We start from the raw sequence: 57,671 nt of genomic DNA on the forward strand, positions 1-57,671 counted from the left end.
ATCAGCTTTATAAGCTGCTCTTTGGCGTTCTTTTGCATTTAAATCATCAAGTTCTGGTTGAATTACTAATAATACTTGTTCTTGGCTTTGGATAAAATTTTGAATAATTTGCTGTTCTAAACTCATTCCTTCCGGTGGTAAAATACTAGTTACATTAGTAGATGAAAAATCAGACCTTGTACTTGGTTGCTTTTGTTCTTTTGCTAGTTTGAGCTTTTCATCGATGAGAAGTTTTTGGCGCTGAATTTCAATATCTAAGTTTTCCACAAATGGGCTACGCCAAGTAGTTATAAAAACTTCTAAAGACCGCTCTAATAACAAAGATATAAATAATGGTATTGTCAATATTTGGATAATATCGTTCAACCCAAATGATTTAAAAGCAAATGGTTGAGATGATAACCAAGTTGACAAAGTGATTACTAGAAAACTAATAATGATTAAGAGAATAAATAGAGGAGATTCTGAAGAAAGCCTGAGCAACATTTCTATACTCCTGTTGCATGTCACAATATCAGGTGATAACTGCACCTGCTGAGTAACTTAACAAGGTTAATTTCATAGAACAGTAAATAATTTATTACCGAACCCTTTTCTTTACGAATGCTATGAGCTAGCGCCAGCCAAAAAGTGATGTCAAAGGGAGGGCTAAGCCTACACTCTTCTATTTGGGTATGCGGTTGTAGACTATCCAATACATCTATTAATGTCAACTTAATCCGAGTGTATGGGTTTTGCTCTCACCGCTAGCTGTAGCAACTTTGACAAGAGTTCCTTGATTTCGGTTTCCCGAACTGAAAATTAAAGTAAACCGTAATGTTTTTTCCTACCTAATTTGGTGCGGTAATCCTGATTGATTAGGTGAGAATAACCGAATTTACAGCATTTTAAACTAGACATAATATTAAAAGTAAGCACAAAGCAAAGTGCAAAAACAATTAAACAGATAGCTAATTAATCTGAGGAAGAGTTATGACACTAGTACGTTGGAATCCCTGGAGAGAAATTGACACTCTCCAACGTCAAATTAATAACTTGTTTGAAGAGAATATAGCACCATCTGGTTCCTTTGCAAGGAACTTAGTTAGAGTTCCGGCCGCCGAACTGCAAGAAACTGAAGATGCTATTCATCTAAAGCTAGAACTACCGGGAATGTCAGCTAAAGACTTGGATATTCAAGTCACTGAAGATGCTGTTCACATTAGCGGTGAACGTAAATCTGAAACTAAAACCCAACAAAAAGGTGCTGTTAAGAGCGAATTTTACTACGGTCAATTTCAACGTATAATTCCTCTATCTGCTAGGGTTGAAAATACCAAAGTGACTGCTGAATACAAAGACGGTATTTTGAATCTGACGTTGCCTAAAGCCGATAAAGAAAGGAACAAAGTTGTCAAAGTTAATCTAGAACAACCTACTGCTTAATTGGTCGTTAGCCAATTAGTCTACCTTCTTTGATTAATTAAAATAGCTAAAAGCCTGGTTATTAGAGTAACCGGGCTTTTTTGCAACATCTTCGTTTCGGACTAATAGACCTCTTGCAAAAATCCTCTGTAACACGCCGCCCACTCAAGACAGAAGAATATTTTTTTACCCTAATTCTCCCCTTTTTATTTTTAGACTACTAAAACTTACTAAAACTAATAACGTTTTACTTGAATTTAGGATTCCCTGATGAAATTCTCAATCTTGATAGATTCTTTGGTAGCTCTTGCTGCAATTACTCTTACGCCTGCAATTAGTAACGCACAAATAGTTACAACTAATAATCAACCAATAGTCATGAACTCGAACAAATTATCCAGTAATTCTAGTAGCATTAATTACTTGGAACCATTCGACCTTGTTTCTTATGCTTACCAAGGGGGTCTTATGCAAGATGGAATTCCGAGTGGTGGAACCTTAGTACTTAAAACTCTTAGTAGCAAAATTCTGGCAAAAGATTTGGTCACAGCTGCCGTAAATGCAAAGAAATTGCAACCACAAGTTTTGGACGACCAAAATTATCTCAATGCTGTAAGTTCTGAACTGATAGCATTGCCTGATTATGCTGCTGCTGATTGATAATCTTAGATGTTAAGGTAACTCTAAGAAATAAAGTTGATGGATATAAATAAATATAATATCTTCTGTCATTGCGAGCAAAGCCAAGCAATCGCAAAGTCTCTGGGATTGCTTCGCTTCGCTCGCAATGACATCTTAGATTTAATCATGTCTATCTACTTATTTTGTTTGAAGTTGATGATTGATAACTGATGAGTGTTGAATGTTAACAGTGAGATATTTTTTATTTGTCAGTTTCTAAACTAAATGTGCTTTGTAAATTATTAAAATCAATTATCATAGTACTTTTATACTAAAATGAACTATACAATTGTTTAATGCGATCGCTCGTCCAAATATAAAGCACTATTCAGCACAGGTGCTATGCCCAAACGCCTCCTTGTCGTCGAATCTCCCGGAAAAGTCAAAAAACTTAGTCAAATCCTGGGTTCAGAATGGAAAGTTCTAGCTAGTTGTGGTCATATCCGCGAACTGAGCGATGAAGGTGAAGATTCATTGGGCTTCAGTATGGATGGCAGTAGAGTTAAGTGCAATTATATTCCTCGTGACCAACGAGCCAAAGAAACCATTCAGAAACTAAAAGCCGCACTCAAACAGGTTGATGAAGTTGTCATCGCTAYCGACCCAGACCGCGAGGGAGAAACAATCGCTTGGCATATCAAGGAAGTGCTGGGATTAAAAGAACCAAAACGAGTAATTTATACTGAAATTACAGCATCAGCTGTTCGAGAAGCGATCGCCAAACCCAGAAAACTAGATTTAAACTTAATAGGTGCGGGACTGTGCCGCGATTGTCTTGATAAGTTAGTGGGCTACAAGGGAAGTCCTTTGGTTTGGGCGTTAAACAATGGAGCAAAAAGCGTTGGCCGAGTTCAAAGCGCCACATTACACTTGATTTGTCAACGCGAAAAAGAGATTCAAATATTTGTACCCCAGGACTACTGGAGTGTCTGGGTAGATTATACCGAAGGCTTTCGCGCTTTCTATAAAGGAACAGCGAATTCTGACTCAGATACACCAGAAAAAACCGAAACTGATGATGATGCGGCAGTAAATACTACACAAGTACCAGAAAGCAAACGTGTTCTATCTGAAGCAGAAGCAACCAGGTTAGTTGAAGAAGCACGCCGCCATCCCCATCAGGTGATTAAAGTTGAAGGAAAAATAGTTCAGCGTCAACCACCTCCTCCATTCACTACCTCTACCCTGCAACAAGCAGCCGGTTCTAAGCTGAGGTTTTCTCCAGATAAAACCATGCAAGTTGCCCAAAAGCTTTATGAAGCTGGGTTAATTACCTATATGCGAACAGATTCGGTGATGTTAAGTCCGGAATTTTGTGCTGCTGCACGTCAGTGGTTGGAGCAAAATGACCCCCAGAATGTACCACAATTTTTAGCCAAACATCGCAGTGCTAAATCTGCTCAAGAAGCACATGAAGCTATCCGCCCAACAGATGTTTTTCGTCCTTCAACGCAGTTACGAGAAGAACTGCCAGCTGATGAGTTCAATCTTTATGTAATGATTTGGAAACGGGCAATTGCTTCTCAATGTCGTGCAGCCCAACTCCGTAAAACTCAAGTAATCACTCAATCTGGAAATCTGCTGTGGCTTTGTAACGGACAAGTAGTTGAATTTTACGGCTATGCCCGCTACTGGAATAATCTCAGTAAAGATACAGTAATACCGCAGTTACAACAAGGACAAATACTCACCTTAAAAGATGCACAGCATGAGAAGAAACAAACACAACCTCCACCTCGATATAGCGAACCAAAACTAGTGCAACTAATGGAACGCAAAGGTATTGGTCGTCCCAGTACCTACGCTCCCACCGTCGCCACCTTGAAGAAACGGGATTATGTGCAGTTGACAAAGGAGCATCTCCAACCAACAACTTTGGGGTTAGAAGTTGATGCATTCTTACAAAAAGCATTACCGGATCTATTAGAGGCGGAATTCACAGCTAAGATGGAAGATGCTCTAGATGCGATCGCAGTTGGCAAACAGGGTTGGCAACAATACCTAAGTACTTGGAATCAAGAATATTTTGCGCCAGCTTTAGCAAAAGCCAAAACTGTGGTCGTGAGTACCGCATCTCCAAACAAAGTACCAGCACGAGAGCGCAAATATGAAACTGCCAAAACTCGCTGCCCTGAATGCAAAAATTTTCTAGCCAAAATTAAGAGCAGCAAGCTTAAAAAAAAGTACTTCCTCAAATGTATTAGCGGTTGTGAAAACGTCGTCCTTTTTTGGAGTGACCTTAACAAAACTTGGGAACTACCGCAAAACAAAGTATCTAAGGGGACTATTGCAAAACCTCCAGCTAAGCTAACTTCATATTCTTGTCCAGCATGTAAAAAACCATTAGAGGAATACAGTTACATCAAGGAGGGAGAGAACAAAACAATGCTACGCTGTTCTGACTCCCAATCCCGTCAGGACAACAAACATCGGGATGTAGCTTATTTTTCTACACAAAAAGGATGGTGGAGTCCTAAATTTGGTGAGTTGAATTCCTAAATGCTAAACAGCAACTTGAGTTAAACTAAATTCGTTATTAAGAATATTTATTTCCTCTTGCAAAAGTTCTTTAGGTTTCATTTGTTGCAGGTCATGCATGACAATTTTTATATCCTTGGTATTGAATTTATAATATTCAGTTAAACTTCCAATAGGATAGTTAAAGCCCCGATAGCGGTGTTTGAAATACAGTTCAATATTCCCCCGATGTTTCCAACTTCCCAATACCTGAATAACAACAGTTTGGTAATGTGCCAGTAAATCCATTTTTACTTCTGCTACTCGTTGTCCAACGGCTCTTTGAGTTACCCCTATTTTGTAGATAATTTCTTTATCTGCTTGAATCTCTAAAAAATACAGATTAGAGGATAAAATACGTTGAAGTTGAGCGCAGTACAGTTTTAAATCAGTGAGACGATATGGTAAATCTGGGGCGTTTTTGTGCAGAGCATGTTTTGCAGCTAGCTCAAGCTTCAGCAGCTTTTTGATTAATAGCGGTGACTGTACTTCATTGAACTGTGTTAACTCTAACGCTCCAACAGGAATTTTACCCAAATTAGTAAATTCATATTCGATTGGTCTTAAGTATACATTTTTCCTCAATATTCCTGCTTTGATTAACCCAGAATAAACTAAGTAGGAACTGATAGGATAATTTTTGATTCCGTACTCCTGCCAAAGTAGTTTTAATTGCTGCAAATCCTTTCCAGATAGACAAATATTGAAATTATCATAGAGTGGCAAAGTTGGAAATTCTCGGTTAGCTACCGGGCGGCAGGTTTCTTGATTATGAGCAAAATGATGCTCTTTCACCTGACCTTTCTTAGCAGTTAACTCTCCATGACAGTAAGGACATTTAAGTAAAGTCTTACCTTTAGGGATATCTTGAATACATATCAAGATTCCATCTTTATCTACACCATATTTCAACCACATTGCCACACCATTATCAAATAGTTAAAGTTGCTGTTACAAGTTTGCTTCAACTTTTCAAAAATGTATCTATCTTTAGGACTATCAAAATCGATACTCAAGTGTAATATTGGTTGAAAGAATCTAAATACTTATGCAGCAAAGCTGAGGCTAACGCATCTTAATTATGAACATAAATGAACAAAGAATTCTCCATTCATGGGCAACGAACGCTAAACCGTGGACGCGTGTAGTTCGCGACCAACTTATTGAAAGCCGTGCTTTGGTCACAGACAAAGCAATTGTAGAAGCCGTAGTTGAACTTGAACCGCGAACCTTCTTAGACATTGGCTGTGGGGAAGGGTGGTTGTGCCGCGAACTCTTCTGTCGTGGATTTGATGGTTGGGGAGTTGATGGCATTACCGAGCTTATCGAATCAGCAAGATGTCTTGGCGATATCCGCTTTGTTGTATCTTCTTACTCCGATCTGCCGTTACAGAAATTTGGCAGCATTAATCAGTTTGATTGCTTCATCTGCAACTTTTCACTTCTTGGGGAATGCGCTCTTGGTGAGATAGCCCAAGCAGGTAAGAGTTTGTTAGCAGATAAAGGAAAAATAATCATTCAAACACTTCATCCTCTGATAGCTTGCGATGACTCTGCATACTCCGATGGGTGGCGAGAAACTTCTTGGCAAGGAATAGGATTAGAGTCATTCGATCCTACTCCCTGGTACTTCAGAACAATTGAATCATGGATTCGTGAGTTTCATCTCAAAAATTACCGTTTGCTGAAGTTAATAGAACCCTGCCACCCAAAGAGTAAAAAACCAGTCTCAATTTTATTCATCTTTGAACGACTTAGTTAATCTTTTTACTTTATACAAAACTGGTCAATTCCATAATTTTCTCAAACTGAAAATTTTGAGCTAAATCTGTAATAAATTTTTGGAGTGCAGCATTTTCAACTGGTATTTGCTCAATCAATTCTAAAATTAGGTCATCGCTGCATTGAGCTGCGGCATTGTATATTTGTTTCACCCATTCAGATGACATTGCAGATAACAAAGGAACTACATCTGTAAGCGTCAACAATGTTTCTGCTTTTTCTTGGTTTGGATTGCCTATTTGATAGGTATCTTCTTGATAAATATATTGAACTCCTAAATATTTGCTCAATTTTTCTAATAGTTCTTCCTCACGGAAGGGCTTGTTAATAAAATCATCGCAACCGGCTTGGCTCATTGCCTCTCGTTGTTCCTCGAAGGCATGAGCAGTTAAGGCAATAATTATAGTCTTCTGAATTTGGATTTTGGATTTGAGATTTGAAATTATAGTATTTTCTGTGGCTTTAATAATTTTTGTGGCTTCGTAGCCGTCGATAATTGGCATCCGCATATCCATTAATATCAGGTGTGGTTGCCATTGTTGCCAAAGGGCGATCGCTTCTTCACCATTTGCAGCTTCTTCTACTATAAAACCGATAGCTGTAAGAATTTTTATTAGTACTAAACGGCTATCTGTAGCGTCATCAACTACTAAGATGCGGTATTTATTTTGAGCAGGCGCTAAATTCAAAATTCGTCGTTTAGTTTGCTTGGTATGTACTTCACTAACTGCGGCCAAACTAGTTTGAATATCAAAGGTAAATTTACTTCCCTCGCCAACAGTGCTGGTAACATCAATATCTCCTCCCATTAGTTGCACATATTTACGGCTAATTGCTAAACCTAGTCCTGTTCCCTGTTGCGATTTCCTTCCGGTTTGAGTTTGCCCAAAAGCTTGAAACAGCAGGTTAATTTCTTCTGGGGCAATACCGCAACCAGTATCTTGAATCTCGAAGATTAAGGATTGGAAAGAGGACACAAATAGGTTTATTGTCTTTGCATCAGAGCGTTCCCGTGTCTTTATGTCTTCTGTGACAGTCCCCATCCTCACTCGTAACGTCACCCTGCCAGTATCGGTAAATTTGATTGCATTTCCCAAGAGGTTTAGCAAGACTTGACGCAGTTTACTTTCGTCAGCTTGGATGAATAGGGGAAGCTCAGATGTATATTCAAATACCAATTCTAATCCTTTGGAGGTGGCGCGGAAACGCAACATCTGTTCGAGGTTTTGCAAGAGGTGAACTAAGTCAAAACTGCTAAGATTCAATGTGATTCTGCCAGCTTCGATTTTAGACATTTCCAGAATGTCGTTAATTAAGTTGAGAAGGTGTTCGCCAGCACGATTGATGATTGTTAGGTTTTGTTGATGTTCGGTAGATAAAGTACCATCGTGGCTCATGAGTTGAGTAAAACCAAGGATGGCGTTGAGTGGAGTACGCAGTTCATGGCTCATGTTGGCGAGGAATTCGCTTTTAGCGCGGTTGGCAGCATCAGCAGCAATCGCAGCTTCTTGCAGTGCTTGTGACTGCTTTTGCATTTGTGCGAGCAGTTGTGCCTGCTGTAAAGCAACTGCTAACTGATTGCTAATTTGAACTACGATGTTGACTTCTTCTGATTTCCATTGGCGCACAGCTGAATTTTGATAACTTGCCAGTAACCCCCAAAGCTGATTACCAAAAAAAATAGGAACGATGATATAAGCTTTTGCCTGAAAGCGTTCTAAGAGTTTGATATAACAAGGATGAAATCCAGCGTTGTAAATATCAGGAATGCAGCAAAAACTTGCATCTTCTGTGTATACACCTTCAAAGAAAGCATCTTGCTGTTGGTTATCTGCGCGATGCAAGATTTTTACTAAACAACGGCCATCCTCTAAGATATCTTCTGTCAAATGAGGATCGTTTTTTTGTTCTTCGAGCAGAGAAATCCAACCCTCTGCTACTGACTCAGAAATAAATTTGCCACTCCAGTTGAGATCGAAACGATAGACAGCTACCCGATCGCAATTGAGTACTTGGCGTAATTCTTGGGTTGTCGCTGCGAATATAGTCTCTAAATCGAGTGTTTGGCGCATCCTTTGAATCACTTGGGCGATCGCTCTTTCCCGTTCTGCACTCTCGCGCAGGGCTTCTTCTGCCAATTTTCTTTCGGTAATATCTGTAATCATACCGATGTAGCCTTTAATTTCTCCATCGTCTGCAAATTCCGGCAAAGCCTGACAAATTACCCAGACGATTGTGCCATCATCCCGCAAGTAACGATGTTCGTAATTATGTTTTATCCCAGCCGTGATCACGTGATTCCATGCTAGTAACAGCTGCTCGCGGTCATCTGGATACACAGCATTTACCCAACCTCTGCCCAGAGATTCTTCAATCCTGCATCCAGTAATTTCACTCCAGCGTTGATTAAAATATAATACACTACCATCAGCATCAGTGTAAAAAATACAAGCTGGCGAAGCTTCTGCTAAAAGCTGATATCGCTGTCTACCTTCTTGTAAAGCTAATTCTGTCAACTTGTGTAAGCGAAGCTCGTCGTAGACATCGCTGATATTTGCCCAGTAACCAACGCATTCTATTGGGTTACCAGCTTCGTCACGAATTAACCTCATCTTTTCGTGGAACCAGTCATAAGTTCCATCAGCGTGTAACCACCGATATTCGTAAGAATTGTACTCCTGCTCAACAAGCTGACAAAATTTTTTATAAATCAGTTCTACATTTTCTGGCTGGACGTGGTGCAGCCAGAAATTGGAATTCTCAATAAATTCCTCTGCTTCGTAGCCAATCATGGCTTTAAAATTCTTACTAATAAAAGTAGTGCTAAAATCCTCTGATGTTTTGCTGCTATAAATAACCACAGGATTAGAAGCGAGCAGATATTGTAAGCGTTCGTTTGCTAAACGTAGTTTTTGTTCGACGCGTTTGCGCTCAATTAATCCACCCAACTGAGCAGCAATAGCACTTATTACTAAGAGCAAATGCCGATCTACCAATACCGAGCTGCGTTTAAAAAACACTAAAACGGCTAATACTTGGTTACCAACCAGTATGGGAACGCCAAAACCAGCTTTTAATCCGACCTTTGCAGCTTGTGGCGATCGCAAAAAAATCGGCTCCCTCAGTTGCAAAACATCTTCTATCCATTCTGCTTCCTGGTTCTGCCAAACTCGCCCTGGTAATCCCACTCCGAAAGCAAATTTAACAGTTTTGCTTTGGTGATAAAATTCTTCAAAACAGTTTTCTTCTCCGTACCAACCCAGACTGTGTTCTAATACAGTGTCATCTTCATTAAATATCCAAACCTCGCCAAAATCCCAGCCAATGTTCTKACAAATTAAGCGCAAGACCAGTTCTAAGGCATTCTTGACATCACTGGCCTCGGCGATCGCTTGGGTTGTCAACAGCAGCAAACGGCTTTCATTTTCTGCTTGCTTGCGTTCAGTAATATCTTTATTTTTAGCATCCACTAAAAGGCGATCGCTGGCCAAGGCTTTGTTGAGGGGAATTTCTGGAAAAATCTCTTTTATTTGTCTTTGATAAATATTTAATTCAACTGTAAGCCTTTGACGTTCTTGAATTTCTTTTTTTAACTCTTTTTTTAATCTTTGGATGGTCAATTGATTTTGTACACGTAACAAAACTTCTTTAGTTTTGAATGGTTGAGTAATATAATCAATCTCACTGAACTCAAAGATATTAGTTTGGGATAATTTATCTGAAGTGCCAAAAAAAATTATTGGAATATTTTGAATTTTCTGGTTAGCTTTCAAATAATCATAAACTTGATAACTATCCATATCTGGCATGATCGCATTTAGCAAAATTAAATCAGCAGAAAAAACAAGCGCTTTGTTGATTGCTAGTTGTCCATAAATTAGACTTTTCACCTGATAACCTTGTTCTTTAAGGATATCTGATAAAAAATCTAAATTCTCTGAGTTATCATCAACTAATAAAATTTTGATTTTTTGAGTATCCATATTAATGGTTGAGTGAATTTTTAATTATTAATAATTTTTTAAATAAAACTAAATAGAAAACTAGAAATTAAAAGTCAAACGAAATGAACTAAGTCAGCGCTAAGCCCAGCTAGGAAAGTATAGCTAAAGAAAATATCTCTTCCTTCCTCGCTACTGTCTATTGCAAATATAGAAAAACATCTATAGTACTCATATTTGATTGCCTAAAAAATCTAAGTATATGTATGGCGTATTAAAATAGAGTCATAACGCACCAAAGACTTTGGACTACGTGTATTTCACGCAATCAAATATGAGTGCTATAAGAAATTAATCAAAAAATTTTTCTCTTTTAGACGCTGTAAAGGTTTATCAATAGGCTATACCCCTACCTCAATCTCCACTCCCTATTTTCAAAAGAGTCAATGATCAGAAAATCTTGCAACCAAACATAAAAAATGTTTCCTCCCTTACTCATGATTTTTAAGACAGGTCTGATATACCAATCATACTGGATTTATTCTCAATTCTGACTTCTTAATTCTTGAATTTTGAATTATGCTATTTTTCGAAAAAAATAAATTTAATTTTCCTCGAATTTCAACAATTCACTCAGATTTAATAATTTCGGAGTTTCTTTACTTACAATTAATGGCAGCTTACCATTCCATTTTTCAATTGCTTGCCTTTGCAGTATTTCTGGAGTCAACCCATTGCGTAATAATCTGTGCGCTTCGGCCTCTCCTCTTGCTAAATTGACTTTAGCCTCAGCTTGTTTTGTTGCTTTTAAAGCAATATAAGAGGCTTGTTTTGCTTCTTGTTCAGCAATTTGCTTTGCCTCGACTGCTTCACTAAATTCTTCAGAAAAATGAACATGAACAAGAGAAATATCATTAATTGCAACGTGATAGCTATTCAGCCTGCTACTTAGTGCATCATCTACTTCAGCTTTGACCTCTTTGCGCTTAGTAATAATTTCTTCAGCAGTATATTTTGCTATTACTGCTTTTAATACTTCTTCAATTGCTGGATTAATAATTCGGTCAATAACATTTTGCTCATCTCCAATTTCTTGAAAAATTGCATTTGCTTCTTGGGGAATAATATGCCAATTTAGAGCTACGTCTGTAAAAACATTTTGTAAATCTTTGGAAGAAGCTTCAGTATAAATTTGTTGTTTTTGTACTCTGATACTCAATTTTTTCACAGTATTGTAGACAGGAATAATCAAGTGAATTCCTTCTCCTAATATTTGGCTTTGGACTTCACCAAATTTCATCAATACGCCACGTTCACCTGGATTTATAATTACACAAGGCGTGAGTAACAGAGTTATCAAAAACAAAAGAGCAGTCAGTTTACCAGCACGGTTGAAGTTTGGATTTTTTTTCATTTGACTGAAACATTTATGCCTCTTGCATACAGACTTTATAAGTTGTATGCTTGTTGTCGTCATACTCTTATAACTTTGGCTCTAGGTCAATTGCTATTTCGCTTTAGCCAAGACCAGAGAGCAGTATTGTCAATAAATAATAAATTTTAAGTGAGTGGTTAATCTATTCAAAAAGATAAAGTTTAAATTTTATATAACAAAATACTAATATATGAATTGATAAATATAAAAAGTGAAAAAATTTGCTTCGGTTACCAGATATTCATGTCTTACCGCACTTGCTACAGGCAACTAAGTCAGCTATTAGTGTATACTTGACTACCCTAGCTTGAAGAGAGTCAAGGTTAGGGTAGCTTGAATATTCATTTAAAGTACTATAATAACATCGAAAAGCCGTAGTATCTTAAAAGCTAAATTTGCCCTGAAATGACCAAATTCATCAGTTGCAGATCTAGCTGAATCAGGTAATCTCGGCCGTAAGCTCCATTTTCTAAGTTTGTTACGAGATGCTGGGGGATATCTTGGGTAATTTCCTCGCTACAAGAACCTGCGGCCAGTGCGATCGCCGCTACTGTATCTACATCCCCAGTAAAAGCGATACAATCTTGTAAAAGTTTACTGGTGCTGTCGTTCCGCATTACCGCAGTAATTGCTGCTCTGACACTCATCCAGCCTTTAGATTTCACTTCACCGCGCCACGGTTTGGACCACTGTCCAGATACATAAGTTTCTAAAAACTCTGCTAATTTACTTTTTGCTCCCAGTCGATAAATAAAATAATGTGACATCAGGGCAGCGGCAACAGCAGCATCGATCCCATCTGGTGTATTATGAGTGATTGCGGCTTGAATAGTTGCCGCCTCAATGACTTTTTCTGGTGTTGGATAAATGCCAATCGGTCCTGCACGCATCGCAGCCCCGCTTTTGTCACTGTCAGGGCGAATTTTTTGGAGAAATTCTGCTCCATTTTGGATTTGTACTAAAAAATGGTAAAAGTTTCTGGCATATCCTTCTCTAGGGTCCCGTTTGAAGCCTCTAACGAAGCTTTCGGCTAAAACTTCTGGTGTCCAGGCTGCTTGAGTGACAATTACTTCGGCAATAGCAATACTCATCTGAGTATCGTCTGTGTATCTGCCAGGAATGAGTCTAAAACGCGGGTGTTGCACGTATCGACTCAAATCATTGCTAACAATCATTTCGTCAGCATATTCAAAGCCTGCACCGTAGGCATCTGCGATCGCTAACTCTAGCAGCATACTCGTATTACATTAAAAATGGACGTGCCAGAAAAAAGCTAGAAATTGATTTAGCATCTATTAACTCTCCTTGAAGAATAGCTTTTTCTAATTCCTCAGGCGTCAAAAATACAGTTTCGATATCCTCGTCTTCATCTTGAACTTGAGGTGTTTCCAGCTTTTGTAAATCTTGAGCCAGAAAAGCATAAATAATTTCATCAGAATAACCAGGCGCTAGGAAAAATTCTCCTAGTTTGTGCCATTTTTGGGCGCTGTAGCCAGTTTCTTCCTCAATTTCCCGCTGTACTGTCTCTAAAGGATCTTCGTTGTATTCCACAGTTCCGGCTGGAAATTCTAATATCCGTCCCTGAACTGCAAAACGATACTGGCGCACGAGTACTAGTTTACCTTCTGGCGTCATCGGCACAGCTAAAGCACCACCTGGATGACGAATACACTCCCATTCTCCTTCCGCTTTATTGGGTAAACGCAGGCGATTGACTTCAAAATCAAACTTGCGTCCTTTATAAAATAAGCGTTGTTTCAACAGTTGTGGTAATTCTCTACCTAATGGCATAGTTAAAAATCTGACTATCTGTAAATACAGAGGTAAAATCAGCCTTCCTGTACGTTGATGGATGGTGATTATAATTGCCCATCGATTAAATGTACATCAGAATAGTCTACCTCTTTGAGCAGTTCTTTAATAACATACCCAGAAACAGGTTCTACCCAATCTGAGGCAATTTCTGCAAGTGGAACTAATACAAAAGCTCGATCCCGCATTCTCGGATGGGGAATTTGCAGATTTGGTGTGTCCACAATTAAGTCATCATATAATAACAAATCCAAATCTAGTGATCGTGGCCCCCAGCGTTCTTGGCGTACCCGCCCAAATTGTTGTTCAACGGCTAATAAATTTTCTAATAACTCCTGGGGTAGTATTTCTACTTGTAATGTAATGCACCCATTTAAATAATCTGGTTGTGGTGGTCCTACGGCTTTAGTTTTATACCAATTGGATTTAGCTGCTAAAAAAATACCTGGGGTTTGGGTTAAAGTTGCGATCGCTGCTTCTAATATTGCCTGTGAATCTCCTAGATTACTACCAAGGGCAACGGCGCTTTTGGCACGTCTTAGCCAAGGCAAGCCTTCTTCTGGTTCTTGAGGATATTTTGCCGCACCTGTTGTAGAAAATGTCAATAGTTTTAATATTCCAAAGAAATCAAAAGATTTAATATCCCAACCATTATGCTTACTCAGGTTTAATTTTATATATAGTATATTATTATACTTATTTATTTATGATTCGGAATTCTTCTTGATAGTGAATTGAGTTAATTATTTATGGGATATTATACTAACACAACGTGGTGCTATAACCCCAAAGCTTATTGATGGTGGTTAAGTAGTTACTACTTCGATCAAGGAACTGATGTGGGGAAGCTGACCTCCTGGTTCAAGCCAAGACCAACTAATTTGAGTGACTCTAACGAGGAACCGCGATTGCGGCCTGGTAATCATCATTAACATGAGGAATCCACAACAAATGAAAGCTTACCACCAGCACATGTGGCACAGGCGAGGTAGTTACTGAGCAAAATGAAAATCTTACCATCAAGAATTAGGGTTGATCGGGCAACTGGCAATAAACCAATCTATCGTCGCATCTGGTTTTGGGCAGGTTTGGGCGTGGGTGGTGGGATAGTTGCCTCGATTTACGGCATCAGTGTAATAGATCGGACTTTGCCAGATAAAGCCGAGCTGAATGCTGTGGTTAGAGAGCAAACACTGACTATTAAAGCTGCGGATGGTAGCATACTACAACAACAAGGTGAAGCGACCAGAGAACAGCTAAAGCTCGAGCAAATACCAGATAATTTAAAAAAAGCTTTCATAGCCTCAGAAGATAGAAGATTTCAGCAACATAACGGAGTCGATCCTCAAGGGATTCTCAGAGCAAGTTTGAGTAATTTGCGATCGCAAGGTGTGGTAGAAGGTGGTAGCACTATCACGCAACAATTAGCCCGGATTCTGTTCTTGAAACAAGAGCAGACAATCTGGCGCAAACTTAAAGAAATTCGTTTAGCACAAAAAATAGAGTCAGAATTAACCAAAGATCAGATTCTAGAGCGTTATCTGAATCTGGTTTACTTGGGAGGTGGTGCTTACGGTGTCACAGATGCCGCTTGGGTATACTTTAGTAAATCCCCAGATCAACTTTCTCTAGCCGAAATGGCAACGATTGCTGGATTGGCTCCTGCACCAAGTTTATACGCCCCAGACAAGAATCCTGAAGCTGCCAAACAGCGGCGAAACTTGGTATTGCAGCGGATGCAAGAAGAAAAATTTATTACACCCCAGCAAAGGCAAGCAGCCGTCCAAGAACCGCTGACGCTCAAAACCAGTTTACCCAAGCGACTGGAAGTAGAGTCACCCTACTTTACTACCTACATCCAGAAAGAATTACCGAAGTACGTTTCTGCTGATGTGTTGTCTGGTGGAGGTTTAGTAGTGGAAACGACCTTGAACCCAACCTGGCAGAAAGCAGCAGAACAAGCAGTTGCCAAAACCTTGCGAAATCAAGGAAGTTGGGAGAACTTTAAAGAAGCGTCAATGGTTGCTATCGATCCCCGCAATGGTGATATTAAGGCAATGGTGGGGGGAAAAGACTTTGGCAAAAACCAGTTTAATCGCGTCACCCAAGCACAGCGGCAGCCAGGATCGACATTTAAAGGATTTGTTTATGCAACTGCGATCGCTAGTGGCAAAAGCCCCTACGATAGCTACGAGGATACACCCTTTGTTGTAGATGGCTACGAACCAAAAAACTATGGGAAAAACTTCCACGGCTCAATGAGCATGAGAGATGCTCTCACCCGCTCGATTAATATAATTGCGGTAAAGGTGTTGATTGACGTAGGCTTTACCCCAACAATTAAACTTGCCCATGATATGGGAATTAAATCTGAACTTAAGCCGACTTATTCCCTAGCTCTCGGCTCGAATGAAGTGAATCTCCTAGAATTGACCAGCGCCTACGGTAGTTTTGCCACCCAAGGATTGCACACAGAGCCTCATGGTATCACTCGCATCATCAACCGTGAAGGAAAAGTGATTTGGTCAGCTAATTTCAAATCTAAACGCGCCCTTGATGCTGACAGTGCCGCCATCATGACCTGGATGCTACGCAACGTTGTAGAAGAAGGAACTGGTGGTGCCGCTCAACTAGATAATAGACCTGTTGCTGGCAAGACCGGCACTTCCGATGAAGCCCGCGATTTGTGGTTCATTGGTTATATTCCCCAACTAGTGGCAGGAGTTTGGCTAGGTAACGATAACAACCATCCCACAGATGGCAGCAGTGGTAGCGCCGCTTATACCTGGCATGAATTCATGGAAAAAGCAGTGGAAGGAATGCCAGTAGAAAAGTTTCCCAAACGACCTAAATTAGAAGGTCGCAAAGGCAGCATCAAAGCCCAGTCAATCAAGCCCAAACAAGTGCTGAATCGTTCTATTTCCTCTGATGATGATGAATCACAGCAGGAAACAACTTCTAGAAATTCCGAAGATAGCGGCTCGTCTAGCAGGCGTAGAAGCAGGAGAAGATATTATCAACAAGAAGAACAGCAATCAAGTAACGACTATACCCCAAGAAGGAGAAGACGCGATCGCAGCAGTGAAGAATCAACTTCGAGTAAGTCTTCACAGGAGTCAGCTGCTCCACGGCAGCGCTCTAGAAGAGTAGAATCAGATTCTCCTCCACCTCGAAGAACTCGCCGCTCCTTGCCTCGTGCAAATAATTCCGGTTCATCAGATTCATCATCGCAACCATCCTGGCGGGATAGACTTAAACCTTCTCAGGAATAAATTGAGCATAGGGCATAGGGAAGAGGACATAACATAGATGGGGACATAGGCAAACAAGAAGATGGAGGACAAAAATAGAAGTTACCAATGTCGGTTTTTGACAATCAAAACTTCCGAAGAAAGACTTATTGCCAGTTGTCCCCTGATCTCCCTTATCCATGCGTTAGAGAATTTCCCACTCCCCTCTGTTCCCTCTGCAAGATGAGGTTGCTCAAACTACAGGGGGATGTTAGGTGATAAGCTGATTTTATATTGTGTTTAAAACTGTTACCTAGCCTTGGAGAATACACCCATGCATTTATTGATGCAAGCAGCAGCACAAAGTGCGGCTAATGCTCCTCATTTTCCTTATGCTTTTACCTTAGTATATGTCGTTGGTTTTGTTGCTGCTGTAACTATTGGTTCAATTGCCTGGTACAACTCAAAACGCCCCGCAGGTTGGGAAAGTAAAGAGCGTCCTGATTTTGTACCTAAGGTTAATAAAGAAGAAACTCCAGGTGTCGGTGAACCGGAGTCATAAACAAAGTAATAGTGCTGAGTCTGAGCTAGGGTTAGCCCTTGGCAGTCTATCCTTGGAAAAAGTTGGGCTGCTTCTTTGTCCTTTTGGTTTGGGGGTTCACAGTCGACGGAAACCGCCAAGACTGTAACCCCCTCACTACAAAGTGTTTATGGCAAAAGTTGCCGTTAAAGACTTCTGGCTCAGTAGTGAGTAAAAATTCCCAACTCGAACTCTTAGGGACTGACAAATAAAAAATCGTTAGTTTTGAACTTCAACCCAACGGCGGTAAAGCTTTTGAATTTGTTTGAGAAGTTGAGTGTGAGCCGGTTGAGTTGGTTGATTTAGCTTAGTGATGTCCTGCAATTCGGTCAGGAGTTTAGCTTCTTCGATCGCTACTTCGCCATCGCTGTAAATCAAGCCACTAATGGCTTCAATTAAATTTTCACAGTCTTGCAGGCTAGGGCGATCGCCTAAATACTCCCTGACCCACTCATAACACTCTTTTGGCTGTACGGGAACTAATTCGTACAGCCAAGGCTTAATTTCTGGGTCGTTAGCTAAACCTTTTGCTTGAGCTATTTCGCGGAGATACTGCCGTTCCTCTGGTTGGATTCTGCCATCGAGCCAAGCGGCTCCGATCAGAATCTTAACTAAGTTCTTCACATTGGAATGGGTAACCATTGTTGCCCCCTCTGGTAGATTCAGGCTTCCACCAAATCGTACAATCCCAAACAGTATTCACTCGGAATTGTTGGTTTTTCTTAAGCGCACCATAAAAAAACCATCCATGTCCTGTCGGTGAGGCCAGACTTTGAACCAGCCTTTAGATGAAGTACATGCAGAATCAGGGAACTCAAGGCTGTTGGCAGACTCAATTTGCCAATTAGGTGACTTAGCTAAAAATTCTAAAATTACTTCTTCGTTTTCTGCTGGATGCAGCGTACAGGTAGCATAAACTAGTATACCACCAGGCTTGACAAAATTAGATGTATGTGCTAGAAGTTCTTTTTGGAGCATCGAGAGTTCCCGGACAGATTCTGGTGTTTGTCGCCAACGAGCATCAGCGTGACGATGCATAGTTCCCAAACCAGAACATGGGGCATCGAGTAATACGCGGTCTGCGGTGTTGTAAAATTGGGTAAAATGGCGGCTGTCACCAGTGCAAATTTGAATAGATTGTAAATATAGCCGTTGAGAATTTTCTTGGAGTTTGCGAAGACGAGAAGAAGTGCGATCGCAAGCCCAAATTTTTCCTTTATCTTGCATTAACTCAGCAATGTGAGTTGTTTTACCTCCTGGTGCAGCACAAGCATCAATCACTACCTCACCTGGTTTGGGGTCAAGCAAATGACTTACCAATTGGGCACTGCTATCTTGTACAGTCCACCAACCTTCTCGGAAACCAGGAAGTTTTTGAATTGACCCAGCATTACCGATTAATCGTAGCGCTTGCGGCAAATGACGAACGCGCCTCACCAAAACACCAGCAGATTGCAACGCTGACTCAACTTCCTCCATAGAAGTGCGAAGTGGGTTGATACGCAAGTCAATAGTTGGGGATTGGTTCATCCATTCACACAGTTGTTCTGTCTCAGCAAAACCCAGTTGTTCTAACCAAACTTGAATAATCCAATCAGGAAAACTGTGTAAAATACCCAAGCGTTCCACTGGGTTTTCTGGAAGTTGTAGCGGGTCAGTGTGGAGAGATAAGAAAGTATTTTCTCCCCCTGCCTCCCTGCCTCCCTGCCCCCCTGCCTTCCTAAGATACTGGCGCAATAGACCATTAACAAAACCTGTGAGTCCAGAAAAACCGTTTTCTTTAGCTAGTTGGACGGTGGTGTTAACAGCAGCTGAAGCCGGAATACGCTCTTGATAGCGCAGTTGGTATAAGCCTAGATGTAGGATAGTGCGGAGGTCTTTTGGTTGTTGATGAGATTTCTTTTGGGCAAGTTGGTCAATGAGAGTGTCTAGGGTGCGCTGCCTTCTGACACTACCATAAATTAATTCTGTCACTAGGCGGCGATCGCTATCAAGCAAATTAACTTTTTGCAGCACTCTATCTAGAGCAACATCAACATAAGCCCCTTTGTGAACATCTCGTAGGGCGATAAAAGCTAGTTGACGAGCGTTTGTCATGTAAACATAAATCAGGAGTTATGAAGCTTTTGTATTCTAACTCCTGACTTTACAAATTATTATATTTAGAAATTGGGATTTTAGATTCTAGAAAAAATCTCAATTCTAAAATTGAACAACTCCTAACTTCTTATCGAGGCATATACGGGTCTACACTAGCAATCTCCAATTCACATGCTCTCGAAACCACTTCTGATGGTAATTTTCCAAAAGTAATTAATGGTAAACAAGAGGGGTTAGCTTTCAGTTCTTTTGCTAATAAGAATCCGGTAATTGTCCAAGTTTGATATTTCCTAGCTTGTTTGCCAATTAGTCGCCCTTTCTTACCGTCGTAATACTCGGGCCATTCATCTTTACACAGCCGTGCTTCAGCAATTTCAATGGCTCTTTGTGCCAGACTTGTTTTATTGGTTTTTATTGCTGCTGCTGCTAACATCCACATTAAGACTGGCCAACTACCCGCGTTATGATACGACCAAGGTATATTTTTCGGATCGCATCCAGTGACAATTCTGTACTCTTCATTTTCTAAAGCTGGAAAACAGATTTTCATTGGCATATCTCCCACTAAGTCGTCCCATCGTTTCTCAATGAGAGTCATAATCGCTTGTGACTGTTCTTCAGTAGCTAAATCTGAAATGATTGCCATCAAGTTTCCCAATGCAAAGAAGCGAGTATCTAGCTGCGACGGACCAACATTACCTGCAAGATAACCGCCTTTTTTCGGCAGCCATTTGTCTAATTCATAATAAGGAATTGAGTCTACATATATATTGAATAAATTGACAGCAGCTTTGCCATATTCTTCACTTTTGAAACGATAAACTGCATTCAAGCGATTAAGATCTATCCAATAATGTTGACGAATGTGAGCACATAAAAGAGGTAGGCGGTTATCAATAGCAACGACAATATCTTGATTACCTTGACAAATTAGTAGTTCACGTGATGCACGCAATGCTGTGTAAAAGAGAACTTGCAGTTCTAAAGGATGCCCATAGATACCCATACGACGGTCAATCATACAAGCGCCATCTGGAACCAATAGCGTAGGGTACATATCAAAACGATTCGCCAAGCAAATTTCCATGATTAACCTGATACCATTTTGGAATTCAGGTTGATAGACAAGAGAAAAATCTTCTGTGGTGACTACATAAGCACGTAACAAAATAATCCACCATAGACAAGAATCAACTGGTGTGACTCTGGCGATCGCATGTTCACCAAAGTCTGCTTCTAAATATTCTTGTCCATTTTCAGATAGCACTTTAAAGCTAGCTGGAATTAATCCTCGACCAGGCTTATAGGCTTCTAACGCTTTTTCCTTAGGCTGTAACTTTAAGGTTTCTTCTAAGAAATTGCGAACAATATCTGCTCTACCTTGGAGCAAAAAAATTAAAGCTGAAGAAACAAAATCTCGAATAAAGCACTGGTCATAATTAAGAGCCTCTACAGATGCATCATAAGCGGCTACTGTACCAATTGGTCGTCCTTGATAATAAATAATTGACTTTTCTAATGCTTGATAAGCTTCTGTTACTTCTTTGGAATTCTCAGTAATTTTTAATTCATTTAAGTGCATTGCCGGGATAACTCCATTTCTGTTGTTAATTTGTGGTAGATGCCTCTTCATTAATTTATTTTGCTATTTTTAACGTAACAAAAAAAAATTAAATAGCAAATTTAATTTTGTCAAATCATTAAATAGCGACGAACAAAGCTGCTGATAATTATGCAACTTTATTGATAGTTAATTAGCTTCTCATCAATTATTCTTTCAGTGAATTTTGATTCTTCTTCACCGGAAGTAGTAATTTGATTTTCAAACAGTCACATCAGATATATTTTTAGATTATTTACCTTTGTGTATTTATATCTGGAATCTTTGCTTTACCAGACAAAAACATATCTTCAGTGCTGTTTCAGGTTTGGGCAAAATTTAAACTAGTTACAGTATCTTTACTTAATCGGGATCAGATTTTGACACTAAAAGGCTCAGATTATTCCCCTATAACATAATAATTTATAACGTTTTGTCATAATATGCAAGATAAATGGTCAAAAAAATTTATATGTGAATATTTCTGAATCGCTATATATATTAACTATTGATAGATAATATAAGGTGCTTAGGAAAGTAAAGCCAAAAAAAGTAAAGTAAATAGAATTAAAATTTAAGTCTCATGCACGAGGCGGGAGAGATGCATAGATACCCAGTGGCTTCTGATTAGACTATCTGCTTAATTTTATTAGTAGCTTATTTATCAAACTTTATAAAATTGTCAGCATTTAATTGCTTTTGAAATTCTTTATAAGCTTGATTAATTCTTGCATTGAAGATTTTGCAGTCGCACAAGTGTTCACATCAGGATGATACAATCTTGCTAATCGGCGATAAGCAAGTTTGACTAAGAAACAAAACCTATAACGCCATCAGAAATATCCGTAAAGCAAAAAAAAGGCCAAAATCCTCAAATCCACCAACTTGTTTGTAAAAATTTAAATTATTATGACAAATTTTTAGGTTGTTAAACTAATCACTTCACAGAATAGACATATCCTCTTCCTTGTCTGCATTCTGTGTGTTTTTGGTTCGTTTTTTATAATACACCAGAGCTAATGCTTGAAGTATAGCAACTGCTTGTTCTCATGTCTTTCCGTAAGCCAGTACACCAGGAAAACCAATTACTTCAGCTAGAAGGCGTCCATCTTCTTCTTGTTCAATCTCTATTGTGAAGTTCATAGCCAGTGAAGGTATTGTAATAAAAGTGATTCCTGAATAAAACAAAAAATTTATATGACCTCAGTTGATTCTAACAAGCATAAAAAAGCCAGAGCTTTAAAACCTACTAGCCGTCGCCCTGCTAAAGAACTCTGTAGCGAGTGTGGATTGTGCGACACATATTATATTCATTATGTCAAGGAAGCTTGTGCTTTTCTTAATCAACAAATAGGCGAACTTGAAGAACAAGCACATAGGCGATCGCGCAATCTGGATAATCTTGATGAACTATACTTTGGTGTTCATCAAGACATGATGGCAGCTCGAAAACAGCAACCAATTGCAGGCGCACAATGGACGGGTATCGTCAGCAGTATTGCCATTGAAATGCTCAATCGCGGCTTAGTTGAAGGCGTTGTCTGTGTACAAAATACCAAAGAAGACCGCTTTCAACCTATGCCAATCATCGCTCGTACTCCAGAAGAAATACTAGCTGCAAGAGTAAACAAACCAACACTTTCACCTAATCTTTCAGTATTGGAACAAATAGAAAAATCGGGGATGAAGCGGCTATTAGTAATTGGGGTTGGTTGTCAAATTCAAGCATTACGAGCTATAGAAAAACAACTTGGTTTAGAAAAATTGTATGTTTTGGGTACGCCTTGCGTAGATAATGTTAATCGCGCTGGGCTGCAAAAATTCTTAGAAACCACTAGCCGATCGCCTGATACAGTTGTACATTACGAATTCATGCAAGACTTTCGGGTTCACTTCAAACACGAAGATGGCTCAACAGAAACCGTGCCTTTCTTTGGTTTGAAGACTAATAAACTCAAAGATGTCTTTGCCCCATCTTGTATGAGTTGCTTTGATTACGTTAACTCTCTAGCAGATTTAGTAGTCGGCTACATGGGCGCACCCTTCGGCTGGCAGTGGATTATAGTTAGAAATGATACTGGTAAGGAAATGCTGGATTTGGTAAAAGACCAGTTAGATACGCAGCTTGTGATGTCTAAAGGTAATCGTAAGGAAGCTGTGCAGCAAAGCATTCCCGCTTACGATAAAGGGGTGACTTTGCCGATGTGGGCCGCAAAGCTGATGGGTGTGGTGATTGAGAAAATCGGCCCCAAGGGTTTGGAATATGCGCGATTTTCCATTGATTCGCATTTTACTCGCAATTATTTGTATGTGAAGCGTAATCATCCACAGAAGTTAGAGGAGCATGTTCCGGAGTATGCTAAGCGTATTGTTGGGCAGTATGAGTTACCGGAGTGATATCTCACGCAGAGGCGCAGCGGAAAGTCTCTGCGTGATATTATTGTATTTTATGTTTTTTATATCACATTTTTAACTCATCCCCACCGCATTGATCGCCGCCTCCAATGCGATCGCCACATGAGTCCAATGAGTCCCCCCTTGGCAATAAACGATATACGGCTCACGCATTGGCCCATCTGCCGATAATTCCAAGGTACTCCCCTCAATAAATGTTCCCCCAGCCATCACTACCTGGCTCTCGTATCCCGGCATCTCATCGGGAATGGGGTCGAGATAGGAACCGATAGGAGAATGCTGTTGTATGGCTTTACAGAAGGCAATTAGCTTTTCGGCAGAACCGAGTTTAATTGCTTGAATCACATCCCCACGCGGTGCTAATGGTGCAGGATTCACTGGATAGCCAAGTTTATCAAATACATAACCAGTTAAGTACGTCCCTTTCATCGCCTCTCCCACCATCTGCGGCGCCAGAAATAGCCCTTGGAACAACAAGCGATTTTGGTCAAAGGTAGCACCCCCATAACTACCGATACCGGGGGCAGTCAGACGACAGGCGGCCGCTTCCACTAAGTCGGCGCGACCAGCGACATAACCACCAGCGCTGACAATGGTACCGCCAGGATTTTTAATCAATGACCCTGCGATTAAATCAGCACCTACAGCTGTGGGTTCCCTGGTTTCGATAAATTCACCGTAGCAGTTATCGACAAAGCAAACGGTGTTAGGGTTTTGCTGTTTAACTAGATGGATAATTTTTTTAATATCGGTAATTGATAAACTAGGACGCCAAGAATAGCCACAAGAGCGTTGAATTAAGACTAAACGCGTATTATCAGCCACACTATTAGTTAAAGCTTGCCAATCTATAGTTCCTTGGGGTGTTAGCTCTAATTGGCGGTATTTTATGCCAAACTCTATAAGAGAACCTTGACTTTGACCGCGTAAACCAATGACTTCTTCGAGCGTATCGTAAGGAGAACCAACTACTGCTAACATTTCGTCTCCAGGACGGAGTACACCGAACAAAGCACAAGCGATCGCATGAGTTCCCGAAACAAACTGCACTCGCACGATTGCGGCTTCGGAACCCATAACTTCGGCAAAAACTTTATCTAAAGTTTCTCGTCCTAAATCATCGTGACCATAACCGCTAACACCAGCAAAATGGTGTGCGCCTACACGGTAATTACGAAATGCATCTAGCACTCTTTTAAGATTATGCTTGACCTGAGTGTCAATACCAGAAAAAATTTCTAACAGTGCGTGTTCTGCTTGCCGCAGCTGTTCCAAGCTGTTCATTAGTTCCTCGTTCACAAAAAATTATAAATATGCGGATTTTCAGATCGCGCAGATTCGGCCGAACAATTCCAATTCAGGTTACTGCATGACAATTGCTACCTTAACTAAACCTCAAATCAACTGGGTTAATACCCTGTTTTTCATTGGTCTGCACATCGGTGCTTTATTTGCCTTTGTTCCTAGTAACTTTAGCTGGAAAGCAGTTGGTGTAGCTTTCTTTCTGTACTGGGTAACTGGTGGTTTAGGAATTACCTTAGGATTTCACCGCCTTGTCACTCACCGCAGTTTTCAGACTCCCAAATGGTTGGAGTATGTTTTGGTCTTTTTCGGGACACTCGCCTGTCAAGGAGGGCCAATCGAATGGATAGGGACACATCGTATCCATCATTTGCACTCAGATACTGAACCCGATCCCCATGATTCCAATAAGGGCTTCTGGTGGAGCCATATCGGTTGGCTGATTTATCAATCACCTGCTCAAGCTGAAATTCCTCGCTTTACCAAAGACATTGCAGGAGATCCAGTTTATCAGTTTTTACAAAAATATTTTATTTTTATCCAGATTGCTCTGGGTTTAGTACTGCTAGTTCTGGGTGGCTGGTCATTTGTTGTTTGGGGAATTTTTGCTCGCATTGTCTGGGTTTACCACTGCACTTGGTTAGTAAACAGCGCTACTCATAAATTTGGCTATCAAAGCCATGATTCTGGCGATCACTCAACTAACTGCTGGTGGGTAGCTGTACTAGTTTTCGGTGAAGGTTGGCATAATAATCACCATGCCTTTCAATATTCTGCTCGTCACGGGCTGGAATGGTGGGAAATTGATTTAACTTGGATGACAATCCAATTACTGCAAGCACTTGGTCTGGCTACTAATGTGAAGTTAGCTCCAACGAAAATTAGTTAGAAGCCTCGCAGGAGACTTTAAAAGCTCCGGTTAAGAGTTAGGATATCTAATTTTTTTAACTGATAACTTATCATTTCTAACTCCTAACTTTTTAAAAAGCTATTTACGGGTGCGCTTGTATAGGTTAGGTTGCTATAATCCGAGACGCTAATATTAAGCAACTTTGCGGCAAGTTATTTTTGATGACTTGGTGGAGGAGTTTGTTGTATTTCAGGTGTTCATGACTACATCAATAATTAAGAGCCAGAAACTAAGTGACGAGCCTGCGAATTCTGATTTCAGGCTCAAAGATATTATCAAAACCCTGCCACGGGAATGTTTTGTGCAAAGCCGTCGCAAGGCTTGGACACAAGTAATACTCAGTGTATTGGCAGTTGCTTTGGGGTACTACAGTCTGAGTGTCACTCCTTGGTTTCTTTTACCTCTAGCTTGGATTTTTACCGGTACTGCTTTAACAGGTTTTTTTGTAATTGGCCATGATTGTGGTCATAGGTCATTTGCCAAACGTCGTTGGGTGAATGATTTGGTGGGGCACTTTTTTATGATGCCGTTGATTTATCCTTTTCATAGTTGGCGGATTAAGCATAATTATCACCATACTCATACCAACAAAATCGATGAGGACAATGCTTGGCATCCAATCAGCCCAGAAGTGTTTGAAAGTTGGGACAAAACCCGACAGTCTGCTTTTGAATTGTTCATTCGTAAACGCTTCTGGTGGGTAGGTTCCATTGGACATTGGGCAGTTGTACATTTTGATTGGCGGAATTTCAAAACGAAAGACCAATCAAGTGTCAAGCTTTCTGTAGCTGTGGTAGTATTATTTGCTGCGATCGCTTTCCCGCTCCTGATCGCCACTACAGGTATCTGGGGATTTGTCAAGTTTTGGCTAGTGCCTTGGCTGGTGTACCACTTCTGGATGAGTACTTTTACCATCGTTCACCATACTGCTTCAGATGTTCCTTTTGTCGCAGCAAACAAGTGGAATGAGGCTCTAGCTCAGTTATTTGGTACTGTTCACTGCGATTATCCCCGTTGGGTAGAAATCCTCTGCCACGATATCAACGTTCATGTCCCTCATCATATTTCTACCGCTATTCCTTCTTATAATTTGCGGCTGGCTTACAGCAGCATCAAAGAAAATTGGCGGCCTTATCTACATGATGAATCTCAGTTTTCTTGGTCTTTAATGAAACAAATTACAGACCAATGTCAACTGTACAAAACTGATGTCGGTTATCAGACTTTTAACGAATATTACGCAGAACGATAAACAACGTTTCTAACTTGACTGACGCTCTTGAAGCCAACGAGAGCGTTTATCTTTGTGAAAGTTTAAATAAAATCTGGCAATTTTTGACTCACCAAAATTGTTAGGTAAATTGCCAGAAATTATTCTCTTAGATGTTAAGAGAAGTAGTATCCTGGGCATACTAGTGAAATCAAAAGAAGTATTGACTTGATGTTTCTTTTGCCTTACTTGTTAAGATGATCTTGTCTTAAATAAACTTCCGATTTCTATTCAACAAAAGAACCTAGTGCAATCAAATATCATCACAATCAACGCTCCTCACAGTTCTGAATTATCTGGGGATATTACCAAACTGCCTTTTACTCTTCAGGATTTAAAAGCTGCAATCCCTACTGAATGTTTTCAACCAAATGTGACAAAATCACTTTTTTACTTCTTTCGTGACATTCTGATTATTGGTCTGCTCTATGCAGTTGCTTATTACCTGGATTCTTGGTTTTTCTTTCCGATTTTCTGGTTAATGCAAGGAACTATGTTTTGGGCTTTGTTTGTAGTCGGACACGACTGTGGACACCAATCTTTTTCTAAGCAGAAATGGTTAAATGATTTGATTGGACATCTTTCTCATACCCCCATACTTGTTCCTTATCATGGTTGGCGAATTAGTCATAGAACTCATCACAAAAATACTGGCAATATCGATAATGATGAAAGCTGGTATCCTGTAACCGAGTCACAGTATAAGGAGATGCCGCTATTACAAAAGATAGGTCGATATTATGTTTTTCTATTGGCTTATCCTGTGTATTTATTTCAGCGTTCTCCTAATAAGCAAGGTTCTCACTTTTTACCCAGCAGCCCGCTGTTTAAACCATCAGAAAAATGGGATGTAATTACTAGTACTGTTCTTTGGATTGGGATGGTAGGTTTGCTGGCCTTCCTTACCTATCTATGGGGTTGGATGTGGTTACTGAAGTATTACGCTGCACCTTACATTGTGTTCGTAATTTGGCTCGATTTAGTCACATTCTTGCACCACACTGAATCAGATATTCCCTGGTATCGTGGAGCAGATTGGACTTTTTTAAAAGGTGCGATTTCGAGTATTGACCGTGATTATGGTTTGATTAATCATATCCATCATGATATTGGTACTCATGTTGCTCATCATATATTCCTTAATATTCCCCACTACAATTTGCTGAAGGCGACAGAAGCGATAAAACCAGTAATGGGTGAGTATTTCCACAAATCAGAGGAACCAATTTGGAAATCATTATGGAATTCATGGGTGAATTGCCATTTTGTACCTGATACTGGAAGTAAGGTTTACTACACATCCAACAAGAAGTTAGCTAAGCGCTAAGGTTGAGATTTCTGACTTTTTAAATAAGTCCGAAGATTGCATTTTCAGTTGTCAGTTGTTAGTGTTTTATAGTACTAACTACTGATAACTGTCTGAAGAAGATGAATTTTTATAAAAGTTGCATTAAAGATTAGGTAAATAGCTCGAACTAACTTTTATTTTAGAAGCGATCGCACATTACATTATTTTTACTGAAACTCTGTTCAAATTTGGGCATACTAAGCTTGGGCAAACCTTTATTGAATAAAAATTCATTGAGTTTCAAGCTGTAGGTCATTAAAATACAGAGGTAAAATAAAAAAAGATAAATCGCACTCAACCACCCTTATTCGGGCTTATAACCTTATGGGAAGATATTTTTATTTTAACTCTTGCAGTTACAGTGGGTAAATACTAGCATATCTGTGAGCATAGGTAATATCTGATTAAATCTACCCTAACACCAGTGAAAAACTTGTGTTAAAAGTACTTTCGACTTTATTTAGGAGCGGTTAACTTTATTTGCATCTAGTTACTTCAGTCAATTTCCTGCTAGGGTTATAAATCAGCAGAGACTATACTATGGACAATTTACCTAAAACCCTTTTCAGATTTTAAATTCAGAGGTATCAATGATTATAACTAATTTTAGCAAAAAAAGAAATGAATTAAATGAACCTAAAATACTCAAAGCTAAACCACATTGGCAAGGGCAAAACTTGAGCGATACTGCTATCAAAGGTAAAGATACTAAGATGCGAGATACTGCACCTGATAGTTCCATTTTTAATACCTTGAATCGTGGTCGAGTTGCTATTTTTATTGATGGCTTAAGCCTATTTCATACAGCTTTACAACTCGGCATAGAAATTGACTACGTTAAATTGCTTTGTCATTTAACCAACGGTTCAAGACTTTTACGTGCTTTTTTCTATACTGGGGTCGATCTCACAAATGAGAAGCAACAGGGTTTTCTACTGTGGATGCGTCGTAATGGCTATCGTGTAGTAGCAAAAGATCTAGTTGTGTCAGCAGATAATTTTAAAAAATCAAATCTGAATGTAGAAATTGCTGTAGATATGATCACTTTAGCTCCTTACTATGATACTGCGGTATTAGTTAGTGGAGATGGAGATTTAGCTTATGCTGTGAATGCTGTTAGCAGAATGGGAGTTAGGGTGGAAGTCGTTAGTCTACAAACGACGACTAGCGAAAGCTTAATTGATGTTGCTGACTGCTTTATTGACCTAGATAGTATTAAAACACACATTCAAAAAGATTCTAATCTTGGTTATAGTTACCGAACCCCGACAAATTCAAACTTCTAAAGTCAGAAGATGTGGGGAGTAGGCCAGACAAAAACAGATGTTTGGAGCAAAGGCCTCCTTTGCTCCAAACATCAAAGGACAAAAAGACTGCAACAAGTCTTTGCCTTTGTCTGGCTGTCTAATTAAATCTGCGTATTTCATTAGATGCTAATTTAGATGGATATTTTAATAGTTGAAGATGAAGCAGAAATTGCTCATTTAATCCAACTCTCTTTGGAAAAAGAAGGATTTTTCTGCCGTATTAGTCGTGATGGCATGAATGCTTTACGGATGTTTCAGGAGCAAACACCCGATCTAATCATTCTAGATTTAATGATTCCTGGTTTGGATGGGCTGGAAGTTTGTGCCAGAATTCGCCAGAAACCAGGTGTAAAAGATCCTTACATTTTGATGCTGACTGCTAAAGGCGAAGAAATTGATCGCGTGATTGGTTTATCTACTGGTGCTGACGATTACATGGTAAAGCCCTTTAGCCCCAGAGAGTTAGTAGCCAGGGTACGGGCGCTATTACGGCGTAGTCTCCGTCAAGGGGGACAACATCAAGTCAGTCGTACCCAACACTTTATAGTAGATGTAGACCAGCGCACTGCTAGTCGGCAGATGAATTCTCAGCAACCAGAAATTCTAGATTTAACTACTCTAGAATTTAATTTGCTGACCACCTTTGTCAGTAATCCCGGTCGAGTTTGGAACCGCACCCAACTAATTGACAAACTTTGGGGAGATAACTTTTTTGGTGATGAACGCGTGGTGGATACTCATGTAGCTCGGTTGCGAAAAAAGGTTGAACCCGATCCGGCAAATCCCACTTTTATTAAAACTGTTGTTGGGGTTGGCTATAAATTTGAAGACTCGGCAATAGGTTAACAAGTAAAAAGTAAAAATAACTAAATAAAAATAAATACTGAATTTTTCTTTATTTTTCCTCTTAACTTTTTACTTCGAGTGAAGCAACGGTGAGTGTTATGAAAATGGGGCTGAGAGGACGACTATTTTTTTCTCACTTAGTAGTAATGATAGTGGGAGTAGCTAGTCTAGTTATTATCAGCAGAATTTCTTCCCCTCGATTGTTTGTCTTGCATTTAGAACGACTGGAAAATCAGGGGTTTGATTTAATTGATGTCCGTACTGAATTGGTGGCAGGATTTGAAATTGCTTGGCAGCGAAGCACCGTTTGGTCAGTTTTAGTCGGCAGCACAGCTGCTGGAGGATTGAGTTACTGGGTGTCTAGAAGGATTATGCGGCGGTTGACCGAGATGGAACAAATCACCCAAAAATTTGCTGCTGGTCAGATGGATGCACGATTACCTATGTCTGATATTCCAGAACTCAATGGATTAGGTGCTAGTTTCAACCGGATGGCAGCTAGTTTAGAAGGGGTGGAAGTGCGACGACGAGAAGTGATTGGAGACATGACCCATGAACTACGGACACCTTTAACAGTTGTGCGCGGTTATTTGGAAGAACTGGCTGATGGGGAAATTGAAGCATCTCCAGAAATTTATCGACGTTTAGCTAAAGAAACTAGGCGCTTAGAGCGGTTGGTGAACGATTTACAAGAACTGTCGAAGGCGGAAGCTGGTTATCTGCCAATTAATATACAGCGGATAAATTTGCGTCCGTTGTTAGAGTCATTAGTGGAGAAATTTACTGACCAATTGTTGGAAGATGGACCTGTTCTGTACTTGGAATGTCCGTCTGTGCTGCCTCTTGTGTTGGCAGATATCGATCGCACAGAACAGGTGTTGGTTAATCTGCTTGGTAATGCAGTGCGTTACACCAACGAAGGCTCAATTACTATTCGTGTTGAGATTGAACCATCTAAACTCTGGATTGCGGTTAAAGATACAGGTATTGGCATCGCCCCAGAAAATTTGCCCCATGTGTTTGAGCGCTTCTGGCGAGCTGACCAATCGCGCGATCGCCATTCCGGAGGCACTGGTATTGGCTTAACGATTTCCTGGCGTTTGATTGAATTACAAGGCGGTCAGATTCAACTAGAAAGCGAGTTGGGAATTGGCAGTACGTTTCGTTTTTTTCTACCTTTAGCTTGAGTCAAAGACTTGAAATACAACAAATTGACATCAGCTAGTCACGGCTGTGTCATACCTGATTGCTAGGTTGGAAGTATCTAAAATCTTGATTTTTGAAGATGCGAGATTTGGATACTGTATAGAAGATAATGCTGATTTTGCATTTTTGATTGTATGCCTAATTTTGTTCTAGCTGCTGTTTTGGTTAGTTTACTCACTATATTTGGTTACGCTGCGATCGCCTACTTGTTTCCTCAAAATCGTTTTCCCGATTGAGCAAGTATCATTGGTATCTTTGGTTGGATTTTATTTTTGATTTTTTGTACAACTACTGATGATAAAAAAGATGTGTGTGTTAGAAAAAAGCTGTTAGCTATCGCCACCAACTTTTTCAATAAATTAACTTAATTCTTTGTCTTAATATTTACCAAACTCTCATTATTAGTACAGAATATAGAATGCAAAATAGTGTCATAAGAATTCCCTAAAATCAGGCAACAGATTCAAACCCCCAAACCTATACAAAATCTGACTTTCTTAATTACGAATTGGTATAACTCGCTCCTGAGGAAAGTATGTTATAACATTGTACGGATAATGTTTATTGAGTTTCATATTACCTTAGGGGTACTCAGAGTGAATCAGATAGAATTAAATTTAACTATTGCTTACTTATTAATGACATGCTATTTTTTGACCAATTGGTTAATATTTTCTCTACATCATCCCACTTCGGCTCCAGAAAATAAATTTTTGTCCGTTGTGATTTTGGTTACAACTATCTTTTGGCCTGTGACGATTTTCATATCTGGTTTCAAAATATTCAAAAATAAGGGAATAGACATTAATAAACTAATTCATATTATTTTAACGATATTTATATTTAGTATTTCTTACTAAAAGAGAAGTCCAAGGCTTGGACTTCTCTACACAAAATAGTACCTAACTTTAGTTGTTAGGCAGTCTGTTTTTCAATTTAGAATTTATTGACTAACGGCGTCTACCCGTACCAAATGAACGACTGCCTGAAGAACGTCGGTTAGTCCCAAAACTACTACCAGAATTACGTTTAGTAGTACTAGATCTGCCAGAGGGTTGCAAGTCGCTACCACCAAAGCCAGAACCAGAGGGACGGCTATTACGTGTTGTAGAAGGTGGTGTATTGCGTATATTTGAACTACCAGGATATGACCTTCTAATCGTCCCTGTACTGCGGAAAGCAGTGCGATTTCTCACTGCCGCAGGTGGTTCGTTATAGCGAGTTCGATAGCTTTCAACTGCTTGGTTATAGTTGCTGCCATATCCACCGTAGCCAGTCAGCAGTCCTCCTGATTGATAGACAGGGGGCACATAGTACTGAGGTCTAAACAATAGACTACCAATAGCTTGACCCGCCAAGCTACCAGCCACAGACCCGGCAAACGGTGTCCAGAAGCTATTTTCCTGACGGACTACGACCGTTTCTCGTCTTCCTGTTTCGGGATTAGTTCTGTTCTCGGTAACATTGTGGACGTAGGCAATTTTAAAATCTTCTGTGAGATATAAACTTGGCTGTCCATTTTCTACCTTCAGATAAGTTTTTTTACCTTGCTTAATTTCGTCATCAGTTAGTCGTGCCATTTGCAAATTTTCAGTTGCAAAGGTTGGAGGTGTGTTGTTCAGTAAAAACAGGCTGTACTGCCCAGTTGCATCGTCATAAGTAACTTGTTGAATTTGATACTGACCGTCACTTAATTTGCTGGCAGTCGAGGTTTGGCTAATGTTCTTAGCTGGAGTATTAGCTTGCTCTTGCCCTCCGCAAGCCACACTTGTCAGACACAAACTCAGGGCTAGAAAAACGACTGTAAATTTACGTACTATGGTCATGATCATTGGATTATTGTCCTATCTCCGAGCTTAACAATTTCTTGATGTGAGTAGTAAGTAGGGACTACCCAACATATTACAAAGGAACCAACTCAGGATAATATTCCAACAGTTGATCGCTAGTCAGTTGATCACCTAACTGCGCTGGCGAAAAATGTACTTGCACTGCCCGTAGTTTACGTTTGTAATGCAAATTGATTAAGGCTTTCAATCCTTCCTTAATTGCTTGAACAGTAGAAAAATCGGTTTCCAATTCTGGTACTTCTCCTTCATAAGCTACTGTAATCATTACAATCACATTGCGAGTTACAGGTGCAGATAAAGGTTCATCAAATCCAGAGTCAGAAGTGTAATCTGGTTCGCTGAGATATCTTTGGGCGGAGTCAGTAAATAATTCATTGACGTAATCTCCTGCTTCCCCTTGATCCCAAAAGACATCTCCTTCATTGGCAGCCGAAACCCAATATTCATCGTATTGCAACAGAGTTTGAGACAGTTCTACCAATGCTTCTCCCAAAACTTCTAAGTCGCCATCAGCATCGATCGCATCCCGCCCAGCACTATTTAATGCTCCTAAAATTGGTGCTACCTCACCTCCCCCTAAGTGTAGAAACAGGCGAAAGACTACATAGCGAGTCCGACCAATCATTCTATTAAATGAATCGCGCATTTTTCCTCCTATTTGTCATTGGTCATTTGTTATTGGTCAGTTGTCCAATAATACTTAATATTCCATATACCATGCTCTATGCCTAATAACTAATGACTAATATAGTGAAATCCTTTGACAAAATCTATAACCATATTTAACGAAGGTAATATATATTTGGTTGATTCGCTAGATATATCATCATAAACCGAAGAATTAATAGAAGACCGATTAATAAATCTTTTACCAAAGCTAGGATTATCATGCACAATCAAAGTCTGGGCACTGGAATTTGTTAAAATTATTTGAGTTGGAGCTTTACAAAAATTTAACTTGGCAGCTACTTCGATATTTTTTTTCATTTGTTTGATGATTGTTGCTTTACTGATAACTTGCTCTAGAAGGATATTTAATTGTTTGAGCATATGCAGTGACTTGAGAAATGTTAAATTTGGGTTTGTAACAACTTCAGTATTAATCATTTCCACCATTTGAGAAATATTTTTTTGGGTAGATGCCGCATCTAAAAAGGGAAGAATTGCTATATAAGCGGTGGGAAATAATGCTTCGTCGCTATCTAGACGAAAGGTGAAAATAGTCCGACGACGCCCACTTTCCATGCTTGGGGGTTGTTTTAGTCCCCGGTATTCCTGAGCAATTTGGTAGTAAGCGCCAGCAAGGGCAAAGTTAGCTTCGTGTTCTAGAGCTGCATCAACAATAATACGAATTGTTGGCGGTGTTTCGTTAAAAAAATCTCGCGAATCTTCAGAATGGAATTTTTGGATAATTGAGCGATCGCCACTGGGGCTAAGGTCAACCCATTCACAAGTCATACCTTCAGTTTTTAAACCAAATCTGGAGGTAGCGTAAAGTTTTGCACCGGTTAAAGTCGCACCGGTTAAGTCAGCACCAATCCATTCCGCTCTAATCAATTTGGCTTGGCTTAAATTCGCATGTACTAAACTCGTATTTGTTAAATTGGCATTGCTTAAATCTGCACCAATTAAATTTGCCCCGCTCAATTTTGCTCCGCTCAAATCTGCCCACCTGAGATTTGCCCCGCTCAAATCTGCCCACCTGAGGTTCGCCCCGCTCAAATCAGCACCGCTAAGGTTAGCATGGCTGAGATTTGCCTGTCTGAGTTCGGCATCTCGCAAATTTGCGCCGGTAATATCAGAACGACTCAGGTCAGTGGCGTTTAAGTTAGCCATTTCTAAGTTAGCTCCTGTCAGAAAAGCACCTCTCAAAACAGCTTCACTCAAGTTAGCATTACGGAGATTCGTTTGGCGCAGAGTCCCCTCTCGCAGATCGGCACTGGTGAGGTTAGCCTCCTGCAAATCGGCGCGACTGAGGTCAGCGCGAATTAACTCGGCGCGAATCAGCGAAGCTCCCCTAAGTTGAGCGCGACTAAGATCTGCTCGAATTAAATTCGCGACGTTAAGACTGGCGTTGTCCAGGACGGCACTACATAGATTTACACCACTCAATCTTGCTACATTCAATTTGGCGTTGCTCAAGTTAGCTTCACTGAGATTAGCACCACTGAAATTAACTACACTTAAATTAGCATTGCTCAGATTCACGCCACTGAGTTTAGCCCCGCTCAGATTGGCTTCAGAGAGTTCAATTCCACTAAAGTTTAAGACTCCTACCGCGTATTGTTCCAGCAATTCCTCTACACTCATTGATGCTACCTCTGGGATGCCAACTTTATATAGTTGTAAAGTCGTAAAAAATCAAATGTCAAAATTAAACAATGAATATTGGAATTTTAGGACTGGGACTGATTGGCGGATCTTTGGGTTTCGATTTGCGATCGCAAGGACATCATATATTGGGAGTTAGTCGCCGTGAATCCACCTGCCAAAAGGCAGTCGCCTTTGGCAGTGTTGATCAGGCATCAGTCGAGCTGAGCCTGTTGGCAGACGCAGAAGTTGTATTTATTTGTACGCCTTTAGCACTTATTGTGCCCCAATTTACACAATTAATTCCTTATTTGTCTGCTACTACAGTTGTGACTGATGTTGGTTCGGCGAAAGTAGAAATAGTCAAAGCTATTTCTCCGCTTTGGGATAATTTTATCGGTGGTCATCCAATGGCGGGAACAGCAGATAGTGGCATAGAAGCTGCACAGCGGCATTTATTTGTCGGTAAACCTTATGTACTAACACCCTTAACCACAACACCAACCACTGCAATTACAATTGTCGAAGAAATTGTGCGATCGCTAGGGACGAATATCTATCATTGTCAACCAGAACAACATGACAGGGCTGTGAGTTGGATTTCTCATTTACCCGTGATGGTCAGTTCTTCGTTGATTGCTGCTTGTTTGAGTGAAACTGACCCAGAGGTTCTGCAATTAGCCCAAAAGCTAGCTAGTTCTGGTTTTCGGGATACCAGCCGTGTAGGTGGTGGGAATCCAGAGTTGGGGGTCGCGATGGCGCGGTATAATCGTCAAGCACTGCTGTTGTCGCTGCGTCAGTATCGCCACAATCTCGACGAGTTGACTAACTTAATTGAGCAGGAAAATTGGGCAGTTTTAGAGTCAAAGTTTAAATCAATGCAACAGGCACGACCTAATTTTGTTGAGTAGTGGTAATAGAGTACGTTACGCTATTGATAACGCACTCATTACTACATTTAGTAAATTAATTGCTGATTTGTTGTGAATGCTTTTTCAAATAGTTGATTTGTGTAAATTTTTCAAAATAAACAATGGTAGAACGCCCAATCAAAAAATCAGAACGTCAGTCTCAACCAAGTACTGACAATAATTCGGAAAATTTGGATTCCATACCTCCTGTTGAATCCAACCCCAAAAGCTCAAAGCAAAATCGTAATCGCTCGTCTGGTAAAGGAAAAAAAGGCTCCTTTGCAGATGAAAACAAACAACCTGTTAATCCAGCATTAATGCGTGGGCCAAAACCCATTAAACCTCCAGCTAAAGTTAAAACAGAAGTTGAAACTGAATCTGAGCCTATCTCTGAGGAGTCTGAAGGTTAATACTAATTCTCTGTAACGATGCACTAAATAAAATATTGCCACTTTACGCCTTTGCGTGAGCTTAATTAGCTAGAGTATTAAGTGCAGCTTCATGGAGAAATGGTATAACTTCTTGCACAAGTCTTTATCAAAAGAAAGACAGTTATCTTGAAGGCAGAAGGTAGCTATGTTTACAGGTTTTTTAGCGTGGAAATATAACTACCTTCATGACGAATTATAATTCATAATTTGGGAGTTAGAATAGTTAAAAAATGAAATAAACTATGATTACTTAATTTATAGAACATCCTAAAGTATTGGTAAATTCTGGTTGATGAAGATTGAGCTTTAAACTTAAATCTAAAAAATATAAAACTTAGATATATTGAAAAAAATATTTATTTTTGAAAAGATAAAATTATATAATTATTAGTTTATTTTTATGAGGATAAATATTGATGAATAAGAATTATGTTAAGTCAATTATTGACGATTAAACAAGCACTGAATAAGCGTAGTGAGACATATTTGCTAATAGTGATCGCCTTTGCTGTCGTGATAGCTTTAGAATACATGACACCACCTGAGTACGTATTTGGTTACCTCTACACAGGGACGATTTTGTTAGCAGATTCTCGATTGAATCAAAGAGCAGTATTCGGTGTCACCCTTGCAGCTACAGGATTAACATTACTAAATTTGTTTGTCCCAGGAGGAGAAATAATTAATCTTCCAACGTTGGCAAACAGATTAATTGCAGTTGTGGCACTGTTAGTAACTGCGACTTTAAGCGAACGCAACCGTCACAACAAAGAAGCGATCGCTTATACTCAAGCACAATTACGCTCCCAAGAACAACTAGCTGCAATGCGTGAAGATTTTATTTCTACCCTCACTCATGATTTGAAAACACCTCTACTAGGAGCAATTGAAACCCTACAATATTTTCAGAATGAGCAATTTGGTCAAGTCACATCAATGCAATCAAAAGTATTGCAAACAATGGCTCGTAGTCATCGCAGCACACTGCAATTAGTCCAAACTCTTTTGGATGTCTACCGCAATGATGCCGAAGGGCTGAAACTACAGATATCGCCTGTTAACTTAGTAACTGTGGCAGAAGAGATAATAGCCACCCTAACGGAACTAGCAAAAACACGTCAGGTTTATATATCTCTGCACTATGGCGAATCAGATTTTCGCAGCTTTGTTTGGGTAAATGGTGATTCCTTGCAACTGGGGCGAGTTTTCACCAATCTATTAAGTAATGGCATTAACCATACTCCCCGTGGCGGTAAAGTAGAAGTAGTACTTGAAAGTTATTCTAACGAGCAAGTGGTAAAAATACTCGATACTGGTTACGGCTTTAACGAAGAAGAGTTACCCCACTTATTTGAAAGATTTTATCAAGGACACAGCGATCGCCATCTATTAGGATCGGGACTAGGGCTTTATTTAACCAGGCAAATAATTACAGCTCATGGAGGTACAATTTGGGCAGAAAATCGCTCACCACGAGGTGCAGTGTTTGGTTTCCGACTTCCTGCCTGTCCGCCACCGGAGAGATGGGGAGATGGGGAAATCGGGAAACAAGGGAAACAATGACTAATGACCAATGACTAAAATCTTACTCGTTGAAGATGATGAATTATTTCGGCTTGGTTTGCGGATGCGGTTGCAACAAGAAACTAGTTTGGAGATTGTTGCAGAGGCAGAAGATGGAGAACAAGCTGTAGAATTAGCCAATCACTATCCTCTGGATTTAGTTCTATTGGATATTGGTCTACCCGGAATTGGCGGGATTGAAGCTTGCCGTCAAATTAAGCAAAAGCATCCAACTTTACCAATTCTTGTTTTAACATCTCGTTCCGAAAAGCCGCTGATTTCACGCTTAATTGCTGCTGGCGCACAAGGTTACTGCCTCAAAGGTATTCCCGCTGATTCTCTGATATTAGCAGTGCGATCGGTTGCAGCTGGGGCTTCTTGGTGGGATCAAACAGCAACAACAGAAATTAGAGCAGCTTTTGAGGGTAATTCTCCGGCAGTGCTACCGAAAAAAACTGATGAACCCGTAGAAAATCCTTTAACAAAGCGCGAACAAGAAATTTTAGCACTGGTAGCAGCTGGCAAAAGCAATCAACAAATTGCTGAAATTCTCTACATTGCCCCTGGTACAGTAAGGGTTCATGTCCATGCAATTTTACAGAAATTAGAAGTACGCGATCGCACTCAAGCCGCAGTCTTAGCTATCCAAAAAGGATTAGTTGCACCAGAATTGTTGATTAACTAAATAAACACCTGTTACATCACTAGATTTTACCAGGCCAATTGCAACTACTTTCGATGGAAATTTAGCTATAAATCAAAGAGTCAAAACATCTATCCTAATTTCTGAGGTCTCTGCCATTGAAGGTGATATTAACACAATAACTAATACTAACTTCCTCGTTACTCTTTTCAATCCCAACTATTAAACGGTGAGTATGAATTATAATATTAGCAATTGCACAGTCAAAATTTTTGATTTGGATGACGATTCTGCATTGGGAACAAGTTTCACAAGCCTAAATCAACAGCCTACGCATAAATATTTTACAAATCATTTAGGACTGCTGTATATAAAACTTGTAGAGCATTTATTATTTTAAAATGATGAATAACTTTTTTGAGTAAAGTTTTTGAGGAAATATTTCAATGACTATTTGGGTAAATGAGCAAATAGATCCGTCTGGGATGATTCATGCTTGCATCGCTTGTTGTGACGAGTCTCAAGCCAAAGATTGTCATCATTCCTTTGAGAACAATTTGACACAAGCGCAAAAAGCAGCAGGTTGGGTAGCGCAATTACGCACGGTTGATTCTTGGGATGAGGTACCTGTCAATTCTTTAAAACTCAATTAATTGATAGCAATCTGATTTAGACATGATCTGTAGTAGAAGCGATCGCTGTGTTATCGACTTCTTGATGGTCTTAGGCGCAGATATTGGTGATCAAATTGCAATTTTTCATTGATTTATTTTTCTGTAACCTAAATTATACTAAAAATCAACCCAGCAAATCTGATTAAAACAGGTTAAGAAAGCAGAAAAATCAGATTAAAACTATCAAATTATTCTCAACGATTCCTAGCAAAACGAATCTATTATATAACTGTGATGATTTTTCTGAACTATTAAGAGTTATCATCTATACCGGAGATTAAATTAAAAAACTTGCAAAAACCGAATCAATTTAGTGAACTATCCCAAAGTTTACACTTCGGAGCAAGGCTATCCCATTTATTTAGTTGGCAAAACGGGACAAGCGGTTCAAATTACAATTCATCCCCCCAGTCAATATATCTGTGCCAACTGCGAACGGATATTGCCAGATTGGAAACAGCAGCCATTTTTACGAGTAGTGATTGTCTTACAGCAATCGCGTTATCAATTAGTGGAAAAGACCGCAGAAGTAGAGATAGAGAAACAACGCTTGCGAGAAAAGTTTATGATTTTTGGCTGCGATTTAGCATTTAATCTGCGCGATCGCGGTTATTTAACAGACTTAATCGACCCTCGTACAGGCTATCCTTTATTATCCCATCCTGGAGCAATTCCTCACGACGATTCAGCAGTTGTTCAAGCTTTACTCAATTATCCTGTGATTAAAAATCAATGCCGTGTGTTAATTCATCCCCAATGGGGTACAGCAGTTTATCCTAGCATTTTGATCTCAGAAGCTCCCCCAATTGTAATCGAATGGATTATTAAAGGTATAGCTGTGATGCATGGGTGGAAAGAAATTGATTATTAATTTGTAATAGATACTAAGCTGTCACACATTTAAGTTGTACATTTAGCTGATGACTCATACCGTTTGAGTTTAAAATTGATACAAATAGGCCGCAGGGGAGCAAGGGGCAGGGGAAAAGAATTAAAGACCAATCATTTGTATCAAATATTTCGTGAAATGGTATCATAAGTGTTAACCGTCAACAGTCAACAACAATAAAGAGTGTTTATCTAATTTAGGCGCGCATCAGCTTAGTTGGTAAATAAGTAAAACGATACGAATAGTATTACAATCTTAACGTCAGCTATTTTTTGGTCGTCGTAATTGCTTGGAATTAATCGGGCCAAGAATTTTGTTGAGGTCACGCAACTGCTCAGCTGTACCCATACAGATTAGACGGTCTTGAGACATTAACATCGTATCGCCGGTGGGGCCACCGATTAAAGTACCATCAAGGCGGCGAATTGCCAGAACTAATGCCCCAGTTTGCGATCGCAATCTCGCTTTTTGTAAAGTTTGACCGACAAAAGGACAAAAAGCTGGTTCAAGTAAAAATTCTTCCATATATAACTGGCGGTCTGCGCCTGCCAGAATCCCATCTACAAAGTCCAAAACTTGTGGTCTGAGAGCCGCAGCAGCCATGCGCTTCCCTCCAGTAATATAGGGCGATATCACTTCATCTGCACCACCGCGTTGTAGTTTCACCAAAGCTTCTTCTGTACTTGCGCGAGCGATTGCCCGAATTTCTGGATTAAGTGTTTTTGCTGATAAAACTGTGTATAAATTTTCAGCATCAGAAGGCAACGCTGCAACCAGGCAAATCGCCCTTTCAATACCAACTTTCAAAAGCGTATCATCTAGGGTTGCATCACCTTGGTATACTGTGTAACCCTCGACTTGTGCCCTTTGCACAGATTCTATCTCCGAATCAATCACTACAAAAGATACACCTTCTGCCCGAAATTCCTTGGCGATTTGACGACCAGTCCGACTAAAGCCACAGATAATGTAGTGTTCTGATAGGGATTCCATTAACCGCCTCTGCTGTTGTAGTCGAATTCCTTGTTGAAAATAGCCTTGAATGATTGCTTCTGTAAATCTGTTGACAATGTAACCGATATTAACTACGCCTAACAAAATCAGGGCAATTGTAAACAACCGTCCTCGGTTACCGAGTGGGTGTGTCTCTCCATACCCCACAGTAGCTAAGGTGATGACAGTCATATAAGCTGCATCTTCCCATGACCAACCCTCTATAATCCGGTACCACAAAGTACCAAAAAGGAAAACACCACCAAGAGCGATCGCTCCAGCCAATAATTCCTTTTGGATACGTTGATATTTTTGCTCAAGAGTTGAGAATGACGTATAAATAGTACTTTGGGCCTATATTTTTGAGTTTTGTACTAACTTTATAGTATTTAGCCTAATGAGCAAAGAGGACAAACAAGCAAAGGGAAAACCCCGTAGACAAATTTAGTTTCAGGTACGTCCTTTTTGTCCATAGTTTTTTCCAAATAGCAGAATTCTATTGATCGCTTCACCAAATTTTTAGGTTTCTGGAGTTACTTGATACTGCGGATGTGTAGAAGTATTAAATTCTCTTAAATATTCTTTAATTTGGGGCAGTAATTTCACTGAGGATACACCTAAAGAAGGATGTTAGATTTGCAGCGTAGATTACTACCTCACTATTCAACTTCTAAACCACATTTTCTACTCAAACCCTTAGCAAATCAGTAATTGCAGGCATTAATTTCGCATGAAGTAGATACAGTACCCGGTCAGGAGTTATGTCAAATTATCAATCAGTGGTTGCATCAGCTACATCTAACCTGAGGAATAATTCTGAAGATTTAGGGAAAAGGTTTTGGCAACAATGGCAGCAATATCGAGATTATTTTTATCGTTGCTGTCTCAAGTGGATGAGTGGGAACCCAACAGATGCTGAAGATGCGCTGAGTCGGGCGATGCTCAGGGCTTGGGAAAAGGTGCAAAAGTATGTGGGGGAAATTGTTAATTTCAAAGCATGGCTGACAAGACTAACTCATAATCTCTGCGTGGATATTTATCGAGAACGCGATCGCTGTGCCAAAAGAGTTGAGAATATAGAAGCGATTCCAGAGGAACAAGGACTGGTTTCCTCTGACGATACGCCAGAAAGGGCAATAGAGACAGACGAAAAAAGGATTGTAATTCGTCGTGCCATTGATAACTTACCCACTAGGCTGCACGAGACATTTATCCTACATTTTTATCGGGAACTCTCTTATCCAGAAATTGCCCAACAGCAAGAGATTTCCTATCAGAACGTCTGCAAGCGGATCTCCGAGGCGCGAGGAATTTTGCGAGAGGAGTTGAGGGGATATTTTATCGGCGAACATACAACTGATACAGATTTAACGGTTTCATCAGCTGCAATACGGGAAATATCTAAAGGGAATGTGGCAGTTGAAGCAATTGTGGGCGAGACGGTGACATTTTCTGTTGCGGTGGAGGAAGTGGAGATTTTTGTTGGTGAGTCACCGCAGAAGGTAGTAGATGCCGTACAACAACAAGAGTCGGCTTTTATAGCTCCATTAGATGGGAAGTTAAAAGTAAAAAGAGATAATTGTCTGTCGGAAGAGGCGGCGCTCTGCGAATTGCAGCTTATACAGATTTTGACTTTGGCACGACTTGATGAAGAAACTGAATATCCCCAACTATCCCGTTCTCCTCCTTTGTATCGTTTCCTCGATTTTCAATCCTTTATCAGCAGTATGCCGGGGATAAAGATGAGGATTTGTTTGTTTTGAGTCAAACTTCTTCCAAATCGAGTTAGAGAAAAATGCCTTTAGCTCAAAAATTTCAGAAATAGATTACTCAAATCGTCTGAACTGTAAGTAAGTGGGCGTGAATAATTAAACGTTTTTAGTAAGGACTAAAGCCTTTGCTAAAAACAAATTTAATTAATTTTACATTGCCTAGCATAGTTTGATTTGTTCTTGTCCATTTACTTAGAAAACAAATGCTAAACAACACGCAAAAGGAAACACAAAAATGAAAAAAATAAAAGCAATAGTATTAGCCGTTTTAATGGCGATTACAGTGTGGATGGGAATGGTAGGACATACTGAGGCGAGTCTGGCTACACCAAAAGAAACTGCTGCTTCCAATGCCTCAGCTCCCCCTCCCGTCCGAAAACCAAAGGTTACATTAAACCCTGTCAACACTGCTCCCCCAAAAGTCCTACCCACTAACTATCCACTGAGACCTGGTATAGATCCAAACACAGGTAGACCAGTAAAACTTCCCCCAATAAATAAAACTAATGACAATAGTGTGTAGGTTGTGTTGAAACTGTTGGGGATGAAGATGAGGGTTCATCTCTTTTACGAGAAGATATTTCATCATAAGCTAATCGTCATTTATTTTCCGCAATGATTCTGTAGTAAGCGGCTCCAACCAAGGTTACATGCAGCTTGAATGCTCATTAGCTTATGAAAGCAGATGGGAAGTAGGGGGCAATTCTTCAGATAATGCCCCCTTTTTGTTTTGAACGACGTGCGATGCGATCGCATTTTTAGTCTCCGAAATGCTTCTGGTACTTGAAGCTAGTTTCATAGCGTGCATCAAGGTAGGACAAAAAGTCTCTACATCAAAATATTCAGAAATTGTATTTGGGTTCCTCTTAAATACAAGGACTGTTTTCACAGCGAATTATTTCAGACCTATCCTCAATTAAAACAATAACTAAGGAGTTGAATTCATGGAGAGACAAGAAGCAATCATGGAGATGATTTACAACAAGATCAACGAGATGATCGGGGCTGGAAGCCAGCTATTTTGTATGCAATTTCCAGCGCAACCGCTGAACTATCGCCAGTTTCAATATGACACAAGCGACAGGAATAGCTCGATGACAAAACCCTATGCAGTTCAAGAAGCGGAATTCCGTCTGTCAGATGAACTTTTTGATATTTCTCCAATCACCGCAGGAGCGAATGGTGAAAAGTTATCAGTTGTTTACAACACTCTAGTAAACAACTTCATTCCCAAGTTAGAACACTTAGCTCCGTTTATCAAAGATCGAGCAGGTCTTGGTAGTTTTTTGTTAGGGGAAAGTGATGAAAAAGATCAGGATGGGAAGCCGATATCCCGGATTGAACTGTGCAAACGGCTTTATAAAGAATATCTAGATAAGAAAAATCAATGGAATGAAGAGAAAACTGCAAAATTTCAGGCATATAAACTGAATAACGATCTTGATGGCTATGCCAAATGGCAAAGTAGTTACGGACTTGTGCGTTTAGAAGAATTGAACAGCCACTATAACAATGTTGTTGTTAGAGGTCATCTGCATGAAGTTTTAACAATTCTAGGTTATATGAATGCTTCATCAATTGCCGAAGAACTGGAGCTAGGGAAGCAAAAGATGCGAAACTCAGCTAGGTCATCCATTGATGAATCAATGACAGTTTATCCAGTGCAATTTCAACCAAATAATTGGTTTAAAGCTCTAACTCCAAATCTTAACCCACAGGATTTGACGATGGCTCAAGAATCCATTCGGGATCAGTATGTAGCCAAACAGCGAGAACTGTCGCGTGCCAAGGCAGAGTTACAGCAGATGGAGCTATTATCTTTTAATCAAGACGAAATTGAGCGCATAGACAAAAGGATCGGCGAGTATAAACAGAAAATCAATAAAGCAGAATCCCAATTGATTGGCAAATATGGTGAAAGTGTAGTTAGTCTTGCCAAAACTTATTTCAAGGCAACAAGTATTGCGGCAAAAATATCAGGAGTCGTTGATGAAGATCTAGATAAACCGCTTGTTGATATTGCTCTTCCAAACACTACTAACGATACAAATGCTACAAAGGAGCAAGGTAACTCTGAGAATACAAATAATGGAAGCAAGCCTGGTTTGATGAAGGACGTAGCAAGAATGCTTGGTGCAGTTGATTTTTCTGACACTGCTATGAGCGTCTTAGGTGAAGGGGTAAATGGGATAAGTGCAATCTCTCAATATCAAGCTAATCTGAATAATTTACTTTCAAATCTTACAGAGTTAAGAGCCAAAAAAGCACAACTTGAATCACGCGATTGGAAATTTAATAAAGCCAGCTTAGAGCAACGAATTAAAGACCTATGCATTGAGGTGAATGATTATAGCGATTTACTCGCAAAAGTTTATCAGGCAAATAATACTCCTCAACAAAATAATGCGTCTCAAGTAAACAAGAGTTCTAAACGTATTTTCGTAACTGGAAAAATTGAGAATAGCAAATTAACTTATACCATTAAGATTCCAACAACTTTAACTGGGGGAACTTTTGTATTAAAAATAGGCAGCAATTCTCTCGATCCTATAAAAGTTACTACTTTGTCTTCTGAAGACATGAGGGCAATTCAACAGAAACTTAATTCAATTTTCTCTATCACTGACACAGATGTAAAATATGATAATAACGTTTTGACTCTTACCATATCAGGACAGAGCAATGTATTGGCACATGACACGCAAGAAGAAGCTTTAGAGCCAAAACCAACAGAAAGTACAGCACCACTACCTCAGGGGGAACTAAGTATTTTGTCAACACCTCAAACAGAAGCTGATGCTGAGGTTAGTGGAATGTTTACCGACATCGTGCTGAAAATCAGCGACTCTAAGGTTCAAGCTAGCACAACCCAACAAAGCTCAGCAAATAATAGTAAGTGGAGTGTCAATACATGGTTTACTTCTGCTGCTGGGCAATCTAGTTCTTCAAGTGCCAGTACTGAGCAGCAGAAAAGTTTTTTCAATCAAGAAATGGAAATTGGCTTTCGAGTCGCTAAAGTCTCCTTTGACCGTGGCGGTTGGTTTAACCCACAAATATTCAAAATGTCTCATGCATTTTCTAGGCTAGCTGACGTCCGCGTATCGCCAGGACTGTCTATAGACGACATTAAAAATAAGGATCAAAAATTTCTAAAAGAGCTGACTGAATACAAGGCGGAAAATGAAAGAAATGACAAAAAGTACAAATATATTCTGCCAGCCTTTCCGGTGGCAATGGTAATTGCAAAGGATATTACTATAAAAGTGAAAAAAACTGAAGAAATCAGCAAAAATGCAAAATCAGTGGTCGATAATTCCAGCTCGAGTAGGGGTGGTTTTCTTTGCTTCTCATCTGCCAGTGCTTCATCAAGCAAAAATTCTTCGGAGTCTACATTCCACGGGGCACATGGCGAACATTACTATATTCGCATCCCTGGTCCACAAATTATCGGCTACTTTCTACAACTTGTTCCGCAAGATAATTCTAGTCTCTATAAGCCCAACACTGACGAGAATGGCGACAGCCCAATCTTAAAAGCATTTGAAGTTTATAATAAAGCCAAAGAACAAGCTAAAGAAGTTATGCAAGACGAAGACGACTTTGCTGAATAATTATTGATAACGTTTCTTAAGCAACTGAGGTAACCAAATCTTTTTTAACAAAGTTAGTAGCTTTGAAAACATACCTCACTAGGTCGATAACCGCATAAAGCAATTAGCCTTAAATAGCGTTGCTGAGTATTGTAAAAACTACTCAGCAACGCTAGTTGCTAAATACCCCATAAAATAGTATCAGCAATCTTTTTACTCTGTTCGCAGATACAGCGATCGCACAGCACTCTTCTTTGATTACAGCAAGTGCGTTAGCATCAGCATAGTGAACATTCGCTAATTATCGACGAAAAAGCCGATCTCGTGACTCGAGCGCAGACAAAGCTTGCGTAAATTGCTACGTATCCGTTAAATTACTTATGTGATGTCAAGCGATCGCCCCTCATTAATTGGAGTCAAAAAGCATGGGCGATTCACGAAGCGATCGGGCTTTGAGAAAATAAAAAGTAATTTTTGGCGATTTCTAGGAAACTAGTAAATAACTATATAATGAAAAACTTCCAGGAGGAGCGGTAGTGAGCTTACAAACTCTAGTTGAACAAACCACCATCCCCCCAGATTCAGGGTCTTTAACATCTAGTCCCTTTAATGCAGATAGCTTTAATGAAGCTGTCATGTCTACCTATGGACGGTTTCCCTTAGCTTTAGAACGGGGTGCTGGGTGTCGGGTTTGGGATACACAGGGCCGGGAATATTTGGATTTTGTAGCGGGAATTGCCACTTGTACTTTAGGACATGCCCACCCAGCTATGGTAGAAGCGGTGACCCGCCAAATTCAAAAGCTGCACCATGTCTCTAATTTGTACTATATTCCCGAACAAGGTGAATTGGCAAAATGGATCGTTGAACATTCCTGTGCTGATCGCGTTTTTTTCTGTAACTCTGGAGCTGAAGCTAACGAAGCGGCAATTAAACTAGCCCGAAAATACGCCCACACAGTATTAGACATTGAAAAACCGATTATTTTAACTGCCAATGCAAGTTTCCACGGACGGACTTTAGCAACCATTACCGCTACGGGACAGCCAAAGTATCAAAAGTACTTCGATCCCTTGATGCCTGGATTTCATTACGTAAATTACAACGATATTAACTCTCTAGAACTGGCGATTAGCGAGTTGGATGAAGGCGATTATCGTGTAGCGGCGATTCTGATTGAGCCATTGCAAGGAGAAGGCGGTGTGCGTCCGGGAGACATTGCTTATTTCAAGAAGCTACGGCAGATTTGCGATGAAACCGGGATTTTACTAATTTTTGATGAAGTGCAAGTTGGCATGGGTCGCAGTGGTAAGCTGTGGGGTTACGAACATCTGGGGGTAGAACCGGATATTTTTACCAGTGCTAAAGGCTTAGGTGGCGGTATCCCCATCGGTGCGATGATGAGCAAAAAATTCTGCGATGTTTTTCAACCAGGAGAACACGCTAGTACTTTTGGTGGGAATCCTTTTGTGTGTGGTGTAGCACTGAGTGTTTGCCAAACATTAGAGCGAGAAAATATCTTGCAGAATGTCCAAGATAGAGGCGAACAGTTACGAACTGGATTAAAAGCGATCGCCGCTAAATATCCTCATCACATTATTGAAGTTCGGGGTTGGGGTCTAATCAATGGTTTAGAGTTGCGAGCTGACGTTGCGCTAACCGCAGCCGATGTAGTTAATGCTGCCATCAACGAGGGTCTATTGCTTGTACCAGCTGGGCCAAAAGTCATCCGATTTGTACCACCATTGATTATCACAGAAGCCGAAGTAAATACTGCTTTGCAAGCTGTGGAGCGAGCAATAGCGATCGCCACCAACTAGGTAATCTGCAAAATCTAGTAGTTCTTACTTCGATACAACACAACAGCAGTTGATGTGTTTCAAAATGTCAGTTTGAGTGCTAATATCTTCAAGCTAGAGGGGAAAGTTCATTGAACTTTCCTCTTGCTATTTCTACTTATTTTGTCTGATAAAACTTGTACAATTATCAAGGCAGTTTTTATTATCAGGTACTTCTTGGGTGTAAGATTTATCGACAGCAAAATTTTTCTATTTTGTGTTTTTCCATCCTTCATTTGTGGCCAAAATACCACAAGTTAGGCGCTTATATCGTGCAATAGATAACTTTTACCTCATGATTGGAGAGCAAAATCTTGGGAATAGAACTACGCAGTTTTGTGTTTCTCGACAGCCTGCAACCTCAACATGCAGCATATATGGGAACAGTAGCCCAAGGTTTCTTACCATTACCAGGAGATACATCGCTGTGGATTGAAATCTCACCTGGCATTGAAATTAATAAAATTACGGATGTAGCCCTAAAAGCTGCTTCTGTGCGTCCGGGAGTACAAGTAGTTGAACGTCTATATGGCCTATTAGAAGTTCATTCTGGCTCTCAAGGTGAAACCCGAGCTGCCGGTCAAGCCATTTTGGCAACACTGGGAGTCCGAAGAGATGAATGTCTCAAACCGCGTGTTGTTTCTAGTCAAATTATCCGCAACATCGATGCTTACCAAACGCAACTTATCAATCGCACGCGCCGGGGACAGCTTCTATTAGCAGGGCAAACCTTATATGTATTAGAGGTAGAGCCAGCTGCTTACGCCGCCTTAGCTGCAAATGAAGCAGAGAAAGCGGCAGCGATTAATATTCTTGAAGTGCAAGCTGTAGGCAGTTTTGGACGGCTTTACTTAGGCGGAGAAGAACGAGATATTCTCGCAGGTGCAGCAGGAGCTTTAGCCGCCATTGAAAGTATACCTGGTCGAAATCGTGAAAGTGGACGTCAGGAATGAAGAGTGGTGAATTGTGAAGTTGGGAGATGAGGAGATGGGGAGATTAGGAGATGGGGAGAGAATTTCATCTCATGATCCCATCGCTTCTAACTCCTCAGTGTTAACTTTTAACTCAGCATTAAGTAAAGCACTCAGTTGATAAAGGAGAGAAAATGGCAAATCAAGAGCATCTGGTTTTACTCAAAGCAGGTGCGGTTACATGGACTGAGTGGAGAAAGAAAAATCCCGAGATTCAACCTGACCTCAGCGCCGCGAACCTCCAAGGAGATAATCTTAGAGGTGCAGACCTCCAAGGGGTAAACTTGAGCAAGGTAGATTTAACTAATGGTTTACTTGTGCGAGCAAACCTGAGCAATGCTGAACTCAGTGGCGCAAACCTCTACAAAGCCTTGCTGATTGAAGCTAATCTCACTGCTACTAATTTGAGTGTTGCTAACTTGAGCGGTGCTATACTTTCACAGGCAGATTTGAGTGATGCTAATTTGATTGGTGCTGACTTGAGTGAGGCGAATCTCACAGGTGCTACCATCGCTCATGCTAATCTGATTGGCACTGACTTAAAAGGCGCTAACTTAAGAGATGCCGATTTAGATGCAGCGAAACTGATTCGAGCTAACCTCTGTTTTGCCAACCTCATTGAAGCTAACTTGATTGCCGCTGATTTGGGCGAGGCCAGCTTATACGGGGCGGAAATGTTGGGGGCTTATCTTTACAAAACTGATTTGTACAAAGCTAATTTGACCAAGGCTCATCTGAGTGGTGCATATTTATTATCTGCTAACTTGAATGAGGCTGACTTGAGCCAAGCAGATTTAAGTTGGACTAACCTCAGACGAGCGAATTTAGCAGGGGCAAATCTGAGAAAAGCGAACCTCAGAGGAGCCGATTTGAGAGGAGCTAACCTGAGCGGTGTCAATTTTCAAGAAGCAATTATGCCTGACTCTTCTAAGCACAATTAGTCAATCAGGTATAGCACAAATCACCAGTCAGAATTGAGCAATTTTTTCAGCGATTAGTATACCTATAACAATTTTTCTTGAAGATTGAACATTCAACCATAATTACGATAAAACATTGCAAAACGCTTGTTTGTATTACTCATAGAGAGTTAGTCCGCCCTAGTTGCCCTTGTTGGATCAACCAGTGTGAGAAATCCCTGTTGGGAGCAGTGTTATACTCTGCCTATGACGCTTGTGCTGAGCGAAGCGCACGACGCAAATAAATTCTCAAATCAAAACTGATTACTATACTTGACTTTAAGACCTAATTTCTCTTTTGTCACTAGTCAAAAATCTGAGATTAATCAGCGTGGAAAATTTGGATTGCGATCGCTGGTTTTAACTCTAAGATTGTTAAATTTAGCATCAACGACAACTATCTAAAGAGTGAAAAATTTACCCCAAATTACAGCCATTAGTTAGTTGTGTAATTTATGTAATAGCTGAAAAATGTTACCTGTATCGCAAAGAGGTATTTTTTGTAAAATATTAATGAATCTAATGATGCATTAAGCTTGACTGAATTAACCTTTTTCAGCAATTATAAGGTCAGGGCTATTAAAAGTTAATTTTTATATTACTTAAATGTGATTCTCTGCTTGCTGAAATACCTGGATCTTTATAGATGCCTTTACGATTGCAATCTATCAGATGACCACAGTATCTCTTTTTATTCTTAGTGTTATCTGCGGTTCTGAAAAATCCCATAAAAAGCAAAAAGTAAAAAGATAAAAGTAATATTCAATTGATGTTTATTTTTTCTTTTGGCTTTTGAATCCTGCCTTTTACAGTCACTTTTTTTCCTGGAGGATATTGTAATGTCTAGTGTGTTTCGTGGGTCATCACTAAGGGTTGCTTTACTAGTTCTGGGAATGACAACTGCTATAGTAAGTCCTATCGTAATTTCTGCACCAGCCTTATCTCAAGACACTGTTCCAAGTACCACTCCATCCACTACACCAACTCCATCTGCCATACCATCACCAACTTCAACTGTTAACTTGTCAGATGTTACTTCAGATTATTGGGCAAGTCCATTTATTCAAGCTCTAGCTAGCAATAATGTAATTAGTGGCTTTCCTGATGGCAGCTTTAGACCCAATCAATCTGTGACTCGTGCCGAATTTGCTGCCTTAATTCAAAAAGCTTTCGGTAACCAAAACCGAGTTCGCCAATTAAGTGCGGGTGGATTCAGTGATGTTCCTGCTGGCTACTGGGCAGCTTCAGCAATTCAGAATGCCTATGAAATAGGCTTTTTGTCAGGTTATCCTGGAAATATATTTAGACCAAATCAACAAATACCTAAAGTAGAAGCCCTCGTTGCAATCAGCAATGGCTTAGGTTTATCTGCTAGCGATACAAGTACTCTTAATAACTACTACACTGACGCCTCAGCTATCCCCAATTATGCCGTTAATAGCGTAGCAGCAGCAACGCAAGCTAATCTTGTTGTCAACTACCCAGATATTAAACAACTTAACCCCCAGCAAGCCCTAACTCGTGCTGAAGCAGCTGCACTTTTATATCAAGCTTTAGTGAGACAGGGACGGATACAACCCATTGCTAGTAATTTGCCAGCCACTCAGTATATTGTCGGCGGAACTGGTGGCACTCAAACAGGTAAAGACATTGTTTCTTTGGCTGCATCCAGTAGTTCCTTTACAACTCTGACTTCTTTATTGAAAACAGCCGGTTTAGCAGACACTCTTCAACAACCCGGCCCTTATACAGTTTTCGCTCCTACCGATCAAGCATTTGCTGCTCTACCTGCTGCTACTCTAGAACAATTGCAGCAACCACAGAACAGAGAAGCATTGGTTAAGATTTTGAGTTATCACGTAGTTCCTGGTGCGGTAACTTCTAGTCAACTCTCGAACGGTGAGCTAAAAACCATTGAAGACAGACCTGTAAATATTCAAATAGATCGCACCAACAATCAAGTTGCAGTCAATAATGCTACAGTCATCCAGGCGGATGTCCCAGCCAGCAACGGTGTTATCTATGCAATTAACCAAGTCCTGATCCCACCTGATATTAACATCAGTCAGTTAAATCAGCCATCCCAAGGAGGAGGCACTAGTAATGGTGGAACATCTGTAGGTAGAGCTACTCGTGGTGGTAGAAGCTATATCGGAGTTGGTGGTAACATTGGTTTGACTGGCGGCGATACTGTAGGCGAAGGTAACTTTGCAGTCATCAGCAAACTTGGTCTAACAAACTACTTATCAGTGCGACCATCGGTATTGTTTGGGGACGATACGGTATTTCTGGTTCCCTTGACTTTAGATTTCACTCCACGCACAGGAGGTTCGGTAGGTCAACGAACCTTCACTATATCTCCTTACGTGGGCGCAGGCGTAGCTATTGAAGCTAACAACGATACTGATATTGGATTATTACTGACTGGTGGTGTAGACCTTCCTCTAGGTTCTCGATTCACATTGACAGGTGGTGTAAATGCTGCTTTTATGGATTCAACAGATGTTGGATTGCTATTAGGGATCGGCTACAACTTCTAAGCATTAGTGATATAAACGCCCTAACAAAGGGCGCGTTTTTTGCTCCCGTAACCCATCAAAGAAACATATTAGACCTGTTTAGAAAATCTAATAATCGAGGCAGGTCTATATTAGCAAAGATAAATTTGCTTGCTACTTTTTCAATTTCATGGTTACTTTCTTCCCATTCATCCCAAGATAATAATTCGTAATACTCGCCTCCGGCGAGAAGCAAGCTACGTAATGACGCTCGTTCCGACGCTCCTCCGTCGCTAACGCTTCGCTATCGCTAACGTAATTCGTAATTTTTTTAAAAAAGCCGACTATCTTTTATTGTGGGGTGGACATCTGTCCGCCTTTGGTTAGAAAGCCAACAGTTAAGCCATTTCTGGCTTAATTTGACACCAATGTACAGATGTGCACTCCTATAATGTGGTCTATTTTGCTAAAAATTGCTGTAGGTGCTACAGAGTAAATGGGTTGCGGTTGCGTTCTATCAAACGATCCCATTGCATAGTTAAGGTGCTTCCCATTTTTTCCTGTTGTTTTGCCCACATTGATAGTAGGTCGAGGCAAGAGTGATCTATATAAGCCAAGTCTTGTAAATAAACATGCAATTCACTTCCTGGAGGCACAAGGTCTAAAATGTTTGCCAATTTTGGTAGCCTAACAAATGTTGCTGCGCCTTGTAAATGAATGTCTATTCGCTGATTATTTTCGTGCTTAATAACGTGGATGTTCAGCACAGACATTTTGTGAATTAGTAAAATTCCTGTCAACAGAATACCAATCAAAACACCTGTAATCAGGTCAGCAACAACAATCGTTGCTAAGGTGACAAAAAATATTGCCAGAGGAAAACGTCCATACTTTTTTAACTGGCGAATATGTTCTACTTCGATTAGTTTGTAACCAGTAAAAACTAAAATTGCTGCCAAACTAGAAATGGGAATTATTTTCAGCAAGCCTGGGGCTGCAATCACTAAAATTAAGAGCCATAGTCCGTGAAGCATCGTCGATAATCTCGTTTTAGCACCGGCTTCTACGTTTACAGAACTGCGGGCTATGACTCCTGTCATCGGTAAAGCACCCAGGAACCCACAGATAATATTGCCAATTCCTTGGGCTGTTAATTCGCGATCAAAATTGGTTCTTCGACCGGTATGCAGTCGATCTACCGCTACGGCTGAAAGCAAACTTTCTGTACTAGCAATGAATGCAATCACGATCGCATCCAGCAAAACCGATCCCTGAATTAAGCGTGGGAAGCTGGCTGGTGTTGGTAATTGAATTGCTTGTACTAAATTTGCAGGTACATCAACATACTGAATCGGTAATCGATATACTGTGGCGATCGCAGTGCCAATTACAACGCCCACAAGCGCACCAGGTATCAACTTCAAACTCCTGGGTTTAAATTTTTCCCATAGCAGAAGACTGATAATAGTTGTTATGCCGATGAATGCTGCAATGTGATGAGCGCTACCATCAATCGGAAACAAAGCTTTGTAAATGGTGTTGGGAATAGAAATTAAATTATCAATGCCATGTATACGCGGTTTGTCGTCTAGCATGACATGAAATTGGGAAGCGAAGATTAATACCCCAATACCTGCAAGCATTCCATAAATTACAGCTGGTGACATGGCGCGAAACAATTGCCCAAGTTTAAATTTACCTGCGAGTAATTGGATTAAACCCGCTAGCAGCAGAATTGGCCCAATCATTTCAATGCCATATTGTTGAACTATTTCGGCAACAATCACAGCTAGCCCAGCAGCAGGGCCGCTAACAAGCAAAGGAGAACCAGAAACAGCACCAACAATAATTCCGCCTACTATTCCTGTAACTAAGCCGCGAGATGGCGGAAGTCCCGAAGCGATCGCAATACCCATACAAAGAGGGAGGGCGACAAGAAATACCACAAATGATGCTGGTACTTCACTAGTAAATGAGTATTTGTCTGTAATTGCTTTCAAATTTCTCATTTGCTTCTCCTCCAATAAAAAGTTTTTAATTTTTGACTAGACAAACTRAACCATTACAATGCAGCGGAAACTATGCTTGCATTGAATAGTTCAAACATATAGCAGGAGGCAGGAGGCAGAGGGCAGGAGGCAGGAGGTAAAACTATTGCTAACTCTCTTCTTTCACCCCATCCTTGTGTCCTAAAGGGTGTGACTACGGCTATATTTACTAAGTTTTAATTACCGTATAGTTTTACTGATAATATATTCAGCCCTCACATCCCAAACACGAAATCATTAAGCTCAATCAAATTGTATTTATAGCTACCATTTACATTTCTTAATGATTTACAAACCCATGATAACAGTAGGTCTATCTAATTGATAAGAGATAACTTTTTCTATTCGATTTGCAGCCAAATGTAAAGTAAATCTAGACAATAACTTAGATTCGCGAGAAAAAAGGTATAATCCATCTTCCTATAGTTTGAGTTTTCATAGCTTTCTAGGCATATTGATTGTCATTCCCTAGTTTTTGAGAAACGATTTTTGCAAGTCCCCTAGCGTTTGACGGGATTCATCCAAGCTTCTAATCGGCTAAAAGCTTGGGAAGAAAGTAGCGTCAAACATAAATAAACCACTGCCACACCCGTGTAAATTTCAAAAGCGCGATAGTTGTCAGCAACAATTAGCTGTCCTTTGCGGAACAATTCTTCAAAACCAATAACTGCAACTAAACTTGTATCTTTTAACAAACTGATAAATTCATTACCCAAAGGTGGAATCATCCGCCGGAAAGCTTGGGGAAAAATCACATAACTCATGGTTTGCACAGGAGTTAAACCTAGTGATTGTGCTGCTTCAGCTTGTCCTGTTTCAATCGATTGAATCCCAGCCCGCACAACTTCAGCAATATAAGCAGCGCTATTCAAACTTAAAGCAATGACTCCCGCAACTAGGCGATCAAAAGTAAATGTCAAACCAAATTCTTGGAAAATTGCTGGTAACCCGAAGTAAATCATAAAAATTTGCACCAGCAAAGGTGTTCCCCGGAAAAAATCTACATACGCCCTCGCTATCCAACGCACAGGTGCAATATGAGAAAGGCGGACAATACCAATCAAGGAACCACCAATCAAACCAAACACTACAGAAAGTATCGTCAATTGCAAGGTTACCAAAGTACCCTGCAATAGAGTTGGAACAGCCTGCAAAATCACGCTAATTGAAGTTAATATTTTGGGTGTACCAGCGTTAGTTTGATTTTCAAACGATGATTTAGCTGGTAATGATGGCGGTTCGGCTTTAAACCATTTTTGGTAAATTTGGGCATAAGTGCCATTTTTCAAAACTTTATCCAAACCATCATTGATTAATGCCAAATAAGGCGAATTTTTCGCTGTACCAATTCCATAAAACTCCTCTGTCAGCAATTGCTGTACAACTTTAATTTCCTGCAAATTGCCCGTATTAATGGCATATAAAGTCACAGGTGCATCATTAATTACCGCATCTACATTTCCATTAACCAATTCTTGTAAAGCTAAAGGTGCTGAATCAAAACTGCGAATTTGCACCCCAGGAATACTTTTAGCTTTTGCGGCACCAGTTGTACCAATTTGGACGGCAATTTTTTTATTTTTGAGACTATCAAAGCCAGTGATATTTTGATTATCGGTGCGGATGGCGATCGCCAACCCCGCTTTAAAATAAGGACGGGAAAAAGAAATTGTTTTCGCCCTTTCCTCGGTAATCGTAATCGAACTAATGGCAGCATCTACCGTTTTGGCTTGGAGTGCTGGGATAATGCCATCAAAAGGCAAACTTTGAAAATTAACTTTAAAGTTAGCAGCAGTGGCGAGCGCATTCATCAAATCAATGGAAAATCCTTGTAACTCACCACCTTTTCCTTGAAACTCGAAAGGTGGAAACGCCGGTTCGGTAGCAATTCGCAGAGTTTTCCCCGCGCCGGGATTTGCACTACAGCCAGTCAGTAACAAACAGCTAAAACTTAGAATTACAGATAAGTGCAGCCAACGGATAAAACCAAATTTAGACATGTTATTTTCTCTCCCTCTGCGCTTTGTGCGCCTCTGCGGTTCGTT

General features: G+C 40.1%; 44 protein-coding genes (1 of these 44 running past the window's edge). 26 read left to right on the forward strand and 18 right to left on the reverse strand.

Going from position 1 to position 57,671, the window contains the following annotated elements:
• Positions 1 to 486: the 5' portion of a hypothetical protein gene (locus tag FCR06_RS02645; RefSeq protein WP_189523300.1), read on the reverse strand. The gene continues 255 nt to the left of window position 1, outside the view; 486 of the gene's 741 nt are visible here — the first part of the coding sequence; it begins with the start codon at positions 484 to 486; the stop codon falls past the left edge of the window.
• Between the two features lie 486 nt (positions 487 to 972).
• Between FCR06_RS02645 and FCR06_RS02650 the strand changes: the two genes are divergently transcribed.
• From FCR06_RS02650 to topA, 3 genes are all read left to right on the forward strand, one after another.
• Positions 973 to 1,425, forward strand: coding sequence for an Hsp20/alpha crystallin family protein (locus FCR06_RS02650; protein WP_138497313.1), 453 nt, complete (start codon positions 973 to 975; stop codon positions 1,423 to 1,425).
• A gap of 249 nt (positions 1,426 to 1,674) precedes the next feature.
• Positions 1,675 to 2,064: a hypothetical protein gene (locus FCR06_RS02655; protein ID WP_138497314.1), complete on the forward strand. Its 390-nt coding sequence runs from the start codon at positions 1,675 to 1,677 to the stop codon at positions 2,062 to 2,064.
• Between the two features lie 363 nt (positions 2,065 to 2,427).
• Positions 2,428 to 4,584: a type I DNA topoisomerase gene (gene topA / locus FCR06_RS02660; RefSeq protein ID WP_138497315.1), complete on the forward strand. Its 2,157-nt coding sequence runs from the start codon at positions 2,428 to 2,430 to the stop codon at positions 4,582 to 4,584.
• A gap of 3 nt (positions 4,585 to 4,587) precedes the next feature.
• Here topA and FCR06_RS02665 read toward each other — a convergent pair whose 3' ends face one another.
• Positions 4,588 to 5,520 carry a competence protein CoiA family protein gene (locus tag FCR06_RS02665; protein ID WP_138497316.1) on the reverse strand — a complete coding sequence of 311 codons (933 nt, stop codon included), beginning with the start codon at positions 5,518 to 5,520 and terminating at the stop codon, positions 4,588 to 4,590.
• A gap of 163 nt (positions 5,521 to 5,683) precedes the next feature.
• Here FCR06_RS02665 and FCR06_RS02670 point away from each other — a divergent pair, with 163 nt between their 5' ends.
• Positions 5,684 to 6,364 carry a class I SAM-dependent methyltransferase gene (locus tag FCR06_RS02670; protein ID WP_138497317.1) on the forward strand — a complete coding sequence of 227 codons (681 nt, stop codon included), beginning with the start codon at positions 5,684 to 5,686 and terminating at the stop codon, positions 6,362 to 6,364.
• 10 nt (positions 6,365 to 6,374) lie between these two features.
• On the opposite strand, the gene FCR06_RS02675 is transcribed toward FCR06_RS02670, so the two are convergent.
• The 5 genes from FCR06_RS02675 to folK form a co-directional block, all read right to left on the reverse strand.
• A complete protein-coding gene (locus FCR06_RS02675; RefSeq protein WP_138497318.1) occupies positions 6,375 to 10,367 on the reverse strand; it encodes a response regulator in 3,993 nt (1,330 codons plus the stop codon).
• A gap of 562 nt (positions 10,368 to 10,929) precedes the next feature.
• Positions 10,930 to 11,739: a prohibitin family protein gene (locus tag FCR06_RS02680; protein ID WP_138497319.1), complete on the reverse strand. Its 810-nt coding sequence runs from the start codon at positions 11,737 to 11,739 to the stop codon at positions 10,930 to 10,932.
• 410 nt (positions 11,740 to 12,149) lie between these two features.
• On the reverse strand, positions 12,150 to 12,995 hold the full coding sequence (locus tag FCR06_RS02685) for an ADP-ribosylglycohydrolase family protein (RefSeq protein WP_138497320.1): 846 nt from the start codon (positions 12,993 to 12,995) through the stop codon (positions 12,150 to 12,152).
• Between the two features lie 7 nt (positions 12,996 to 13,002).
• Entirely contained in the window at positions 13,003 to 13,551 is a 549-nt protein-coding gene (locus tag FCR06_RS02690) for an NUDIX hydrolase (RefSeq protein WP_138497321.1), read from the reverse strand.
• Between the two features lie 68 nt (positions 13,552 to 13,619).
• Positions 13,620 to 14,123 carry a 2-amino-4-hydroxy-6-hydroxymethyldihydropteridine diphosphokinase gene (gene folK, locus FCR06_RS02695; protein ID WP_138497526.1) on the reverse strand — a complete coding sequence of 168 codons (504 nt, stop codon included), beginning with the start codon at positions 14,121 to 14,123 and terminating at the stop codon, positions 13,620 to 13,622.
• Between the two features lie 453 nt (positions 14,124 to 14,576).
• Here folK and FCR06_RS02700 point away from each other — a divergent pair, with 453 nt between their 5' ends.
• On the forward strand, positions 14,577 to 16,844 hold the full coding sequence (locus FCR06_RS02700; RefSeq protein WP_189523301.1) for a transglycosylase domain-containing protein: 2,268 nt from the start codon (positions 14,577 to 14,579) through the stop codon (positions 16,842 to 16,844).
• A gap of 292 nt (positions 16,845 to 17,136) precedes the next feature.
• Complete coding sequence (gene psb35 / locus FCR06_RS02705; RefSeq protein WP_138497322.1) at positions 17,137 to 17,364, forward strand: photosystem II assembly protein Psb35; 228 nt, start codon at positions 17,137 to 17,139, stop codon at positions 17,362 to 17,364.
• Positions 17,365 to 17,601: 237 nt separating this feature from the next.
• Here psb35 and FCR06_RS02710 read toward each other — a convergent pair whose 3' ends face one another.
• The 4 genes from FCR06_RS02710 to FCR06_RS34735 all read right to left on the reverse strand — a co-directional run bounded on the left by FCR06_RS02710 (position 17,602) and on the right by FCR06_RS34735 (position 22,225).
• Positions 17,602 to 18,024 (reverse strand): TerB family tellurite resistance protein, encoded by a 423-nt coding sequence (locus FCR06_RS02710; protein WP_138497323.1) that lies wholly within the window; start codon positions 18,022 to 18,024, stop codon positions 17,602 to 17,604.
• 57 nt (positions 18,025 to 18,081) lie between these two features.
• Positions 18,082 to 19,479 (reverse strand): 16S rRNA (cytosine(967)-C(5))-methyltransferase, encoded by a 1,398-nt coding sequence (locus FCR06_RS02715; protein ID WP_138497324.1) that lies wholly within the window; start codon positions 19,477 to 19,479, stop codon positions 18,082 to 18,084.
• 130 nt (positions 19,480 to 19,609) lie between these two features.
• On the reverse strand, positions 19,610 to 21,064 hold the full coding sequence (locus FCR06_RS02720) for a glycoside hydrolase 100 family protein (RefSeq protein WP_138497527.1): 1,455 nt from the start codon (positions 21,062 to 21,064) through the stop codon (positions 19,610 to 19,612).
• Positions 21,065 to 22,129: 1,065 nt separating this feature from the next.
• The gene (locus tag FCR06_RS34735; protein WP_411267977.1) at positions 22,130 to 22,225 is read right to left on the reverse strand and encodes a type II toxin-antitoxin system HicB family antitoxin; all 96 of its coding nucleotides are present in this window, start codon (positions 22,223 to 22,225) and stop codon (positions 22,130 to 22,132) included.
• Between the two features lie 54 nt (positions 22,226 to 22,279).
• Between FCR06_RS34735 and FCR06_RS02735 the strand changes: the two genes are divergently transcribed.
• Positions 22,280 to 23,479 (forward strand): Coenzyme F420 hydrogenase/dehydrogenase, beta subunit C-terminal domain, encoded by a 1,200-nt coding sequence (locus FCR06_RS02735; protein WP_138497325.1) that lies wholly within the window; start codon positions 22,280 to 22,282, stop codon positions 23,477 to 23,479.
• Between the two features lie 72 nt (positions 23,480 to 23,551).
• Here FCR06_RS02735 and FCR06_RS02740 read toward each other — a convergent pair whose 3' ends face one another.
• Complete coding sequence (locus tag FCR06_RS02740; RefSeq protein WP_138497326.1) at positions 23,552 to 24,781, reverse strand: aminotransferase class I/II-fold pyridoxal phosphate-dependent enzyme; 1,230 nt, start codon at positions 24,779 to 24,781, stop codon at positions 23,552 to 23,554.
• An 85-nt stretch (positions 24,782 to 24,866) separates the two neighbouring features.
• Here FCR06_RS02740 and FCR06_RS02745 point away from each other — a divergent pair, with 85 nt between their 5' ends.
• The 6 genes from FCR06_RS02745 to FCR06_RS02770 all read left to right on the forward strand — a co-directional run bounded on the left by FCR06_RS02745 (position 24,867) and on the right by FCR06_RS02770 (position 31,667).
• A complete protein-coding gene (locus FCR06_RS02745) occupies positions 24,867 to 25,688 on the forward strand; it encodes an acyl-CoA desaturase (RefSeq protein ID WP_138497327.1) in 822 nt (273 codons plus the stop codon).
• A gap of 220 nt (positions 25,689 to 25,908) precedes the next feature.
• Complete coding sequence (locus FCR06_RS02750) at positions 25,909 to 26,961, forward strand: fatty acid desaturase (RefSeq protein ID WP_138497328.1); 1,053 nt, start codon at positions 25,909 to 25,911, stop codon at positions 26,959 to 26,961.
• Between the two features lie 265 nt (positions 26,962 to 27,226).
• Positions 27,227 to 28,306, forward strand: coding sequence for a fatty acid desaturase (locus FCR06_RS02755; RefSeq protein ID WP_138497329.1), 1,080 nt, complete (start codon positions 27,227 to 27,229; stop codon positions 28,304 to 28,306).
• 611 nt (positions 28,307 to 28,917) lie between these two features.
• Positions 28,918 to 29,613 carry an NYN domain-containing protein gene (locus FCR06_RS02760; protein WP_138497330.1) on the forward strand — a complete coding sequence of 232 codons (696 nt, stop codon included), beginning with the start codon at positions 28,918 to 28,920 and terminating at the stop codon, positions 29,611 to 29,613.
• A gap of 156 nt (positions 29,614 to 29,769) precedes the next feature.
• Positions 29,770 to 30,480, forward strand: a complete 711-nt coding sequence (locus FCR06_RS02765) for a response regulator transcription factor (RefSeq protein ID WP_138497331.1) — start codon at positions 29,770 to 29,772, stop codon at positions 30,478 to 30,480.
• A 98-nt stretch (positions 30,481 to 30,578) separates the two neighbouring features.
• Positions 30,579 to 31,667 (forward strand): sensor histidine kinase, encoded by a 1,089-nt coding sequence (locus FCR06_RS02770; RefSeq protein WP_138497528.1) that lies wholly within the window; start codon positions 30,579 to 30,581, stop codon positions 31,665 to 31,667.
• Positions 31,668 to 32,636: 969 nt separating this feature from the next.
• On the opposite strand, the gene FCR06_RS02780 is transcribed toward FCR06_RS02770, so the two are convergent.
• The 3 genes from FCR06_RS02780 to FCR06_RS02790 form a co-directional block, all read right to left on the reverse strand.
• Entirely contained in the window at positions 32,637 to 33,518 is an 882-nt protein-coding gene (locus FCR06_RS02780; RefSeq protein ID WP_138497333.1) for a DUF1190 domain-containing protein, read from the reverse strand.
• A 70-nt stretch (positions 33,519 to 33,588) separates the two neighbouring features.
• Positions 33,589 to 34,182 (reverse strand): DUF1517 domain-containing protein, encoded by a 594-nt coding sequence (locus tag FCR06_RS02785; protein WP_138497334.1) that lies wholly within the window; start codon positions 34,180 to 34,182, stop codon positions 33,589 to 33,591.
• 89 nt (positions 34,183 to 34,271) lie between these two features.
• The gene (locus tag FCR06_RS02790) at positions 34,272 to 35,846 is read right to left on the reverse strand and encodes a pentapeptide repeat-containing protein (protein ID WP_138497335.1); all 1,575 of its coding nucleotides are present in this window, start codon (positions 35,844 to 35,846) and stop codon (positions 34,272 to 34,274) included.
• Positions 35,847 to 35,917: 71 nt separating this feature from the next.
• Here FCR06_RS02790 and FCR06_RS02795 point away from each other — a divergent pair, with 71 nt between their 5' ends.
• From FCR06_RS02795 to FCR06_RS02820, 6 genes are all read left to right on the forward strand, one after another.
• Positions 35,918 to 36,757: a prephenate/arogenate dehydrogenase gene (locus tag FCR06_RS02795; protein WP_138497336.1), complete on the forward strand. Its 840-nt coding sequence runs from the start codon at positions 35,918 to 35,920 to the stop codon at positions 36,755 to 36,757.
• A 122-nt stretch (positions 36,758 to 36,879) separates the two neighbouring features.
• Entirely contained in the window at positions 36,880 to 37,167 is a 288-nt protein-coding gene (locus tag FCR06_RS02800; RefSeq protein ID WP_138497337.1) for a hypothetical protein, read from the forward strand.
• 450 nt (positions 37,168 to 37,617) lie between these two features.
• Entirely contained in the window at positions 37,618 to 38,751 is a 1,134-nt protein-coding gene (locus FCR06_RS02805; RefSeq protein WP_138497338.1) for a sensor histidine kinase, read from the forward strand.
• Between the two features lie 10 nt (positions 38,752 to 38,761).
• Positions 38,762 to 39,436, forward strand: coding sequence for a response regulator transcription factor (locus FCR06_RS02810; protein ID WP_138497339.1), 675 nt, complete (start codon positions 38,762 to 38,764; stop codon positions 39,434 to 39,436).
• 404 nt (positions 39,437 to 39,840) lie between these two features.
• On the forward strand, positions 39,841 to 40,047 hold the full coding sequence (locus tag FCR06_RS02815; RefSeq protein WP_138497340.1) for a glycogen debranching protein: 207 nt from the start codon (positions 39,841 to 39,843) through the stop codon (positions 40,045 to 40,047).
• 334 nt (positions 40,048 to 40,381) lie between these two features.
• Positions 40,382 to 40,939 carry a methylmalonic aciduria and homocystinuria type D protein gene (locus FCR06_RS02820; RefSeq protein WP_189523302.1) on the forward strand — a complete coding sequence of 186 codons (558 nt, stop codon included), beginning with the start codon at positions 40,382 to 40,384 and terminating at the stop codon, positions 40,937 to 40,939.
• Positions 40,940 to 41,218: 279 nt separating this feature from the next.
• Here FCR06_RS02820 and FCR06_RS02825 read toward each other — a convergent pair whose 3' ends face one another.
• Positions 41,219 to 42,235, reverse strand: a complete 1,017-nt coding sequence (locus tag FCR06_RS02825; protein WP_138497342.1) for a potassium channel family protein — start codon at positions 42,233 to 42,235, stop codon at positions 41,219 to 41,221.
• Between the two features lie 476 nt (positions 42,236 to 42,711).
• Between FCR06_RS02825 and FCR06_RS02830 the strand changes: the two genes are divergently transcribed.
• From FCR06_RS02830 to FCR06_RS02860, 7 genes are all read left to right on the forward strand, one after another.
• On the forward strand, positions 42,712 to 43,713 hold the full coding sequence (locus tag FCR06_RS02830) for an RNA polymerase sigma factor (RefSeq protein WP_138497343.1): 1,002 nt from the start codon (positions 42,712 to 42,714) through the stop codon (positions 43,711 to 43,713).
• A 244-nt stretch (positions 43,714 to 43,957) separates the two neighbouring features.
• A complete protein-coding gene (locus FCR06_RS02835) occupies positions 43,958 to 44,245 on the forward strand; it encodes a hypothetical protein (protein WP_138497344.1) in 288 nt (95 codons plus the stop codon).
• 421 nt (positions 44,246 to 44,666) lie between these two features.
• A complete protein-coding gene (locus FCR06_RS02840; protein ID WP_138497345.1) occupies positions 44,667 to 47,333 on the forward strand; it encodes a hypothetical protein in 2,667 nt (888 codons plus the stop codon).
• A gap of 515 nt (positions 47,334 to 47,848) precedes the next feature.
• Positions 47,849 to 49,132: an aspartate aminotransferase family protein gene (locus FCR06_RS02845; RefSeq protein WP_138497346.1), complete on the forward strand. Its 1,284-nt coding sequence runs from the start codon at positions 47,849 to 47,851 to the stop codon at positions 49,130 to 49,132.
• A 332-nt stretch (positions 49,133 to 49,464) separates the two neighbouring features.
• A complete protein-coding gene (locus FCR06_RS02850; protein WP_138497347.1) occupies positions 49,465 to 50,103 on the forward strand; it encodes a hypothetical protein in 639 nt (212 codons plus the stop codon).
• A 152-nt stretch (positions 50,104 to 50,255) separates the two neighbouring features.
• Entirely contained in the window at positions 50,256 to 51,062 is an 807-nt protein-coding gene (locus FCR06_RS02855; RefSeq protein ID WP_138497348.1) for a pentapeptide repeat-containing protein, read from the forward strand.
• Between the two features lie 857 nt (positions 51,063 to 51,919).
• Positions 51,920 to 53,620, forward strand: coding sequence for a fasciclin domain-containing protein (locus FCR06_RS02860; RefSeq protein ID WP_138497349.1), 1,701 nt, complete (start codon positions 51,920 to 51,922; stop codon positions 53,618 to 53,620).
• 443 nt (positions 53,621 to 54,063) lie between these two features.
• Here the strand turns inward: FCR06_RS02860 and FCR06_RS02865 are convergent, their stop codons facing one another.
• On the reverse strand, positions 54,064 to 55,587 hold the full coding sequence (locus FCR06_RS02865; protein ID WP_138497350.1) for a SulP family inorganic anion transporter: 1,524 nt from the start codon (positions 55,585 to 55,587) through the stop codon (positions 54,064 to 54,066).
• Positions 55,588 to 56,126: 539 nt separating this feature from the next.
• Entirely contained in the window at positions 56,127 to 57,626 is a 1,500-nt protein-coding gene (locus tag FCR06_RS02870) for an ABC transporter permease subunit (protein WP_138497351.1), read from the reverse strand.
• Between the last annotated feature and the right edge of the window lie 45 nt (positions 57,627 to 57,671).

Origin of the sequence: Nostoc sp. PA-18-2419 (genome assembly GCF_005869855.1) — a bacterium.
Classification (GTDB): Bacteria; Cyanobacteriota; Cyanobacteriia; order Cyanobacteriales; family Nostocaceae; genus Nostoc.

Bases quoted from the DNA above. Each gene is read 5' to 3' on its own strand.
- FCR06_RS02650 (WP_138497313.1), top strand. From the start codon at position 973: ATGACACTAGTACGTTGGAATCCCTGGAGAGAAATTGACACTCTCCAA.
- FCR06_RS02655 (WP_138497314.1), top strand. From the start codon at position 1,675: ATGAAATTCTCAATCTTGATAGATTCTTTGGTAGCTCTTGCTGCAATT.
- FCR06_RS02665 (WP_138497316.1), bottom strand. From the start codon at position 5,520: ATGTGGTTGAAATATGGTGTAGATAAAGATGGAATCTTGATATGTATT.
- FCR06_RS02670 (WP_138497317.1), top strand. From the start codon at position 5,684: ATGAACATAAATGAACAAAGAATTCTCCATTCATGGGCAACGAACGCT.
- FCR06_RS02680 (WP_138497319.1), bottom strand. From the start codon at position 11,739: ATGAAAAAAAATCCAAACTTCAACCGTGCTGGTAAACTGACTGCTCTT.
- FCR06_RS02685 (WP_138497320.1), bottom strand. From the start codon at position 12,995: ATGCTGCTAGAGTTAGCGATCGCAGATGCCTACGGTGCAGGCTTTGAA.
- FCR06_RS02690 (WP_138497321.1), bottom strand. From the start codon at position 13,551: ATGCCATTAGGTAGAGAATTACCACAACTGTTGAAACAACGCTTATTT.
- FCR06_RS02700 (WP_189523301.1), top strand. From the start codon at position 14,577: ATGAAAATCTTACCATCAAGAATTAGGGTTGATCGGGCAACTGGCAAT.
- psb35 (WP_138497322.1), top strand. From the start codon at position 17,137: ATGCATTTATTGATGCAAGCAGCAGCACAAAGTGCGGCTAATGCTCCT.
- FCR06_RS02710 (WP_138497323.1), bottom strand. From the start codon at position 18,024: ATGGTTACCCATTCCAATGTGAAGAACTTAGTTAAGATTCTGATCGGA.
- FCR06_RS02715 (WP_138497324.1), bottom strand. From the start codon at position 19,479: ATGACAAACGCTCGTCAACTAGCTTTTATCGCCCTACGAGATGTTCAC.
- FCR06_RS02720 (WP_138497527.1), bottom strand. From the start codon at position 21,064: ATGCACTTAAATGAATTAAAAATTACTGAGAATTCCAAAGAAGTAACA.
- FCR06_RS34735 (WP_411267977.1), bottom strand. From the start codon at position 22,225: ATGAACTTCACAATAGAGATTGAACAAGAAGAAGATGGACGCCTTCTA.
- FCR06_RS02735 (WP_138497325.1), top strand. From the start codon at position 22,280: ATGACCTCAGTTGATTCTAACAAGCATAAAAAAGCCAGAGCTTTAAAA.
- FCR06_RS02740 (WP_138497326.1), bottom strand. From the start codon at position 24,781: ATGAACAGCTTGGAACAGCTGCGGCAAGCAGAACACGCACTGTTAGAA.
- FCR06_RS02745 (WP_138497327.1), top strand. From the start codon at position 24,867: ATGACAATTGCTACCTTAACTAAACCTCAAATCAACTGGGTTAATACC.
- FCR06_RS02750 (WP_138497328.1), top strand. From the start codon at position 25,909: ATGACTACATCAATAATTAAGAGCCAGAAACTAAGTGACGAGCCTGCG.
- FCR06_RS02760 (WP_138497330.1), top strand. From the start codon at position 28,918: ATGATTATAACTAATTTTAGCAAAAAAAGAAATGAATTAAATGAACCT.
- FCR06_RS02765 (WP_138497331.1), top strand. From the start codon at position 29,770: ATGGATATTTTAATAGTTGAAGATGAAGCAGAAATTGCTCATTTAATC.
- FCR06_RS02770 (WP_138497528.1), top strand. From the start codon at position 30,579: ATGAAAATGGGGCTGAGAGGACGACTATTTTTTTCTCACTTAGTAGTA.
- FCR06_RS02780 (WP_138497333.1), bottom strand. From the start codon at position 33,518: ATGATCATGACCATAGTACGTAAATTTACAGTCGTTTTTCTAGCCCTG.
- FCR06_RS02785 (WP_138497334.1), bottom strand. From the start codon at position 34,182: ATGCGCGATTCATTTAATAGAATGATTGGTCGGACTCGCTATGTAGTC.
- FCR06_RS02790 (WP_138497335.1), bottom strand. From the start codon at position 35,846: ATGAGTGTAGAGGAATTGCTGGAACAATACGCGGTAGGAGTCTTAAAC.
- FCR06_RS02795 (WP_138497336.1), top strand. From the start codon at position 35,918: ATGAATATTGGAATTTTAGGACTGGGACTGATTGGCGGATCTTTGGGT.
- FCR06_RS02800 (WP_138497337.1), top strand. From the start codon at position 36,880: ATGGTAGAACGCCCAATCAAAAAATCAGAACGTCAGTCTCAACCAAGT.
- FCR06_RS02805 (WP_138497338.1), top strand. From the start codon at position 37,618: ATGTTAAGTCAATTATTGACGATTAAACAAGCACTGAATAAGCGTAGT.
- FCR06_RS02810 (WP_138497339.1), top strand. From the start codon at position 38,762: ATGACTAAAATCTTACTCGTTGAAGATGATGAATTATTTCGGCTTGGT.
- FCR06_RS02815 (WP_138497340.1), top strand. From the start codon at position 39,841: ATGACTATTTGGGTAAATGAGCAAATAGATCCGTCTGGGATGATTCAT.
- FCR06_RS02830 (WP_138497343.1), top strand. From the start codon at position 42,712: ATGTCAAATTATCAATCAGTGGTTGCATCAGCTACATCTAACCTGAGG.
- FCR06_RS02835 (WP_138497344.1), top strand. From the start codon at position 43,958: ATGAAAAAAATAAAAGCAATAGTATTAGCCGTTTTAATGGCGATTACA.
- FCR06_RS02840 (WP_138497345.1), top strand. From the start codon at position 44,667: ATGGAGAGACAAGAAGCAATCATGGAGATGATTTACAACAAGATCAAC.
- FCR06_RS02855 (WP_138497348.1), top strand. From the start codon at position 50,256: ATGGCAAATCAAGAGCATCTGGTTTTACTCAAAGCAGGTGCGGTTACA.
- FCR06_RS02860 (WP_138497349.1), top strand. From the start codon at position 51,920: ATGTCTAGTGTGTTTCGTGGGTCATCACTAAGGGTTGCTTTACTAGTT.
- FCR06_RS02865 (WP_138497350.1), bottom strand. From the start codon at position 55,587: ATGAGAAATTTGAAAGCAATTACAGACAAATACTCATTTACTAGTGAA.
- FCR06_RS02870 (WP_138497351.1), bottom strand. From the start codon at position 57,626: ATGTCTAAATTTGGTTTTATCCGTTGGCTGCACTTATCTGTAATTCTA.